The organism is Pseudomonas rosaeacicularis, assembly GCF_057128745.1.
In genome coordinates this window covers 217,776-273,381 of sequence record NZ_JBSKHT010000008.1, presented here as the reverse complement: position 1 = coordinate 273,381, position 55,606 = coordinate 217,776, and the positions used below count along the sequence as shown (strand labels likewise).

The following is a 55,606-nucleotide window of genomic DNA, read 5'->3' as shown; positions in this document are numbered from 1 at the left end:
GCTGGGAGTGCATCAGTTTCCGGGTCGGTGGGCGCATGTACCGGGCGGCCATCGGGGGTGGGCAATATGGCGGCCTGTGCGGCACGATGCTCTTGCAGTTCGGTGTCATTGAGGCCGAACAAATAGATTCTTAACCGGTTCAAAGGCATCGGTTTCGCTCCTGCGAGGTACGGAGCAAGGTCCGTGACTACCGACCACATCCATGTGGGCGCTCAAGACGTGTTCGAACAAAATGCTCTAGGCGACGCATCGTTGGCAGAAGAAGGTAAATGCGCTCTGGCAGGAATGCCATGTCCAAAACACGATCAGGAAGGGTCTTAGGAAGTTACGAGATAAGTCCTACAAGACGCGTTGCGACAGGGGCACTCAAAACTCAACCCGATTACGCCCTCTCTTCTTGGCCTCATACAACGCTTTGTCGGCCACCACGAACAGGTCCGCATGGGTGTCCGTCAAGGTTGGTGTTTGGGAAGCCAGTCCGATGCTCACGGTGATCGAATAGGCATCATTGGGAAAGCGGGGGAGCGCCTGGATTGCTGCACGGATTTTCTCTGCGATGGCTTTTGCGCCGTCCAGGGTTGTGCCGGGGAGGACCACGGAAAATTCCTCCCCACCGTAGCGAGCCGCCAAATCTCCTGGGCGGCGAATTGTGCCTGCGATGGTATGGGCAACCTGACGCAATGCCTCATCCCCACCGTGATGTCCATGACGATCGTTGAACGCCTTGAAGTGGTCGACATCGATCATCAGCAATGACAGCGGTTGGCCGGACCGTGAACCTCGTGACCATTCCTGCTTAAGCACTTGATCGAGGCGGCGTCGATTCGCAAGCCCCGTCAGGCTGTCGGTGGATGCCAGCTCTGCCAGTTCTCGTTCGGCGCGTTGACGTAAACGCAGTTGCTTACCCAGCAGATACGACAGCCAGAGGATGCCCAGACACAACATACTGGTCGCTGTTCCTACCAGCCACGCGTTGCGTTTCCACACCGCATAAACTTCTTCCCGTGCCTGCGCCACCACCACAATCAGTGGCAAATCCCCCACTCGGGAAAACGTGTAAATGCGGTCAACATTGTCCAGGGCCGACAATGCTGCAAAGCTGCCGGTGCCGTCCTTGAGAATGCGCTGGAAGTTGGGTGCCTTGTTCAAATCCTGGGCGACGTAATTTTTGCCCGCTGTTTCGGGCTGGCGTGCGAGCACAACGCCATTGGTATTGATCAGGGTTATGAAGCTGTTGTGGCCTACATCCAACGACCTGAACAGCTGGTTGAAGTAGGCCAGGCGCATTGCGGCTGTAGCGATCCCGACGAATTGTCCGTCATCGGTCGGGATACGCCGGCTGAAGCTGATGCACCAGTCCTTGAATCCCCAGCGCGACTGGAAAGGTCCACCGACGTTAAGCTCAAGTGAAGGATTGTCGCGGTGCTGCTTAAAATGCGGGCGGTCGAAGAAGTTATCGTGCCGTGGGGTGATGGACGTGGAATCGGCAAGAATGTCGCCGTTCTGGTCCAGCAGCAACAAGTCACCTTTGTAGGGGGCGGCGGTGGATCGATCAAACAGGACCAGGTGACGCAGCGTTGGGGAGATACTGGCCAGGTCCGGTCGTTTCGACGCCGCAATCATCCCCAGCAGGGACGTGTCATACAGCTCGGCATTGCGCTGGACATCAGCGTCGATCAACTGCACCACATTATTGGCCGAACGCACCGCCGTGTCCCGGGCGTTGCCGTACTCTCGAATCAGCAGGAAGGTGACGATGGTCAGGATCGCGATGACAGCGAGTGCGCTGCCGGACATCAGCAGTATTTCCGAGCGCGACCACAGGTTCTGATCACCCTTCGTGTCCTCAAGCGATGTCATCAGTAAACTAGGTTGGTGCACGCTAAACGCCCAATGAAATGGCTTACAAAGGTTTATCGGCTCCGTAAACAGTGCAAACGTCCGTCGTTGAGCTGTTTATAACCTTATATTTCGAAGGGGGGAATTAGAAATAATTTGGGCTGCTTGTTCAAGTCCACCGTTTCCCGGATGAATGTGGGAAAGAGCGCCGCAAGTGGACCGAACCCAGCCCTAGGCCGGGAGATTGATCCCGAACGTATTGATGCCGTCCTGGCTGAGCACGAACACCGTGCCGCCATGCATCAACGCGATGGCTTTTACAATTGCCAGGCCCAGCCCGTGGTTGGCGCCGCTGTTACTGCGAGAAGCATCGACCCGATAGAACCGCTCGAACAATTTAGGCAAGTGCTCGCGTGCGATGGCGCTGCCGGGGTTAGCGACGCCAATGCTGACGTGATCACCTTCGACGTGGATGTCGACGTGAATCACCCGGCCCGGTTCGGTGTGCTGGACAGCGTTATGCAGCAGGTTAATCAAGGCTCTGCGAAGGTGCGCCTTTTCGATCGGCACACTGGCATCGCCACGCACCTGGACCTGCACCTGCGCATCCTCAAGAATGAAATCCAGATATTCCAGAGTGGTTGCGACCTCCTCGGCGAGGGACACGCGGATCAATCCTGTGGCCTTGATCCCTTGGTCGGCACTGGCCAGAAACAGCATGTCGTTGATGATCGAGCGCAGCCTTTCCAGCTCCTCCAGATTCGATTGCAGCACTTCGAAGTAATGCTCGGCGGAGCGGCCACGGGTCAATGCCACCTGCGTTTGACCGATGAGATTGGTCAGCGGCGAACGCAGCTCGTGGGCAACGTCGGCGTTGAACGACTCAAGCCTGGAATAGGCCTGATCGACGCGTTCCAGAGTCGAGTTGAAGGAGGTGACAAATTCGTCCAGCTCTGGCGGCAGCGAGGTCATTTGCAGGCGGCCGGACAATCGCGGAGGCGCGAGTTTTCGCGCCTCCGCAGACAGATCGCGCAGCGGTTTGAGTCCGATGCGCGCCACCCAATAACCCAACGCCGACGCCAGCACGATGCCAATCGCCGCCAGACTGATCAACGCCGTCAGCAGCGAATGCTGGGTGTGCCAGAACGTCTCGGTGTCGATCGCCGTTAGAAAGCGCAGCGGTGGGCGTTGATCCTTGGCCGGGAACTGGCTGACCCGCACTTTGAAGGGGTAGTCATAACCCGCAAGATTGAGGTCGCGCATGCCCAGCGGCCCTTTGGCGAAATCGCGAATTTCCGGGCTTGGCTCACCAAACTCGTAAGTGGGATTGTCGCTTACGACCCAGAAACGCAGGCGTTTGTCTTCTTCGCTGAGCAGGCGCAGCTTGGCGTTGATCTTCGCCCAGTGCTCCGGATTGCCATACCGCGTGACAGCAGATTCCAGCACGCTGTAACGCGCATCGACCTCGGCTTCGGGCAGTAAACCCAGGCCTTTGTCGACCTGGATGTACAGCGCCGCGCCGATCAGCAAGAACACCAGCAATGCCACCAGGGCGAACAGGCCGCTCAGGCGCAATGCGATGGAATTAGTCGACACGGCGGCTCTCCAGCACATAACCCATGCCGCGAATGGTGTGCAGCAGTTTTTGTTCGAACGGCCCGTCCAGCTTGGCCCGCAGGCGCTTGATGGCGACCTCGACGACGTTGGCGTCGCTGTCGAAATTGATATCCCACACCATTTCCGCAATCGCTGTCTTGGAGAGGATTTCGCCATGCCGGCGCGCCAACACGCTGAGCAGCGAAAACTCTTTTGCGGTGAGGTCCAGACGCGTTCCTGCGCGGGTTGCTTTGCGGCTGATCAGGTCGATCCACAAGTCGGCGACGCTAATCTGCACCGGCTCATGACCACCGCTGCGGCGGGTCAATGCTTGCAGCCGGGCCACCAGTTCGAGAAACGAAAATGGCTTGCCAAGATAGTCGTCAGCGCCTTCGCGAAGACCACGAATACGATCGTCAACGTTCTCCCGTGCAGTGAGCATGATCACCGGCGTCTGCTTGCGCGCGCGCAGTCCCCGCAGGATGCCGTAGCCATCAAGGCCTGGCAGCATGACGTCGAGCACGATCACCGCGTAATCACTTTCCAGCGCCATGTGCAGGCCACCAATGCCTTCACGGGCGACGTCGACCGTGTAGCCCTGCTCGGTCAGCCCGCGGTGCAGGTAATCGGCCGTTTTCTCTTCGTCTTCGATAATCAGGACACGCATCGGTCCACTCTCACTTTTCGGTTATCAGCGTAGCCGCAGGCCTTTTTGCGGGTGCCGGCGGGGGTGTCGGGGCTGAGGTGGAACCGGGACGGGCGCGATGAAACAACCGCTCCAGTTGCAGATAAATCACAGGCGTGGTGAACAGCGTCAATGCCTGGCTCACCAACAGCCCGCCGACCACGGCGATCCCCAATGGTTGACGCAATTCGGCGCCGACACCATAACCGAGCATGAGCGGCAAGGCACCGAGCAATGCCGCGAGCGTGGTCATGATAATCGGTCGAAAACGCGTCAGGCACGCTTCGTAAATCGCATCCTGTGGGCTCAGGCCCCGGTTGCGTTGGGCGTCCAGCGCAAAATCGACCAGCAGAATGCCGTTCTTCTTGACGATCCCGATCAGCAGCACGATACCGATCAAGCCCATGATCGAGAAATCCTGCCCCATTAACCACAGCAACAGCAGCGCGCCGATGCCTGCGGAGGGGAGGGTGGAGATGATCGTCAGCGGATGAACGAAGCTTTCGTACAGCACGCCGAGAATGATGTACACCGCCACCAGCGCCGCCAGAATCAACCACGGCTGGTTGGCCAGTGAACTCTGAAACGCTTGAGCGGCGCCCTGGAAATTGCCATTGATCGAGGCTGGCATGCCGATTTCGTTTTTCGCCTGATCGAGCAAGATCACCGCATCACCCAGCGCGACACCTGGCGTGAGGTTGAACGACAGGTTGGCGGCCGGGAACATGCCGTCATGGGCAATCGACAGCGGGCCCATCACCGGCGCGCCCACTTTGGCAAGCGCCGAAAGTGGCACCATCTCGCTGGTGAGCGGCGAGCGCAGGTAGAAATAGTTCAGGCTTTCGGCCTTACCCCGTTGCTGCGGATCGAGCTCCAGGATGACTTTGTATTGGTTGATCTCGGTCTGAAATTCGTTGATCTGACGCTGGCCGAATGCGTCATACAGCGCCTGATCGACATCAGCGGTGGTTAGCCCGAAGCGCGCGGCGGCGCTGCGATCAATCTCCAGATGGGTCACGCTGCCGCCCAATTGCAGGTCGTTGGACAGGTCCCGGAACGCCGGAATCGTGCGCAGTTTTTCAGTCAGCTTTTGAGTCCACAGGTTAAGCAGCGGACCGTCGTTGCTCTTGAGCACGTATTGGTACTGCGCACGGCTCGGGCCGGAGCTTAGGTTGATGTCTTGGCCCGCGCGCAGGTACAGGACAATGCCGGGAATCTTCGCCAGTTTCGGCCGTACCCGGTCGATGAATTGGCTGGCCGAAACATCGCGATCACCTCGATCTTTCAGGGCAATCCAGAATCGGCCATTGGCGATGGTCTGGTTGCTGCCGCTGACCCCAACCGAATGCGAGAACGCTTTTACCGCAGGATCGGCGCCGATTATTTTTGCGACCGCTTTGTGCTTCTCGACCATGTCCGGGTAGGAAATATCGGCCGCTGCTTCACTGGTGCCCAGCACCATGCCGGTGTCTTGAACGGGGAAGAAACCCTTCGGAATGAGCACGTAACCGATCACCGCCAAGACCAGCGTCAAGCTGAACACCCCCAGCATCAGCCGCTGGTGGGCGAGGGCGAAGCGAACCCCTCGCGCATAACGGGCCAACAGGCGTTCGCCGAAACCGGGTTCGGCGTGGGGATCATGTTTGGGCGCACGCATGAACAGCGCGGCCAGCGTAGGTGCCAGTGTCAGCGACACCACGACCGAGATCAGAATGGTGGAGGTCGCGGTGAGGGCGAACTCCTTGAACAGTCGCCCAACCACGCCGCCCATAAACAGCAGCGGGATGAACGCGGCGATCAGCGAAAAGCTGATGGACACCACGGTAAAGCCGATTTCGCCGGCGCCTTTGATGGCAGCGTCGCGCATGTTTTCGCCAGCTTCGAGATGGCGGTGGATGTTTTCTACCACCACAATCGCGTCATCCACTACGAAGCCGACAGCCACCACGATTGCCACCAGCGTGAGGTTGTTCAAGCTGAAACCCATGACGTACATCGATGCGAAACTGGCGATCAGCGAGACCCCCAGAACGGCCGTCACGATGAGGGTCGCCGACAGCTGGCGCAGGAACAACGCCATCACGGCGATCACCAGTAGCACCGCGATGAGCAGAGTCATTTCTACTTCATGCAGGGACGCGCGAATGGTTTTGGTGCGGTCGCTGAGCACCGACACATCCACCGACGCCGGGAGCATTTCCTGCAAGCGCGGCAACTCCGACAACACGCGGTCTACGGTCTCGACAATGTTGGCGCCGGGCTGGCGGAAGACCACGATGTTGACGCCCTGGCGGTCGCCGGACCATGCCGTGACGTAGGCGTTTTCTGAACCGTTGATGACCCTCGCGACATCTTGCAGATGAACTGGCGCGCCATCCTTGTAGGAAACGATGAGTTTCTCGTAGTCCTTTGCTTCAAATAGCTGATCGTTGGACGCGAGGGTGGAAATGCTGTCTTTGCCGTACAGCGCGCCTTTTGCCAGGTTCAGGCTGGTTTGCTGCAACGACAGGCGCAGATCGGCCAGGGTCAGGCCTATCGAGGCTAGTTTGTCAGGTGAGGCCTGAACGCGAATGGCGGGGCGTTGCTGCCCAACGATGTTGACCTGACCGACGCCATCGATCTGGCTCAGTTGACGGGCGAGCAACGATTCGGTCACGTCGCTGAGTTCGGTGCCAGGCATCAGGTCGGAGCTGACGCTGAGGATCAGCACTGGACTGTCGGCCGGGTTCACTTTGCGCCAGGTCGGCAGGTTCGGCAGGTCGGCGGGCAGTCGGCCAGCGGCGGTATTGATCGCGGCCTGCACCTCTTGGGCTGCAGTATCAATGCTTTTGTCGAGGGTGAATTGCAGGGTCAGGTTGGTTGAGCCCAACGCGCTGCTGGAGGTCATTTGGGTCATGCCGGGAATGGCACTGAATTGCACCTCCAGCGGGGTTGCGACCGAGGAAGCCATGGTTTCCGGGCTGGCGCCGGGCAGTTGTGCCGACACTTGAATCGTCGGGAATTCCGCCTCGGGCAGTGGCGCTACAGGCAGTCGCGGGAAAGCGATAAGTCCCAGCAACACCAAGGCAAACGTCAGCAGGACAGTGGCAACCGGATGGTTGACGCACCAGGCTGAAATCGAACCGTGCCCTTTCATTTGGCGCGCTCCGCAGCGTCAGCCAGGCCGTCATCGTTGGGTGCCTTGACGACCTCGATGTGCGAACCGGCCTTGAGCCTGGACTGGCCATCGCTGACCAAAACGTCGTTGGCTTCCACGCCACTGATCAGCACCAGATCGCTGTCTTGATACAACACTTTGACCGGTACGATTTCAATGCTGTCGCCTTTGACCCGATACACATAGTGATGCTCTGCACCGCGCTGTACCACTTGCGGCGGGACTTTCAGCGCGTTGCGGTCAATGGCGGTCTGGATCTTCACCGTCACCAATTGCCCGGGCCAAAGCCTGGCTTGCGGATTGGCGAATTCTGCCTTCGCGCGAATGGTGCCGGTCGCTGCTACCACCTGATTGTCGATCAATGTCAGCTTGCCATCGCCGAGCAACGTGCCGGTCGCGCCTTCGCCCAGATACGCTTTTACCGACGCGGGGGGGCTGGCGCTGATCAGGCCTTGGAGTGTCGGCAACATTTGCTGTGGCAACGAAAACGTGACCGACACCGGGTCGATCTGGGTCACTGAAAACAAGCCTTGGGTATCGCTTACGCGCAGGAAGTTGCCTTCATCGACATTGCGAATGCCGACGCGGCCTGTCACGGGGGAGCGTATCTGTGTGTAGGAAAGCTGAACTTGCGATGCGTTGATCGTGGCCTGGTTGCCCGCTGCCGTGGCCTTGAGCTGGTTGACCAGCGCTTGTTGCTGGTCGTATTGCTGCTTGGAAATGCTGTTGTCGACGCTGAGCAATTTGTAGCGTTTCAGATCCAGCTGAGCCATGTCCAGTTGCGCTTGGCTTTGCGCCAGTTGGGCTTTGGTCTGATCAAGCGTTGCGCGAATCGAACGGTCATCGATGGTCGCCAGCAAGTCACCCACTTTGACCTGCTGTCCTTCTTTGACTAGCAGCCTGGTCAGGATGCCATCTACCTGGGGGCGAATCATCACGCTCTGCAACGACAACACCGAGCCGATACCGGTGGCAAAGCGCGGCACGTCCTCCACAACGACATTCACGACGCGTACCGGAATGGCGACCGGCGTGCTGACTTTTGCAGTAACGGGGCGGGTGTACGTCCAGACTCCGATGGCCAGCAGCGCCACGACACCTGCAGCTATAGCAAAAATTTGTGTCTTTTTGTGCATACAAGGTTAACGCCAGGGAATGAGTGGGAAGCGACAAAATGGAGCCTCCTTTATAGCCCTTTCACCCGGTCAGCAAAATGACTGCCACCTGTCAGTACTGTCAGCAAACGCCACGCAGATGATGAGCGGGTATCAAGAAAATCTTCGGCAGGGCGATAGCCCGATTGAGGGCATTGATATTGGTCAGGGCTTGCCCCTCATTCTGGAGTATGGCGATGAAAATCATGAAAACCGTTTCGATGTACGTCTCAATCGCGCTGATCGGGGCGTGTGTCACGTCGATGGTGGCAAGCGCCAGTGAACGAGGGCTGAATTTCAAAGGCGCGATGGTCAATGGCGGATGCGATGGCTTATCTGCTGCTGAACTTAATCAAGTCAGGCTCGATGGGGCGAGCGCCACCGGGCACGTCACTCGTGATGCCGGCCAGTCTCGTAACACTTGCGGCACGCAAAATGTCCCGCTGGAAGCGCGTTACGTCGAACTGTCATCTGTATCCTTTAAAGGTCACTCGGGTTTGGTTACGTTGACTTACCGATAACCCTCGGGCGTGGTTTGATCTGTCGCCTTCGTTCTAAGCCTCTCTAAAACTATTAACGCCAGCCGCGGGAAACACTAAGCGGCGGGCGTTTTTGCGCCTGCTTATCGGCAACTCGCACTTTCTGTTGACGGGCGGCTGACTCAAACAGTTGCCACCTTTGCGCACCCTATTTTAACTCGTGCACTCTACAGCCCGCGGTTTACGGGGTGGCTGGCGTTATCTGGCTTATTCCTACGGAAATGTCTGGCACTCGCCACTGTCGTTTCTGAGGTCTCTTAGTACCAATCCTGACAGCCGCTAAAAAGACATCCGCTTATAGTCTGCGGCGTCCACTGAGGGCACAGACGAATTAACACAAGGATTGTCGTTAGCATGAAAAAAGTATCTCTCTCTTTGGCCGTATTGGCTGCAATGGGCCTGGGTGTAGCAGGCAGCGCCAATGCCGCGAACAACGGAAAGCTGGTTCTTAACGGGACCCTCACCAACATCTCATGCGATGTCGGGGCTGGCAGTGGCGCCAGTGCTGGCAGTAATCCAGGCGAAATCAACGTTGATCTGGGCAACGTTTCCTTCTCCGACATCGGCCGTCCGGCCGCAAACAAGATCGAAACCGCTTCGCCGATTCAATTGCTGGTCAACTGCACGGCAGGTGCTGCGCAATACAACACCGTCAAAATGCGTTTCGTCGCCCGTCAGGGCAGCGGGCTCGACAACAGCGACCAGACATTGCTGCGTACCACTGGCGCGGCAGACGGCGTGGGCATCGCACTGCTCAACTCTTCGAGCCAGTTCATGGACTTGAGCGGCAACGAAACCATCGATGCTGCGCTGGTGCGTCAAGGCACCGATGGGGCGACCGCCGAACTCAATTTCTCTGCGGTGTATGCGCTCAACGGATCGAGCGCAGCGACCAATCCCGGTAACGCAGACGGCTTCCTGCCATTCGTGCTGGATTACGAGTAAGGCCACCGGACGGTGCGGGCATTGCTCGCCCCGTCTTCTTTTCGGAATCCAAGGCGAACGCCCTCATGTTCTCTATTTACCTTCGCAGTTTTGCCCTGTTGCTGGGTCTGACGCTGATGAACAACGTTCAGGCGGGCGTGGTGCTCAATACGACGCGAGTCATTTATCCGGCCAAGGACAAAGAAGTCAGTCTGGGTATTCACAACAGTGGTTCGGGGGAAATCCTCGCTCAGTCATGGCTTGAAACCGACGCTGAAAATACAGATCCAGGCGGCCTGCCGTTTGTGGTCACGCCCGCTCTGGCCAGAATGTCCGGCAACGCCAAACAGTTGGTACGGATCATTTATGCCGGCAGCGGACTACCGCAACACCGGGAATCGGTGTACTGGCTCAACGTTCAGGAAATTCCGCAAACCGCTGATGAGAATGTCCTGCAAATTGCGGTTCGACAGCGCATCAAGCTGTTCTTCCGTCCAGCCGGGCTGCCTGGGGACCCGCTGGAAGCGCCGGATAAACTGGAATGGCGCCTCATTGATGGCACGACGCTGGAAGTCAGTAATCCCGGGGCCTACCACGTGTCATTGATCCAGATTGGTTTGCAACGAGGAGCCACTCGTTTGCTTGATGAAGAAAGCCGAATGCTGGCGCCGTTGCAGCGGGTGAGATTCCCCCTTAAGCCCTCTGGAACAGGGGAGGCGGCAAACCTGAACTTCATCAGCATCAATGATTTTGGCGCTCAAGTGCCCTACCAGGCCGTCGTTTCCGCAGGACGCCTCAACCTGGCAACCCGGGCCTTCCCCCAACCTGAATAGCATTCTCGCTACTCGGGTTTTTTTGTTTTCCCCTTTTTGAGCCGGGTGCACCCGCTCTGACGTCGCGCGCTGGGCGAAAGGAATCGGCCGCGCACTGATACACCGAAATCGAGTGATACCTGCTAATGGAACGGCGAGAAAAATACAATAAAGGGCCGAGCCCTGATGTGGCGCCGGCTGGCCGACGACCTGACGAGCACTTTGATCAGCTCCCGGCGATTGCTGCCGCCATGCCGATGTTCATGGCAACGGCTGCCAGCCTGGCGCTGGTATTCCCGGGGGCTGCGATGGGCGATGAGACCGTTGTTCAAGCCGTTAAAGGCCAGCAGCCATCGGCTCACGTGCGATTCAACACCGCCTTCATTCAAGGCAGCGACCAACCGCCTGATCTCAAGGCATTTCTGGATGGCGCCAGTGTGGTGCCGGGCAGCTATCGCGTGGACGTCTTTATCAATCGGGCGTTGAGCGGTCGGCGGGATATTACGTTCAGCGCGAATCCGCTCACGGGGGTCATTGAGCCTTGTCTGACGCTGGACATGCTGATGCAGTTGGGTCTGGACACCCAGCGGCTGGACGGGGAAGTCGCAGGTCAGGCAACAGACGCTTGTTTCGATCTGCCGGCCAAGGTCGAGTTCGCGCACATAGACTATCAACCCAATAACCTGCGGCTCAATATCAGCGTGCCACAGGCGGTCATGTCCCGCAGCGCCAAGGGCTACGTCCCACCCGAGCTGTGGGATGAGGGCCAGACCACTGGCTTTATCAATTACAACTTCAACGGCTCGCGACGCAGTAATCGAGGGCAAACCGCCGATCAGTATTATCTGGGTCTGCGCAATGGTTTGAACCTCGGGGCGTGGCGCCTGCGCAATGAATCTTCCTTGGTGTATGGCGACGGACAACCTTATCGATTTCGCAGCAACCGGACCTTCGTCCAGCGCGACATGACTGCGCTCAGCAGCCAGTTGACGCTGGGCGAAATCTTCACCGATTCACAGGTGTTCGACAGCGTCAGGTTTCTCGGTGCCACCCTCGCATCGGACGAGGGCATGCTGCCCGACAGCCTGCGAACCTATGCGCCAACCATTCGAGGTATCGCGCAAACCAATGCCACCATCGAGGTTCGGCAAAACGGCTTCATGCTTTACAGCGGCAATGTTTCGCCTGGCCCGTTCGAGATATCGGATATCTACCCCAGTGGCTCCAACGGCGATCTGGAAGTGACTGTGATCGAAGCTGATGGGCGCAAGCGCGTGTTCATTCAAGCGTACGCCTCGTTGCCGATCATGGTCCCCGAAGGTGCAGTTCGTTACAGCCTTGCAGCCGGACAGTACGACAGCAACGAGGACAACGGCGCAGCGCCGCATTTCGCCAGCGGTACGCTGATTTATGGTCTGAGTGACCGGATCACCAGCTTTGGCGGGTTGCAGATGGCCGAGGCGTATCAGGCGGGCAATCTGGGTGCGGGCATCAACACCGGGTTTGGCGCGGTGTCGGCGGACGTCACTCATTCGATCAGCCAGCAGCGCGAGCAGACCCGCAGTGGACAAAGCGTGCGTCTGCGCTACGCCAACACGCTGGCATTGACCCAGACAACCCTGGCAGTGGCGGGTTATCGCTACTCGACGGACCAGTACCGAACGTTCGACGAGCACGTCGATGAACTGAGCGCCCGTGTGGACCGTTACGGTTATGGCCGCGCCAAGGATCGACTGGAACTCAACGTCACCCAGGCCTTGCCGGATGTTTCGGGTTCGCTGACGTTGACCGGCTCCGAGCAGCGTTATTGGGACATGCCGGGCAAAACCCGGCAGCTGTATGTGTCCTACAACGCCAGCTGGCATTCGCTCAGTTACAACCTGTCGGTGGAGCGCAATCATACCTTCGACCGAGGCGGGCAGAGCGAAACCGACAATCGCGTCGCGCTGACCCTCAGCTTTCCACTGGGTAGCAATCCGGGCGCATCGCGGGTGTCCTTCAACGCTGTGCGTGACAGCGCAGGCGATTACAACGCACAGGCAGGAGTCAACGGACAGTTCTTCGAAGATCGCGACACGTTTTATTCGGTTCAGGCCGGACAGGACAACCGCTCCGGCTCATCGGGTTTTGGCAAGCTCAACACTACAACCCAGTACGGGCGCTTTGACGCAGGCTACGGTCAAGGCGCGCAGTACAAAGCATTTTCTGTGGGCGCAGCGGGCTCGGTGGTGGCGCACGCCGGAGGCGTCAATCTGGGGCAGACGCTGGGGGAAACTTTCGCGTTGATTCAGGTGAAGGATGTGGGTGGCGCCAGGCTCACCAACTACAGCAATGTGCAGACAGCGAGCAATGGCTACGCGGTTTTGCCCTATGCCCAGCCCTATAGGACTAACTGGATCAGTCTGGATACACGCCAACTGGGCGCCGATGTCGAGCTGGAGAATGCCGTGACGCAGATAGTCCCACGTCGCGGCGCCATGCCATTAGTGACGTTCAAGGCCGCCGTTGGACGCCGCGTGCAATTTGAGCTGGTGCGCGCCGATGGCAGCAAATTGCCTCTGGGCGCAGTGGTTGAAGATGGTCAAGGCAAGGTGCTCGCGGCAGTCGATCCCACCAGTCGCGCGCTGGTGCTCAGTGATGAAGATCATGGCGTGCTCAAGGTCAGTTGGTCCGATCAGCAGTGCAGTGCTGCGTACAGTCTGCCGCCCAGAGATCCGTCGCGCGCCTATGAACGGCTCAAGCTGGTGTGCCAGTGACGTGGCTTAAAACGGTCGGCGCGCTGTGTTTGGGCATGATGTTCAGTGGGGACGGCTTGGCGGCGGTTTCGCTGGCGGGGACGCGCCTGATCTTTGACGGCCGGGATCGAGAAGTCAGCATTCAGGCAAGCAATGGCGGTGCTAAAGAGCTGCTGTTGCAAGCGTGGCTCAGTGCTGCCGATGAGCTGGCCAGGCCTGAAGAACTGCCCTTTGTTGTCACCCCGCATCTGGTGCATTTACCTGCGCAGGGCAAGCAGTCGTTACGTCTGCTGTACGAGGGCGTGGGCATGCCTGTGGAGCGTGAGTCCCTGTTGCACCTTTACGTGATGGAAATCCCCCGGCGCAGCGACGCACAACAGCAACTCACGATTGCGGTGCGTCAGCGGATCAACGTGTTTTATCGACCACCAGGGTTGAGGGGGAATCCGGCTGATGCTGCGCAGCAGTTGTTATGGCACCAGGTGCACGAGCCGGGTGGAGAAGTCCGTCTGCACGTGCGCAATCCCACGGCGTTTCACGTGTCGCTGCTGGCCTTGCAACTCGATGGCCTGCAAATCAGGGATGACTGGCTGATCAAGCCTGGCGAAGCGACGTCCGTGCCGCTTGCCGGTGACGGACACGCAACGCGGCTGTCGTTCAAGGCGCTGACTGATTACGGCGGCCAGCGTGCGTATTGCGCGCAGTTGACCGACAGCGGGCCTGAGGCTGCGCGATTGATGACAGGGACACCGAATTCAGTGATAGGGAAATGTTGAGTATGAGTACGTCTTTTTTGACCTTGCGAGCCTTCTTTTCCGGGCTTGTACTGTTGCTTGCTTCTGTTGGAGCCATGGCCATGACTTGCAAAACGCAAGGATCGGGGGAAGCGATTATCCGAGCCGACCTTGGCAGCTCGGTTGCAATCCCTGCTGCGCTTGCCGATGGCGCTGTGGTCTGGCGATCCGAACGCCTGAACGTCGCGGTCGTGTGTGCCAAGGATGGTCAGTTGGGGATCGCCGAGGAAGTATCTATTTATCTCAATCCCGAGAATCTTCAGGTGGGGCAGGGCATCCGCGCAGGGCTGACGCTCAATGGCGTGGACCATGTGCAAAGTCAGGGACGCATCGGCACCCAGCAAATTTTGCCGGCATGCCAGGAGGAAGAATCGAACATCGGCGCGTGTCCAACGGTCAGCTTCAATTTGCCGTTTTCGGTATTCATCCAGAAATTTGGCCCAACCCCGCCCTCTGGTGCCGCGAGCGACTTGCTGGATTATCGAATGTTTCAGCTCGACAGCGCGTTGGGCCTGAACCCCTTTCCCGGCAACAACCTCAATTACGTCATCAATAATCTGACGGGGCTGCGGTTCATTGCCTGTGACGCCGAGCTGCGCGTGATGCCCGAGGTCGTGGAGTTCGGGCAGGTCGCTATCAGAGATGTGCGGGTTGGCAAGGTTGCCGATTTTCGCCGCTTTGCCCTGGCCACCAGTCGGACATGCGATTCGCCGTTCAGCCTGGATGCGCGTTTTACCCCGGTGTCCGGCGTGTTGTCTGGCGAGGTGTTGGTACCGGTCAACAATAAGAGTGTCGGTATCCGTATCGTTCCGGCTCAGGGCGGCAAGCCGTTTCCCTACAACGAGCCCTTTCACCTGAACGACTTGCTGGGTGGCAACTATTCGGCAACGGCGGACTTTAACGCCGAGTTGCTCTGGCAAACGGAAACGCCGACGCCAGGGCCCTTCGAAGCGGAAGTGATGGTGGATTTGTTCTACAAGTGAGCCCGCAGGCAAGACCCGATGAGAGGGCGTGCGCCGACAGGCAGGCGCTGGGGGATTGAGGTATGCTGCGCGGCCTTTTGGGTGTTAGCCCGTTTCTTGTCGACCGTTCCCCGTCTTTTGGAGCTTTCATGACCACTTCTGAACATACGCCTGCTCCCGAGACCGTCGACAACGCGGCATCGGTAACCCCAGACAAAGCCGACATCCCCGCCTTCAGCTTTCCCTTCAAACCCGGCGAGCTGTTGCAAGCCAAGAAGGATCAGGGCTGGTATCAGAAAGGCGGCAAGTCCAATCACGAGAAACGCCCAGGCGCTGCGCCGGCAGGCACTCGCCGGTCGATGGGTAAGCGCTGAGATTCAGCGCGGTCTGTAGGAGCGAACTTGTTCGCGAGGCGGTTTACGTTTGTCTCGCCAACAAGTTGGCTCCTACAGTCCCCAACCAGTTCACCCTTCTTTGCGAAAACTCTCCCGATACTGCGTCGGCGTTACGCCCAGCCGCTGGCCGAAGATAAGGCGCATGCGCGCGGCGCTGCCGAATCCGCAGTGATACGCCACAGCTTTGATCACCATGTCGCTGCCTTCCAGCAGATGCCGAGCGGCATCGATTCGTGCGCGCTGCACGAATTCGGCCGGGGTGATTTTGGCGTCGCGGGCAAAGATCCGCGCAAAGCTGCGTGGGCTCATGGACACCACTTCGGCCAGACGTTCGACTGAAAACGGCTCGCCAATATGCTCCATGACATAGCGCTGAATCTCCGCCACGGGCGAGTCGTCTTCAGCCGACGCCGTGAGGTACGGGCTGAATTGCGATTGCCCGCCCTGACGCTGGGCAACCACTAACAGACGCTTGGCCACGGCCAGAGAAACTGCCGCGCCGTGATCTTGAGCGACCAGCGCCAGAGCCATGTCGATACCGGCGGTGACTCCCGCCGACGTCACCAGCGCACCGTCGCGTACATAAATTCGATCCGGCTCCACCTGCGCCAGCGGGAATTGATCGGCCAACTGTTGCGCGTGGCTCCAATGAGTTGCTGCCTGCTTGCCATCGAGCAACCCGGCATGGCCGAGAATAAAGGCGCCGGTACAAATCGAGCCGTAGCGCTCGGCATTCGGGACCGCTGCAGTGAGCCAGGCCGTTATCTTCGGCATCGCCTGGGATTCCGGGAGCAGCGGGCCGCCCGGCACCAGCACCACATCAAACTCAACTGGCGCATCGTCGATTTCATACTGCGCGCCCAACTGCATGCCATTGGAGGCAAGAATGGGATACGGCGCCGCACCGATGGTGACGATGCGATAACCGTCCTGCGCAGGCACGAATCGGTTGGCCTCGGCGAACACATCCAGCGGCCCGGCAACGTCCAGCGACTGCACATTGGGAAACAGCACGATCGCGACGCTCTTCATCGACCAGCCTCAGGCGCTTTGCAGAGGGATGAACATATAGCCCAACGGCTCGCCTGTCTCCAGTTGTGCGCCAGCATCGCGCAGGGTGTTTTCAACCTCGTCACCCACCACGCGAAAACGCCAGTCATGCGATGAAGCAACAGGGTTGTGGGCGGTTTGCCCGGTCGCGGCAATGAACGCATTCATGTCCGGCAGATAAGCCACAAAGCCGTTGCCCTTGAGTGCAGTGGTTCGAATGCCCAGCGTGGCGCAGATGGCTTCCTTGCGCGCGATGTCATCGCGGTCGGCTTGCCGTGACTGCTCAATGAGCGCCATCAACGTGTGATCGACCAGCGCGTTGCCCACGATCAGCTCCGGTCCTTGGGTCCACGCCTCGGGCGGGCAGTCCTTGGCTTCCGGGCGCAACGGAATGTGTGGATTGATTTCCATCGGATAAATCCGACACACCAGAGGGCGACGTTCGTAGATGCGGCAGAGATCCTGGGCGTCAAGATTTCGGCAACGTCCGGCATTGAAGGCCGCGAAAGTAATGGCGACGTGAGCATCAGCCAAACCGCTTTTCACCGGTTGCGAACGGCGAGTTGCGTGAGTGAGTTGTTCTGTCGAGACGCCGTAGCCATCAGCCATGAACGCTTCGGTCAGTACAATCAGCGAACCGCCGTCGGCCGCCCACTGTATGGCTTCACTGAGTGTGAGGGGGACGTGGTGATCGGTGCAGCACTTGCCGCACCCCACGCAGGAAAACTGAGTATCCATTGAGATAAATAACCCGACTGCACCTGAATCAAGAACTCGGATAAAACGCTGGCAATCTGTCACGGCCAAGGGTTTTCCGATATGGATCAGGATGTGCAGCAAGTTATGCGCCAGTCACAGCGAGGGGCGCTGTGACTGTGTAGTTAGAGAGCGCCAGTCGTTACTTTTTAGGCAATGTGGTCAGGTTGTCCCACTCGGTGCTGACGGCTTTCTTGGTCTTGCGATCGTAAAGACACAGCTCTGTGCCGGTCTTGTTCTTCATGAACGCCTGTTTGTACTGGCCTGTTATCAGCAGAGCGTTGTACCCAACGGTGTCGTCGAACAACGCAGAAGTGCCAGCAGGTTTGGCGTTTTTCAGTTGGCTGGCTTTGACACAGCTATCGATGACGGCCTTGTCCAGCGCGTTCCATGCTTGGGTGCTGGAGGCATTTGCCTGGCTTGCGAATCCGGCCAGGGCAAGTAATAGGGCAGTGGTGGTCTTCATGTGAATCTCCATGGGGGGCGTTGTCCTGTAAGGGTGACAACCGGATTAGAGTCCCTCAGACCGAATCCAGTTCGCTGCGCCGCACATATTCCATGCCGACCCGCTCATACAAACGTCTGGCGGTGAGATTGCTTTCCATGACCTTAAGATCCACATGAAGCTCTCGCCGTTGGTAAAACGCGCTGAAGGCGTGCTCGAGCAAGCGCTTACCAACACCGCAGCCCTGTGCGCGAGGGTGCACCACCAGATTGCGAATGAAGGCGCTGGTCCAGCATTGCGCGACAGCCACGATGCCTACGCCGTCCTCGACCGCGAACATCAGATGCCGATCAAACTCAGGGTCTGTTTCGAACCCGTTGAGCCAAGTGTGGAGGTCTGCTACCCGACCGCCGCCGTGCTGGCGACCGAGTACCAATAACTGGTGAATTCGGGCTGCGTTGTCCGCAGTCAGCGTCGCGACCCGCAGTGACGCGGGCCATTGGACCTTCTCGGGTGCTTGCGAAAGGTCCTTGCGCATCAGCCAGTAATGGCTTGCGGAGGCATCGTCTGCGGCGGGCGTCAGATGCCCTGTGCTTCTACCGTACGCGCGGCTTCGATCAAACATCGTGTCAGCTCTGGTGAGGAAAACTTGGTCAACACAGCGTTCGCGCCCGCCGCATTGGCTTTTTCGGCATTCATCGCGCTGTCCAGAGAAGTGTGCAGCAGAACGTACAGCTCTTGGAAGTCAGGCGTTTCGCGTAGCGTGCGTGTGAAAGCGTATCCATCCATTTCAGACATTTCGATATCCGACACCACCACGTTGATCTGCGCGTCGGTGCCTTGCAGTTCCAGCAGTTGATCAATCGCCTCCTTGGCACTGCGCGCGGTATGGCATTCGACGCCCAGGCTGCGCAGCGTAATCACCGATTGCTGCAGCGCAACCTGACTGTCATCGACCACCAGAATCCGTGCTTTTGCCAACACTTTGGCGTCTTTTGCGCTGAGTTCGGCAGGTTCTGAGGTAACCCGCGCAGGGGCTATGCCGTGGATGACTTTCTCAATATCCAGCACCTGCACCAGGGTGCCATCCACTTGGGTCACACCCGTGATAAATGAGCGATTGCCAGCGCCGAAGGGTGGCGGGCGAATATCCGTAGTCAGGCAATGGACGATTTTGCTCACCGCCTGCACGTGCAAACCCTGCTTGGAGCGACTGACATCGGTGACGATCAGACAGCCGCCATTGGGATCTTCCAAAGGACGCTCGCCAATGGCCCGGCTGAGGTCGATAACCGATAAGGCAGTGCCGCGCAGCGTGGCGACGCCTTTAACGTGCGGGTGTGATTCCGGCAATCGGGTCAGGGGAGGGCAGGGGATGATTTCGCTGACTTTGAGCAGGTTGATCGCCATCAACTTGCCGCTGCGCAATGTGAATAGCAGAAGCGAAAGTGAATCTGCGCGGACATTTGTGGACATAGGAGCCTTCTGACATGAGTTGTTGGCTGCACGCGGCGGCAAACAGCTTTCGATGACGGGTTATCGACTTGAGCAGGTCAGGCTTTAACGGTTTTAGTGTTGCACCTTTTCAAGTACTGCCTTTCAGGGGGCAGTGATGGTGTCGAAAAGACTAATTCATGTCTAAATGACTGCTTTTGTACTTTGGTCAAAATGACGATCAACTTCTAACTATCTGAAAGATAAGGAAATAAAGCGTGGCACGCTTTTTGATACAGGCCATTTAACTTTTTCAGCCCTTCACGTCAGGAGTTAGCCATGTTGAATGCCCAGGATCGTGCCATCGTCAAAGCCACCGTTCCACTGCTCGAAAGCGGCGGTGAGGCGTTGACCACCCATTTTTACAAAATGCTGCTCAAGGAACATCCCGAGGTCCGCCCGATGTTCAATCAGGCGCACCAGAGCAGCGGCGATCAGCCTCGTGCGTTGGCCAACGGCGTGCTGATGTACGCCCGTCATATCGACCAGCTTGAGCAGTTGGGCGATCTGGTCGCCAAAATCATCAACAAGCACATCGCCCTGCAAATTCTTCCAGAACACTATCCGCTGGTCGGCGGCTGTTTGTTGCGAGCAATCTCTGAGGTGTTGGGCAGTGAAATTGCCACCCCTGAAGTTATCGATGCCTGGGGTCGCGCCTATCAGCAGTTGGCGGACATCCTGATCGGCGCCGAAAAAACCATCTACGACGAAAAAGAGCTTGCCGTGGGTGGCTGGCGCGGGCCGCGTGAATTCAAGATCGCCAACAAAGTCCGGGAGAGCGCGGAAATCACGTCCTTCTACTTCGCACCGGCCGATGGCAAAGCGATTCTGGATTTCACCGCTGGTCAGTACATCGGCATGCAGCTGTTTGTCGATGGCGAGGAGATACGTCGCAATTACTCGCTGTCAGCGCTGGCTGGCAACAATCAGTACCGCATCAGCGTCAAGCGCGAACCTGGTGGCCGTGCGTCGAACTTTCTCCACGACAAAATGGACATCGGCGACAGCATCAACCTGTTCACACCGTCCGGCGAGTTCACCCTGGCCCATAACAATAAGCCGCTGGTGCTGATCAGTGGCGGCGTGGGTATCACTCCGACGCTGGCTATGCTGGAAGCTGCGTTGTTGACCGAGCGTCCGATTCACTTCATCCACTGCGCTCGTAACGGTGGGGTGCATGCGTTTCGCGACTGGGTTGAAGACCTGGCCAGCAAGCACCCGCAGCTCAAGCGCTTTTACTGCTACGGCGAAGACGACGGTGTGAGCCCGGCAGCCCATGCCGTTGGTCTGCTGGATCAGGCGCGTCTTGAGCAATGGCTGCCCGAGGATCGTGATCTTGACGCGTATTTTCTTGGGCCAAAGGGCTTCATGGCCGTGGTGAAGCGCCAGCTAAAGGCTGCGGGTGTTCCGGAGAGTCAGAGCCGCTTCGAATTCTTCGGTCCGGCGTCTGCGCTGGAGTGATCCATAGCGCGCCGTCCTGCGGCAATACGCCGCACGCTTCTATATATATAGAAGCGTATTATTTTGGTGTGGCGTCTGATCGCTGGAAACACGTAGCAACTCTTTCAGACGCTCCAGAAATTTATAGCCTTTGGGCCTCCTGACAATCAGAGATTGCGGAGCCCGGTAGTCCGTGTCTGTTGCCATTTGGCGTCCAAATCATTCCGTATGGCGCAGATCGATTGAGTTGCTATGCACCGACCCCGATGATCGCGCCCCGGCGCGGGATTGCGTGGCGGTGTTAAGCTCTCGTCCCGTTTGGGCATCGAGCCCCGGTACGCATGGACTTCCTTTCAAAGGGTATGTGAATGATCGACAACACGTTTTATCTGCGACGCGAAAAACAGTTTCTGGTTTTGCTCGGTATTGTTTGCCTCGCCTTGATCGGCGGCGCTTTGTACATGCAGGTAGTGCTCGGTGAGGCGCCGTGCCCACTGTGTATCCTGCAGCGGTATGCATTGCTGTTCATCGCAATCTTCGCGTTTATCGGCGCCGCGATGCCTGGAAGGGTTGGCGTCACGATCTGCGAAGTGTTGGTGACGTTGAGCGCAGTGGGCGGGATTGTTGCAGCGGGGCGTCATGTTTACATCCAGACCCACCCGTCCGAGAGCTGCGGTATTGACGTACTGCAGCCGATCGTTGATGGGTTGCCTCTGGCTTCGATGTTTCCGCTGGGATTTCAGGTAGGCGGTTTCTGCGAGACGCCATATCCGCCAGTTCTCGGATTGTCTCTGGCGCAATGGGCGCTGATTGCATTCGTTTTGACAGTAATCCTTGTTCCGGCTGGAATTATCCGGAACCGCCGAAAAGCTCGATGATTACAAAGTGTTGCGTGCGTATTCGCCCCGAATCCATTAAGAAAACCGGGGCAGGCAGGTGTTTTTCAGGCGTGATTTACAGCCGCATTTTTACAGATTAAGAAATTAACTGTTGCGCGATAAGTCATAGTCAATAAAACTTTACGTATCTACAATCGCCCCCACTTAACGCCAGCGAGCTTAACTGCTAGCGGAAAATGAGGTCAGAAAGCGCGTTTGCGCTGCTGTAGACGCCATTTTGGACGGCCTCATGAATCAAATTCAGAATGTCTGCGCCAAAAGGAATTGGTCTGCGAAGGCCTTTGCCACCATTCGAATAAGAAACCACAGCTAAACCCGGATTTGTTACGAGGCTCCCAGCTTCATGACAGGCCCCTGTTCAATCCAAAAAATTTGCCAGCACCTGGCAGGGTGAAGTGTTGGCGGTCGAAACCCAACTGCGATGCGAAAGCTGCTTTTAGAGGTCGTGAGATGAGTAAAAAAAGGTACCCCAGGTTTTTTGGTTTCTTGGCGCTTTTCAGCATGCTCCTGCTCAGCGGGTGCGATTACACCTTGCTGGACCCCAAGGGCCATGTCGGCATCCAAGAGCGTGACCTGATTGTCACTGCTACGTTGCTGATGTTGCTGGTGGTCGTTCCGGTCATTTTCATGACCATCATCTTCGCCTGGAAATACCGCGCGACGAACAAGGCCGCGACCTACACGCCTGACTGGGCGCATTCAACCAAGATCGAACTTGTGATCTGGCTGGTGCCTCTGGCGATCATCATCGTGCTGGGTTACATCACCTACACCTCGACTCACGCGCTGGACCCTTACCGTCCGCTCGAGTCCGACGTGAAGCCGATCACTATTGAAGTCGTCGCGCTGGACTGGAAGTGGTTGTTCATCTATCCAGAACAGGGCATCGCTACCGTCAACAAAATCGTGTTCCCGGCCAATACGCCGGTCAATTTCCGCATCACCTCTGATTCGGTCATGAACTCGTTCTTTATCCCTGCACTGGGTGGCCAGATCTACGCGATGGCCGGCATGCAGACGAAGCTGCACTTGATCGCTAACGAAAACGGCGAGTTCGATGGCATCTCCGCGAACTATAGCGGCGCAGGCTTCACCGGTATGAAGTTCAAGGCAAATGCAACATCTCAGGCTGATTTCGACGCCTGGGTTGCCGATGTCAAGAATTCACCTAAACAGCTGGCAACGGCTGAATACGCTGCATTGGCCAAACCTAGCGAACGGAACCCCGTTGAACTCTACTCCACGGTCACTCCTAACCTGTTCCAGATCATCATCGACAAGTATGAAGGTATGAAACCGGGCAAGGTTGTCCACGAGAAGAAAGAAGTGGCCGGTATGGAAGGGATGGACATGGGCAAGCAATCAGCTGCTGGGGCAGAGGAGTAAACGATGTTTGGTAAATTAACTCTAGATGCGATTCCGTTCCACGAACCGATAGTCATGATCACGATCGCCATGATCGCTATCGGTGGTTTGGCGGTATTCGGTCTGATCACGTATTTCAAGAAGTGGACTTACCTGTACACCGAATGGTTGACCTCAGTCGACCACAAGAAAATCGGTGTCATGTACATCATTATCGCAATGGTCATGCTGCTGCGCGGTTTTGCCGACGCCATCATGATGCGTTCGCAGCTGGCACTTTCCACCGAAGGCTCACCGGGCTATCTGCCGCCTGAGCACTATGACCAGATCTTCACCGCTCACGGTGTGATCATGATCATCTTCATGGCAATGCCATTCTTCACCGGCCTCATGAACATTGTTCTGCCTCTGCAGATCGGTGCGCGTGACGTTGCGTTCCCGTTCCTGAACTCCTTGAGCCTGTATCTGCTGATCTCCGGCGTGATCCTTGTCAACGTGTCTCTGGGTGTCGGCGAATTCGCACGTACCGGTTGGGTAGCCTATCCGCCTCTGTCCGAGCTGGGCTACAGCCCGGGCGTGGGTGTTGATTACTACATCTGGGCTCTACAGCTATCAGGACTCGGAACAACGCTCACCGGGGTTAACTTCCTCGTGACTGTTCTGAAGATGCGTGCACCTGGCATGAAGCTGATGGACATGCCGATCTTCACCTGGACCTGCACCTGGGCAAACGTTCTGATCGTGGCTTCGTTCCCGATCCTGACTGCAACCCTGGCATTGCTGACCCTTGACCGTTACATGGACTTCCACATTTTCACGAACGAATTGGGTGGTAACCCGATGATGTACGTGAACCTGTTCTGGGCTTGGGGTCACCCTGAGGTTTACATCCTCGTGTTGCCGGCTTTCGGGGTTTTCTCCGAGGTTATCTCTACGTTCACCGGCAAGCGCCTGTTCGGCCACCATTCGATGATCTACGCCAGTGGCGCGATCACCGTTCTGGGCTTCATGGTCTGGCTGCACCACTTCTTCACCATGGGTTCGGGGGCGAGCGTCAACGCCTTCTTTGGCTTGGCGACGATGCTGATTGCCATCCCGACGGGTGTAAAACTGTTTAACTGGCTATTCACGATCTACCAGGGCCGTCTGCGCTTTACCGCGCCAGTGCTTTGGACCCTGGGCTTCATGGTGACCTTCTCGATCGGCGGCATGACCGGCGTTCTGTTGGCTATCCCGGGCGCTGACTTCGTGCTGCACAACAGCCTGTTCGTGATCGCTCACTTCCACAACGTGATCATTGGCGGTGCGGTCTTCGGTTACATCGCAGGCTTCGCGTTCTGGTTCCCTAAAGCGTTCGGCTTCACGCTGAACGAGAAGTGGGGCAAGGCAGCGTTCTGGTTCTGGATCTCCGGTTTCTACGTGGCCTTCATGCCACTGTACGCACTGGGCTTCATGGGCATGACCCGTCGTCTGAACACCACCGACAACCCGGACTGGACTCCGTATCTGCACATCGCCTTCTACGGCGCCGTGCTGATCGCAATCGGCATCGCCTGCCAATTGATCCAGATCTACGTGAGTATTCGTGACCGCGAGCAAAACCGCGATCTGACCGGTGACCCGTGGAATGCCCACACACTGGAATGGTCCACCTCGTCGCCACCGCCGTTCTACAACTTCGCAGAAATGCCGAAGGCTGAAGAAATCGACGCATTCTATGCGGCCAAGCGTGACGGTGAAGCGTACAAGGTTCCGGCTCACTATTCGGACATCCACATGCCGAATAACACCGCGAGCGGCATGATCATTGGCATGCTGTTGACCGTGTTTGGTTTCGCGATGATCTGGCACATCTGGTGGCTGGCAATCGTAGGTCTGGGTGGCGCTATCGTGTACTTCATCATCCATGCATCACGTGACGACCAGGGCTATATGGTTCCTGCTTCGGAAGTGGCACGCATCGAAGGCGAACAACACAAGATCCTCGCCTCGGTCCGCAATGCCCAGGCAAACACTCCTGTCAACAAGCTGGAGCAGGCATAAACAATGTCCAACTTAGTATTTGAAGGTGCTAAAGGTCATGACCAAAGTCATGACCATGCCCACGATCATCACGACGCCGGCGAGATGAAAATCTTCGGCTTCTGGATCTACCTGATGACGGACTGCATTCTGTTTGCGTCGATCTTCGCCGCTTACGCAGTGCTGGTTAACAACGTTGCAGGCGGTCCATCGGGCCACGATATTTTCGAACTGCCGTACGTGCTTGCTGAAACGGCGTGCCTGTTGCTTAGCTCCATCACCTACGGCTTCGCCATGCTGGCGATGCACAAGGGTAACAAGGCGGGCGTTCTGGGTTGGTTGTTCGTAACCTTCCTGTTCGGTCTGGGCTTCATCGGCATGGAAATCAACGAGTTCCACATGTTGATCTCCGAAGGCTACGGTCCTAACCGCAGCGGCTTCCTGTCGGCGTTCTTTACGCTGGTCGGCACCCACGGTGTGCACGTCACCAGTGGTCTGATCTGGATGGCAGTCATGATGTATCAAGTCCAGAAGCATGGCCTGACGCCTGGCAACGCCACGCGCCTGAGCATGCTCAGCCTGTTCTGGCACTTCCTGGACGTGGTCTGGATCTGTGTGTTCACCGTTGTCTACCTGATGGGGACCATTTAAATGGCAAATTCACATCAACACGCTGACGACGCCCATGCAGGCCACGGCAGCATGAAGAGCTACATGATCGGCTTTGTACTGTCGATCATCCTGACCGCGATTCCGTTTGGTCTGGTAATGGTTCCGACTCTGTCTAAAGTCGCGACCCTCTGGATCGTGCTGGTTTTCGCGGTGGTTCAGGTCCTGGTTCACCTGGTGTACTTCCTGCACCTGGACCGCTCGGCGGCGCAGCGTAACAACGTGGTCGCCTTTGCCTTTGCGGGCCTGGTCATCTTCCTGCTGGTTGGCTTGTCGGTCTGGATCATGTTCAGCATCCACACCGCCATGATGGCGCACTGAGGGAACCCCTGATGTCACTGAAGCACTTTATCCAAATCACCAAACCGGGGATCATTTTCGGTAACGTGCTTTCGGTGGCAGGTGGCTTTTTTCTGGCTTCCAAAGGGCATGTCGACTTCGGGCTGTTTCTGGCAGCGATGATTGGCACTTCATTGGTGGTCGCGTCCGGGTGCGTTTTCAACAATTGCATCGATCGCGATATCGACGTGAAGATGGAGCGCACCAAGAACCGCGTGCTGGTTCAGGGGTTGGTTTCCCTGAACATGGCGCTGCTGTTCGCGACTGTGTTGGGTGTTGTCGGTGTTGGCCTGCTGTACACCAAGGCCAACCCGTTGGCAGCATTGTTCGCAGTGATCGGGTTTGTGATTTACGTCGGCTTCTACAGCCTGTACCTCAAGCGCAAATCGGTTCACGGCACGTTGGTCGGCAGTTTGTCGGGGGCAATGCCTCCAGTGATCGGCTACGTGGCAGTGAGCAATTCTTTCGACCTGGCTGCCCTGACCTTGCTGGTTATGTTCAGCCTGTGGCAGATGCCTCACTCCTACGCGATCGCGATCTTCCGCTTCAATGATTACCTGGCTGCTTCGATTCCGGTTCTGCCGGTCAAGCGTGGCATCCGGGTCGCCAAGCTGCACATCCTGATCTACATCCTCGCATTCCTGCTGGCGACGCTGATGTTGACGTTCGGTGGTTACGCCGGCCTCAACTACCTGGCCGTTGCTGCCGCCATGGGCATGTACTGGTTGTACATGGCCTGGACAGGCTACAAGGCCAAAGATGATGTTGTCTGGGCACGTAAGCTGTTCGTGTTCTCGATCTTCACCATCACGGCGCTGAGTGTGGCAATGTCGCTGGATTTTCAGGTAACTAAGGAGCTGCTGGTCACTTACGCAGCGCCTTGATTGCTCTGATCTGAAACACCAAAACCCCGTCATTCGAAAGAACGACGGGGTTTTTTATTGTCTGTTTTACGCGACGGAGGGGCCATGTATGTAGGCTTGCTCCTACTTGCCGGCGAATCTGCCCATGACAAAGCCCCTTGGTTTGCAGCATCATGTATTCGTTATGTATCAGGATTGTCGCCAACGTGCGTCATCCAGTCGCCTCGCTATACAAAAACGAATTATGACTGACCAAAAAACTTCAGGATTTGCGCAAGCAACAGATTCGATGCCTCTCGTGTCGATCATTGCGCCCTGCTATAACGCGGAAAAGTACCTGGAAGCCGCGCTCGACAGCATTTTCTCGCAGGACTACGGCAACTTTGAAGTGATCATCGTTGACGATGGATCGACTGATAAAAGCGTTGCCATGCTTCAAGCGCTTCAAGACAAGTACGATTTTCAGCTTTACACCCATCCCAATCAGGGCGTTAGCGCAACGCTCAACCTGGGGCTGAAATATGCCAAGGGCGTATACGTCTCAACCCCGGATCTTGATGACATCATGCTCCCGTCCTCTGTGCGTATTCGCGCGCAATATCTGGACGAACACCCAGAGGTTGGGTGCGTCGGGGCGTTGATCGTCTATATGGACAGCGATGGCAATGACACAAAAACCCAGAAGCTCGACGGGATCAAAGCGCTGAGCTTTGACGATATCCTGGCTGACGCGCTGGTGGTGGGCGCTCCGGTTTCGCTGTACCGCATGGCCGCGCTCAAGGCCGCCGACTTCTATGATCCCGAGATCAGGGTTCAGGATTTCCAGATAACTCTTCGAATCGCGTATCAGGGCTTTGGGGTGCATGTTCTGCCCGTAAGCGTTACTCGCTACCGGCGGCATCCCAACAACTTGTCGCGCCGTTACAAAGTCCTGCTCGATGCGGACCTGCGCACCATCGCTCCGTATCAGGCGCATCCGGCGTATAGCAGGGCGCTCACGGCTATTATCAACAAGGCGTTGAAATATGCGGTCGTGACTGACAAGAAGCACGCCTGGAGCCTCCTGCGCTCGATTCCGATTCGCCAGTTCAACAAAACCACCTTGCGTCGGTTCAAGCGCCTGCTTTTGCACCGTCAGCGCAGTTGATAGTTCGTCACCTGCGCCCTGAATTCCCTTCGGACTCGTCAATGAATTTCCTCGAACTGCTCAAAGCGCGTAAAACCCGAAAGCGATTGCGTCAAATGGACAAGCTTGAAAGAGCTGCGGAAAAAATCCGGCTGCGTTACCCCGACTATGAGGTGGGCGTCGGTACGTATGGGATTCCGGAGGTTTTCGAGTTTGGCGACAAAACAATTCTGCGTGTGGGGTCCTACACCTCTATCGCTGCCGGGGTGCGCATCTTGTTGGGAGGTGAGCACCGCACCGACTGGCTTACCACCTATCCCTTTCCCGCAATGATGGATGGCCTTGAGGACATCAGGGATTACGCGCCGAGCAAAGGCGATGTAGTGATTGGCAGCGATTGCTGGATTTGTGCTGATGCGATGATTCTTTCAGGCGTCACCGTTGGGCATGGTGCGATCGTCGCCGCAGGCGCCGTCGTGACTCGTGACGTTGCCCCGTTCGCGGTGGTTGGGGGCAATCCTGGAAAATTCATCCGCTGGCGTTTCGACGAAGAACTGCGTCAGCGGCTGCTGAGCGCCGCTTGGTGGGACTGGCCCATGGAGGAGGTCAAATCCGTGGCTCGGATGCTTTCAGGGTCTGATATGGATGCATTTCTGGCGTATATCGATGCGCGACCAGTCCCGATCGCAGCCGAACAGACTGCCACTCAGTCTGTCATTCAGTAGGGGCTGTCTTCTGCGTCTCTAGCGTGGCCTCCTTCGCAGGGCCGAGCACAATAGCCAGGTGGCGCAGGTCTTCAATCACGACGCTAAAGCTTTTCCCGGATGGGCTTGCCACCAGCGTACCCAGGGCGAATACGGTGAAGAAACGCACCTCATCGGCGTGGCTGAGTAATTCGCTGATATAGCGTGCAGAGCGATAGGCCTGCATCTGCGCAGGTGACACGTACAGCGTCGCCAGTTTGCCCTGCAGCCGATCGAAGAATTTGAATTTGAAACCCGCCCCGTAGCGTTCCACCAGTCCGCCGCCGTACAGCACGCGGCGCTCATCACCCGGCTGCGCGAATTTGATATGACGGAAATACGCGCGCAGGGTGGTTTCGCCTTGGCCAGGTATGCGCAGCGTTAAAAGGCTGAATTCTTCTTTCGACAGTTGGGCTTGTGCCTGGCGAAAACTGTCGACCAGTCGTTCGAAATTATTAGTGCGGGTTTCACTATGTTTTGCCTGTTTGAGCGCGTCAGGCGTTGGTGGAACGGTTTGTGGTTCGACTGTCCGAACCTTGTCTGGAATCGCAGGTGAGGGCCCCGGCTTAGCCTTCTCTTTGATCGATGGATCGAAGACATCGATATAGTCGTCCAGCTTGCGCTTGGCTTTACGCAGCGCGCTTTGATTCTCGGTTTCGCCCGCGACCTCGGCGTCCTCAATAGCGTCCTCATCCACCCACTCGCACTCGGCGGTATGTTCGTAATTGGGATTGGCGCGGAAATGCGCAGCGACGAAGGTCGGGTTTTCCTGCGGCTTCACGTCATATCGCACGCCCGTGATCTTAACCCCGTGTTCACGGCACGCCTCAGTCGAACACAAAAAGCTGAACCGCGTGCGTGGCGGCTCCTGCGAAAAATACTCCCGCCGCGCCGCCACGATCGACAACTCGGCCTGCAACTCGACACAAAACGCGCGGGTGATGCTTTTGCTGGTCTTCATGGGATGCGTCGAGTCCGTGTCGAAGGTTTGAGAAATGAATGGCGAAGCGCGGCTGCAATGGGATTCAAACGCGCAAAACATTGGCCTCAATCACAACTTCATACTCCGGGCGACTCACTCTCCCGGCACCGCCAACCACTCACCAACCACCTTCTGATAAGCCCCGGTTGCCTTGCTCAACTTGAGCCACTGATCGACGTAGCTTTTCCAGGCCATGTCATCGCGGGGCAACAGGTAAGCTTTTTCGCCGTATTGCATGTATTTCGCTGGATTGACCGTGCACAGGCCGGGCATGCGCTTTTGCTGGTAGAGCGCTTCGGATGCGTCGGTGATCATCACGTCGGCCTGCTTGTCGAGAAGCGTTTGAAAGATGGTTTTGTTGTCGTGAAAGGCGAGGTTCGCGTTGGGCAGATAGGCATGCACAAACGCCTCGTTAGTACCGCCTTGAGGTTCGATCACGCGCACTGAAGGCTGATTGATTTGCTCGATGGTTTGGTAACGGGCTTGATCCTCGCACCGCACCAGGGGCACTTTGCCGTCGATGTCCAGTGTGCTGCTGAAGAATGCCTTTTTCTGGCGCTCCAGCGTTACCGATATCCCGCCGACGCCGATGTCGCATTTGCCGCCAATCATGTCCGGCATTAGGGTTTTCCAGGTGGTTGGCACCCATTGCACCTTCACACCCAGGCTTTGCGCCAATGACTGCGCCAGTTCGATATCAATACCTTCGTATTGGCCGTCTGGGCGTAAAAACGTGTAGGGCTTGTAATCGCCCGTGGTGCAGACTGCAAGTTGGCCCTGTTCGATGATTTTATCCAGGTGCGAGGAAGATTCCTGGGCTTGAGCGATGCTCGACAATCCCAGCAGCAAGCCGGCGGTAAGGCGTTTATTCATGTGTCGATCCCTGTTCGATTTGACCTTGGCTGTGTTTTAAGAGGAAAGCCGGCAGAAGGGAAGTCAGTCTTGAGGTGATTTAAGCGCTTTGGACTTGGCACGGTAATGCCGGAACAGCGCTACAGCACAAGCCAGCACCACAACCGCGATCGCTATCGGCAGGCGGTAGGGCTTGAGATTGCCGAGCATTTGCTCAAGGAATTCACCCGCCCAGTACCCGGCGCAGGCGAAGATTGTTGCCCACACCACCGCACCGACCAGATTGACTAGCGAGAAACGAATCGGTGACAGGCGACTGGCGCCGATCACCATCGGGCCCACTAAACGCATGCCATAGAGGAAGCGCACAGAGAAAATTGATGCTGTCGGGTAGCGCTCGATCAAACCTGACACGCGTTTGATCGCTGCGTCATGGCGATGCAGGCGTGGCAACAGTCGCGCGCCGAAATATCGCCCTGTCCAGAACAGGATCTGGTCACCCAGCATGCCGGCAATACTGGCGTAGGCGATGACCGGCCAGAGGCTCAAGATGTGTTGGTGTGCTGCCATGCCGCCCAGCAGCAGAATGGTTTCGCCTTCCAGGAGGCAGCCAACGAACACTGCCCAGTAGCCATACGTTGCAAGCAGATAGTTGACGTCGATGTGTTCAAACATACGGGATGAGCGGCCTTGTATGATGGGGGAGCTGCGGGATGTCCCGGCGGAATAGGTCGTCCGTTTTTCGGGCTGCGCAAGCTTTTCGACCCGGCGCGTGTCAGAACAGTTCTGTCCCATTAGTGGGATGCGCACACGATAAAGGATACAAGCCCTACGCTGTCTAATCGGCGAATTCGGCCTCCAGTGCCGCCAGATCCTTTTCAATCACTTTCATCAACATTTCCCACTCGCCCTGGGTGCGCTTCAGCGCTTCGCCTTCGCGCGAGTAAAGAAAGTCGATGACATTGGCAGTTTCCTTGGTTCGGCTGGCTGGGCGAAACGCATCCATGCTCAAGACGCGCGCAAGCATGTCCAGTTCGGTCGCGTGATTGACCCATTGCCAGTTGTCCTTGATCACCACCTTGTCGAGCAAGACGCACTGCTTCTTGAAGGCGCGCAGACTGACGCCGAACGGGCTGGCACTTAGCAGTGATGTTATTCGGGCGCCTTCGCTGTTGGCCTTGTCCACTGCGTTGGGGCCGAAGAACCACTCGTTGAAACTCATCTCGATTTCGCGAAATGCCACATTGGCCTCCCAGATAATCCCGAGCGCCTTGTTGTGGATCATCTCGTTTTTCCAGGCGCGATAGGCTTTGAACGCAAGCCCGACCAGCCCGATAGCGGCCAGCGACTGCACCAGCGCAGAGACTGAATTGATCACGTCATATGCACGCGCAGAGCCCGAAATGCCCGCGCCGGTGTAGGACTCGTAGAAGACCGCGCCCGTTATCGCCGCCAAGGCAAACAGCGCGCAGTAAAAGCCAAACGCATAGGGATCTTTCATTATTGTTTTTATCCCATCAGCCAGGTTCAGAGGAAGGTCCAACGGCTATGGATCAGTCATGTTTAAGGCTAGTAGAGATCATGGGAAATTGCAGGCGCGCGGGGCGGCGAAACGACGGAGCGGGGGAGGGCTGAGGCGAGCGCCCGGTTAAATGACGCCCACAAAAAAACCGGCTCAAACGTGGCCGGTTTCTTCGTTTTTCAAGTCTGGTAAGGACTTGAATTTGCTGCTGTTTGGTGCCCCGAGGGAGACTCGAACTCCCACTCCTTTCGAAAACGGATTTTGAATCCGCCGCGTCTACCAATTCCGCCATCAGGGCTCAATGGCGGCGAAGTATAGAGAGGGTCCGACCGTTGGTCAATCATGTTTCATGGTCAATTTTAACTATTTCCGCTAAACTTTCCGGCCCTGCTAGACGAACCCCATCATGCGCGTTGCTGACTTTACCTTCGAGCTCCCTGATTCCTTGATCGCTCGCCATCCTTTGGCCGAGCGACGCAGCAGCCGCTTGCTGACCCTTGATGGGGAAAGCGGCGCGCTCGCCCACCGTCAATTCGCCGATTTGCTGGAGCATTTGCGCCCTGGCGATTTGATGGTGTTCAACAATACTCGCGTTATTCCAGCGCGGCTGTTCGGCCAGAAGGCGTCGGGCGGCAAGCTGGAAATTCTCGTCGAGCGCGTGCTCGACAACCATCGCGTACTGGCGCATGTGCGCTCCAGCAAATCGCCCAAGCCGGGCTCATCGATTCTTATAGATGGCGGTGGTGAGGCCCAAATGGTTGCGCGTCACGATGCGCTGTTCGAACTGCATTTCGCAGAAGAGGTCCTGCCGCTGCTGGAGCGGGTGGGGCACATGCCGCTTCCTCCCTATATTGATCGCCCTGACGACGACGCAGATCGCGAGCGTTACCAGACGGTCTACGCGCAGCGTGCCGGTGCGGTGGCTGCGCCGACCGCAGGGCTGCATTTCGATCAGGCGATGATGGACGCCATCGCGCAAAAAGGCGTGGAGACCGCGTTCGTGACCTTGCACGTCGGCGCCGGTACGTTTCAGCCCGTGCGCGTCGAGCGTCTTGAAGACCACCACATGCACAACGAATGGCTTGAAGTGAGCCAGCAAGTGGTCGATGCCGTGGCCGCGTGCCGTGAGCGCGGCGGTCGAGTGGTCGCCGTGGGCACCACCAGCGTGCGTTCTCTTGAAAGCGCTGCGCGCGACGGTGTGCTCAAGCCGTTCAGCGGCGATACCGACATCTTCATCTTTCCAGGCCGACCCTTTCATGTGGTCGATGCACTGGTCACCAATTTCCATTTGCCTGAATCCACGCTCCTGATGCTGGTTTCGGCGTTCGCCGGCTACCCGGAAACCATGGCGGCCTACGCGGCGGCGGTGGAAAACGGATACCGCTTTTTCAGTTACGGTGATGCGATGTTCATCACCCGCAATCCTGCGCCGACTACCCCCCAAGGCTCGGCCCCTGAGGATCAAGCATGAGTCGCACCTGTCGTATGTCTTTCGAGCTGCTGGCAACCGATGGCAAGGCTCGCCGTGGTCGCATCACCTTTCCTCGTGGCGTGGTCGAAACCCCGGCGTTCATGCCGGTGGGCACCTACGGCACGGTCAAGGGCATGCTGCCTCGGGATATCGAAGCGACTGGCGCCCAGATGATTCTCGGCAACACCTTCCACCTGTGGCTGCGCCCGGGTACTGAGGTGATCAAGCGCCACGGCGACCTGCACGATTTCATGCAGTGGAAAGGCCCGATTCTTACCGACTCCGGCGGCTTCCAGGTCTTCAGTCTTGGCGCGATGCGCAAGATCAAGGAGGAAGGTGTGACCTTTGCCTCTCCGGTCGATGGCGCAAAAGTCTTCATGGGCCCAGAAGAGTCGATGCAGGTTCAGCGCGACTTGGGTTCGGACATCGTGATGATCTTCGACGAGTGCACGCCTTACCCGGCTGATGAGGACGTGGCGCGTATCTCCATGGAGTTGTCCTTGCGTTGGGCCAAGCGTTCGAAAGTCGCCCATGGCGAAAACACCGCGGCGCTGTTTGGCATCGTTCAGGGGGGCATGCACGAAGACTTGCGCATGCGCTCGCTCGAAGGCCTGGACGAGATCGGCTTCGACGGTCTGGCCATTGGGGGCCTTTCCGTGGGCGAGCCCAAGCATGAAATGATCAAAGTGCTGGACTACCTCCCAGGCCGGATGCCGGCTGACAAACCTCGTTACCTAATGGGGGTAGGCAAGCCCGAAGACCTCGTTGAAGGTGTGCGCCGCGGAGTCGACATGTTCGACTGCGTGATGCCGACCCGCAATGCTCGCAACGGTCATTTGTTCATCGATACCGGTGTTCTGAAAATCCGTAATGCGTTTCACCGTCACGATGATTCGCCGCTGGATCCTACTTGCGATTGCTACACCTGCCAGAACTTCTCGCGCGCTTATCTGCATCATCTGGACAAGTGCGGCGAAATGCTGGGAAGCATGCTTAATACGATCCACAATTTGCGTCATTACCAGCTGCTTATGGCTGGTTTGCGTGAGGCTATTCAACAGGGTACATTGGCCGCCTTTGTCGATGCCTTCTATGCCAAACGCGGGCTTGCAACGCCGCCGCTGGACTGAATGACAGCCGGTCTTTCTGCTTCTTATTAAAATTATGCAACTGGAGTGCTAAATGAGCTTTTTCATCTCTTCCGCTTTCGCGGACGCTGCTGCACCTGCTGCAGGCCCTATGGGCGGTGGCTTTGAATGGATCTTCCTGGTCGGCTTTCTGGTCATCTTTTATCTGATGATCTGGCGTCCACAAGCCAAGCGCGCCAAAGAGCAGAAAAACCTGCTGGGCAACTTGCAGAAGGGCGATGAAGTTGTAACTTCCGGCGGCATCGCCGGCAAGATCAACAAAGTGACTGACGACTTCGTTGTTATTGAAGTTTCTGACACTGTCGAATTGAAGATCCAGAAGGGCGCTATCGCTGCAACCCTGCCTAAGGGCACTCTGAAAGCCATCTGATTCCAGTCTTTTACCAATCGACGGGGCGCGCAAGGCGCCCCGCGTTATAAGCAGGCGGCGTGATGCTGAACAAATACCCTCTGTGGAAATACATCCTGATCCTGGCAGTGCTGGTGGTCGGCTTTATATATTCCGCACCCAATCTCTACCCTGATGACGCGGCCATTCAGGTCACCGGCGCAAGCACTGCGCTGCAGGTCAATCAGGCTGATCTGGATCGTGTGAGCAAGGCGCTTACCGATGCTGGTATCGCGGTCAAGGGCGCGACTCTGGCCGAGAATGGCAAGGGCGGTTTGTTGCGTCTGACCAAGCAGGAAGACCAACTGCCAGCCAAGGATGTCGCTCGCAAAGCGCTGGGTGACGATTATGTCGTCGCGCTCAACCTCGCTCAGACGACGCCAAAATGGCTGCGCAATATCGGCGCCACCCCAATGAAACTGGGTCTGGACCTTTCCGGCGGCGTACACTTTTTGCTCGAAGTGGACATGGACAAAGCGCTCAGCGCCCGTCTGAATGTCTACGAGGGTGAAGTGAAAAGCCTTCTGCGCAAAGAGAAGTTGCGTTATCGCAGTCTGCCTCAGGTCGATGGCGGCATTCAGCTTGGTTTCAGCGATGCTGATTCCCGTGAGCAAGCCCGTGCATTGATTCGCAAAAGCTTCACAGATTTCGAGATTACTCCAAGTGACCGCGGCGAAATGCCGACCCTGCGCCTGGCGATGACGCCAGCCAAGATCGCTGAAATTCGCGAATACTCGATCAAGCAGAACTTGACCACGGTGCGTAACCGCGTCAATGAGCTTGGCGTTGCCGAGCCACTGGTTCAGCGTCAGGGTGCCAATCGCATCGTGGTCGAACTGCCAGGTGTGCAGGACACCGCTGAAGCCAAGCGTATTCTGGGCAAGACGGCCAACCTTGAGTTCCGTCTGGGCGCGGGTCCCGATGACAGCAAAGCCACGACCGAGATGTTCGAGTTTCGTGAAGGTGGACGTCCTGCCGCTCCGGTCGAGCGCAACCTGATCATCACTGGTGACCAGGTTACCGACGCCAAGGCGAGCTTCGACGAACACGGTCGTCCGCAGGTGAACATCAATCTTGATGGTCATGGTGGCGATCTGATGAGCCGCGCGACTCGCGCCAACGTCGGTCGCAGCATGGCGGTGATCTTCATCGAGCAAAAACCGCTCACGACTTACACCAAGCAGACCGTCAACGGCTTCGAGAAAGACGTCCCGGTCCAGACGTTCAAGGAAGAGAAAAAGATCATCAGTCTGGCGACCATTCAGTCGCCGCTGGGTGCTCAGTTCCGCATTACTGGCTTGAACGGTCAGGGTGAGGCTTCCGAGCTGGCTCTGCTATTGCGTGCCGGTGGTCTGGCGGCGCCGATGTACTTCGCTGAAGAGCGCACCATCGGTCCGAGCCTGGGTGCTGACAACATCACCAAAGGTATCGATGCATCGCTGTGGGGCATGCTGTTCGTGTCGCTGTTCATCATCGCTATCTACCGTTTCTTCGGTGTGATCGCGACCGTGGCACTGGCGCTGAACATGGTCATGCTGCTGGCCTTGATGTCTCTGCTGGGTGCGACGCTGACCCTGCCGGGTATCGCCGGTATCGTCTTGACGATGGGCATGGCGGTAGACGCCAACGTCCTGATCTTCTCTCGGATACGTGAGGAGTTGGCCAACGGCATGACCGTACAGCGAGCAATCAACGAAGGTTTCGACCGCGCTTACACGGCGATCCTCGACGCCAACCTGACGACGTTGCTGGTCGGCGGCATTCTCTTTGCGATGGGCACCGGCCCGGTTAAAGGTTTCGCCGTGACCATGTCGCTCGGGATCTTTACCTCGATGTTCACAGCCATCATGGTGACCCGCGCAATGGTCAACCTGATCTATGGTGGTCGTGACTTCAAGAAGTTGTGGATTTAAGGGGCTGACATGAAACGTACCATCAACTTCATGGGTGTCCGCAACATTGCGTTCGGCATCACCATGCTGCTTACCGTACTGGCGTTGTTCAGCTGGTTTCATAAAGGCCTCAACTTCGGTCTTGATTTTACCGGCGGCACGCTCATCGAGCTGACGTACGAGCGTCCTGCCGACCTGGGCAAGGTTCGTGAGGAACTGGCGTCTGCCGGTTACCACGAAGCGGTCGTGCAGAGCTTCGGTGCGACAACCGATCTGCTGGTGCGTATGCCAGGGGAAGATCCGCAACTAGGGACTCAGGTGGCCGAGGCGCTGCGCAAGAACGGCGCCGATAACCCGGCAACCGTCAAACGCGTGGAGTTCGTCGGCCCTCAAGTGGGTGAAGAGCTTCGCGACCAGGGTGGCATCGGCATGTTGCTCGCGCTGGGGGGCGTACTGATCTACCTGGCCTTCCGCTTCCAGTGGAAGTTTGCGGTCGGCGCAATCATTTCGCTGATTCACGACGTGGTCGTGACGATGGGTATCCTGTCGTTCTTCCAGGTGACCTTCGACCTGACTGTGTTGGCGGCGGTGCTGGCGATCATTGGTTACTCGCTCAACGACACCATTGTGGTGTTCGACCGGGTTCGTGAGAACTTCCGCTTGCTACGCAAGGCGTCGCTGATCGAGAACATCAATATCTCAACCACGCAGACGTTGTTGCGAACCATGGCAACGTCGATTTCCACCTTGCTGGCGATCGTGGCGCTATGGGTGTTCGGTGGCGACAGCTTGCACGGCTTCTCCGTGGCGCTGTTCATCGGTGTTCTGGCGGGTACGTACTCGTCCATCTACATCGCCAACGTGGTATTGATCTGGCTGAACTTGCGCAGTGAGGATTTGCTGCCGCCTGTAACCGCCGAGAAAGTGGATGATCGCCCGTAGGGCGTTTCTCTACCGGGTGTCATCCAAAAGGCGCGAGTGTTGAACTCGCGCCTTTTTTTATGCTCCAAGGCTAGGAGTGGTGCGAGCAATCGCGCTGAAGATCCTCAGGAGGTTCAAGTGAACAAATCGTTGCTAGTTGGTGCTGTATTGGGTGCTGTCGGCGTAACCGCCGGGGGTGCTGTGGCAACCTATAGCCTCGTTAAAAGCGGTCCTGAATACGCGGACGTGCTCGCTGTTGAGCCCGTCAATGAAAAAATCAAAAACCCGCGTGAGGTCTGCAAGGATGTGGCGGTAACCCATAGAGCGGCCGTCAAGGATCAACATCAGATTGTGGGTAGCGTGCTGGGTGCGGTTGCTGGCGGATTGCTGGGTAATCAGGTCGGTGGCGGTAACGGCAAGAAGATCGCGACAGTCGCAGGCGCGGTCGGTGGTGGTTATGCCGGTAACAAGGTTCAGGAAGGCATGCAGAACCGCGATACCTACACAACCACGGAAACCCGCTGCAATACGGTCAACGACATCAGTGACAAAGTTGTTGGCTATAACGTGAAGTACAAGCTCAATGACAAGGTCGGTCAGGTCCGCATGGACCGTGATCCGGGCGACAAGATTCCTGTGAACAAAGACGGGCAATTGGAGTTGAGTCAGGCAGGTCAGTAATCCCCGTGATCGTCTGAAGTAGCAAAAGCACCCTCGGGTGCTTTTGTCGTTTTTCGGGGTGAACATTTCAGCGGGCAATAAAAAACCGGCCAGTAGCCGGTTCTTTAGGGGCTTGGAAAACTCAGCGTTTTAGCGATGCCGGAACGTGCGGAGCAATCGAGGTCAGAACAGCTTTGAAGCACTTGGTGTTGCCGGCGACGATGTGGCCTTTCTCGAGGAAATCGTGACCGCCATTGAAGTCGCTAACCAAGCCGCCTGCTTCTTGAATCAGCAATGCGCCAGCGGCCATGTCCCACTCAGACAAGCCCGACTCCCAGAAGGCATCGAAACGGCCGGCTGCGACGTAAGCCAGGTCCAGGCTCGCTGCGCCAGCACGGCGAATGCCGGCCGTCTGACCGACCAGGCTGCGGAACATGCCCAGGTAGCTTTCGAGGTTATCCAGCTGGTTTTCGCGGAACGGGAAACCGGTGCCGAGGAGGGCGCCTTCCAGGCTCTTGCGATTGCTGACCCGCAGGCGACGACCGTTGAGGGCTGCGCCACGGCCACGGCTAGCGGTGAATTCTTCCTGGCGAACCGGGTCCAGAACCACTGCGTGCTCAAGGCGACCACGGTATTTGCAGGCGATGCTGACAGCGAAATGCGGTACGCCGCGTACGAAGTTGGTGGTACCGTCCAGTGGATCGATGATCCACAGATAATCGGTGCCTTCGCCGCTGCCTTCATGCAGGCCGCTTTCTTCGCCGAGGATGCCGTGAGTGGGGTAAGCCTTACGCAGAGCGGTGATGATGCTTTGCTCAGCGGCGCGATCGATCTCGGTTACGTAGTCTTTCGCGTCTTTTTCGTCGACCTTGATGGTATCCAGGCGCTCGATGGAGCGGAAAATCAATTCGCTGGCGCTGCGGGCGGCGCGCAGCGCGATATTCAGCATGGGCTGCATGGATGTATCACCTAGGTCGTTAAAGAGAGCCGAACATTCTATGGGTTATCCCAAGCGATTTCCAGCGCGAGTTCGTCTTCGGCCACTGCGGCGGCTGCCGGCCCTGCGGTAAAATGCGGTCCATACATGTGTGTCGCTGCCCTAATGCGCTGTAAGTAACGCACGGGTTCGTGGCGAAAGTCTGGGCGTTTCTGTAACATTCTCACCCCTAATTTCACCTGCTAGTGAGACCTCACCTTTGCTGCAAAATATTCGTGTTGTTCTAGTCGGCACCAGCCATCCGGGAAATATCGGTGGCGCTGCTCGTGCCATGAAAAACATGGGGCTTTCGCGTCTGGTGTTGGTTGATCCGGCAGTTTTTCCTCACCACGAGGCTGATGCCCGTGCGTCAGGTGCCAGCGATATCCTTGAGAATGCTCAGGTAGTCGCGACGCTCGAAGACGCTTTGGTTGGCTGCAATCTGGTTCTGGGAACCAGTGCGCGGGATCGCCGGATCCCCTGGCCGCTGCTGGATCCGCGTGAAGCCGGGATTAAATCGGTAGAGCACTCTGCGCTGGGTGAAGAAATTGCGTTGGTGTTCGGTCGTGAATATGCCGGCCTGACTAATGAAGAGCTGCAGCGCTGTCATTATCACGTTCATATTCCTTCAGATCCTGAGTTCAGTTCGTTGAACCTGGCTGCAGCCGTTCAGGTGCTGAGCTACGAGGTGCGGATGTCCTGGCTGGCAGCGGACGGTCAGGCGAGCAAAACAGAAAAATTCGAAGTGAATTCGGTGCGCAGTACCGAGTTGGCGACGATGGATGAGATGGAGAAATTCTATGAGCATCTGGAATCGACTCTCGTCACTATCGGCTTCCTCGATCCGGAGAAGCCTCGCCATCTGATGGCAAGACTTCGTCGCCTATATGGGCGTTCGGCCGTCAATCGATCTGAAATGAGTATTTTGCGAGGCATCCTCACCGAAACACAGAAATCGGCTAACGGTGAGCCCTATAAGCGTAAGGATCAGTGATGTTCGAGCGTTTGCGAGAGGATATTCAAAGCGTGTTTCACCGTGATCCGGCGGCCCGTAACGCGTTTGAGGTGCTGACCTGCTATCCCGGCATGCACGCGATCTGGCTCCATCGACTGTCCCGATTGCTATGGCTTAATGGCTTTAAGTGGCCAGCCCGCATGGTGTCGAACTTCGGTCGCTGGTTCACCGGCATCGAAATCCACCCGGGCGCCAAAGTTGGTCGCCGGTTTTTCATCGATCACGGAATGGGGATCGTTATTGGCGAGACCGCTGAAATCGGTGACGACGTGACCCTGTATCAGGGCGTTACGTTGGGCGGCACCAGCTGGAACAAGGGCAAGCGTCACCCAACCCTTGAGTCTGGCGTGGTAGTGGGTGCGGGCGCCAAGGTCTTGGGGCCATTCACTGTCGGCGCCGGCGCGAAGGTGGGTTCCAATGCGGTGGTGACCAAAGCGGTCCCGGCGGGCGCGACGGTAGTGGGTATTCCCGGCCGCATCATCATCAAGTCCGATGACGAAGTTGAAGCCAAGCGAAAGGCCATGGCTGAAAAGCTCGGTTTCGATGCCTACGGCGTCAGTGAAGACATGCCTGATCCGGTGGCCAGGGCCATCGGGCAACTGCTTGATCACCTGCAGGCTGTGGACGTTCGGCTGGAGGACATGGGCGACGCCCTGAAGAAGATAGGTTGCGAATATCGGGAAAAAGAACTTCCGGTGTTGCAGAAGGATGTATTTGACTGCGTCAAGGATCGCAACGAATCCAAAATCGGCTGAGTATGAAAAGGAGGGGGCGCACCCAATCATGGCGGTGCGTGCCATTTCAGCCCGGGATTTGCTATGATGCGGCCGCTGTTTTGCGGGTAATCCCGACTACTGCGCTAGGTCTTATAGTTGACTTAAATACTCGGGAATAGCATACTCGCCCCATTCCGAACCTCCGCGGTATATGCCATGCGACTGACTACAAAAGGCCGATACGCTGTAACTGCCATGCTTGATCTGGCGTTGCATGCGCAGCATGGGCCAGTGTCTCTTGCCGATATTTCCGAGCGGCAGGGCATTTCCCTTTCCTACCTTGAGCAGCTGTTCGCCAAGCTGCGCCGCAGCAATCTGGTTTCCAGCGTGCGCGGGCCGGGTGGTGGATATCAGCTTTCCCGCAACATGCAGGGCATCCAGGTAGCTCAGGTGATCGATGCGGTCAACGAGTCCGTCGATGCCACGCGTTGTCAGGGCTTGGGTGATTGCCATGCTGGCGATACCTGTCTGACCCACCACCTGTGGTGCGACCTCAGCCAACAGATTCACGAATTTCTAAGCGGTATCAGTCTGGCCGACCTTGTCACTCGCCGTGAGGTACAAGAAGTCGCTCAGCGTCAGGATCAGCGTCGTTGCAACAGCAAGACGTCTCAGCTGGACAAGATTGAAACATCCGCCGTTGAGTGAACGCAGATGAACGCGCGGCGCGCCTGCCCGATAGGAGATATTCAATGAGATTGCCGATTTACCTCGATTACTCCGCGACGACCCCGGTCGATCCGCGTGTTGCTCAGAAAATGAGCGATTGCCTGTTGGTTGACGGAAACTTCGGCAACCCTGCATCGCGTTCCCACGTGTTTGGCTGGAAGGCTGAAGAGTCGGTTGAAAACGCTCGGCGTCAGGTCGCTGACCTGGTCAACGCCGACCCTCGTGAGATTGTCTGGACATCCGGTGCTACCGAATCCGACAACCTGGCGATCAAAGGCGCTGCCCATTTCTATTCCACCAAGGGCAAGCACCTGATAACTTCCAAGATTGAGCACAAGGCTGTCCTTGACACCATGCGCCAGTTGGAACGTGAAGGTTTCGAGGTCACTTATCTCGATCCACAGGAAGACGGCCTGATCACCCCATCGATGATCCAGGCGGTTCTGCGCGACGACACCATTCTGGTTTCGATCATGCACGTGAACAACGAAATCGGCACCGTCAACGACATCGCTGCCATCGGTGAGCTTACCCGCTCGCGTGGCGTGTTGTTCCACGTCGATGCGGCCCAGTCCACTGGCAAGGTCGAAATCGATCTGGCAGCGCTCAAAGTCGATTTGATGTCTTTCTCCGCCCACAAAACCTACGGCCCTAAAGGCATCGGCGCGCTGTATGTGAGCCGCAAGCCGCGTGTTCGCATCGAAGCGGCCATGCATGGCGGCGGTCACGAGCGCGGCATGCGTTCCGGCACGCTGGCGACCCACCAGATCGTTGGTATGGGCGAAGCATTCCGTGTCGCCAAAGAAGACATGGTCGCAGAAAACGTCCGTCTCAAGGCTTTGAGTGATCGCTTCTATAAGCAGGTCGAGCATTTGGAAGAGCTCTACATCAACGGCAGCATGACCGCCCGCGTACCGCACAACCTGAATTTGAGCTTCAACTACGTCGAAGGCGAGTCGCTGATCATGGCGCTCAAGGATCTGGCGGTGTCGTCCGGTTCGGCCTGCACATCTGCGTCCCTTGAACCTTCATACGTGCTGCGTGCGCTGGGTCGTAACGACGAGCTGGCACACAGTTCGATTCGCTTCACCTTCGGCCGCTTCACTACCGAAGAAGAGATCGACTACGCCGCACAGAAGGTCTGTGAGGCCGTGACCAAGCTGCGCTCTCTGTCGCCGCTGTGGGACATGTACAAAGACGGCGTCGATATCTCGAAGATCGAGTGGGCGGCGCACTAATTTAAAGTCGCCTTCCATGCGGGCCGCGCACAACCAATGGTTGACGCGGCCCGAAGAGCGGCTCACCTGTTGAGAGGATAAGTATCATGGCTTACAGCGAAAAGGTCATCGACCACTACGAGAACCCGCGCAACGTCGGCAAGATGAACGCGGAAGATCCTGATGTTGGCACCGGCATGGTCGGCGCGCCAGCTTGCGGCGACGTCATGCGTTTGCAGATCAAAGTCAACGAGCAGGGCATCATCGAAGATGCCAAGTTCAAGACCTACGGCTGCGGTTCTGCAATCGCTTCCAGCTCACTGGCAACCGAGTGGATGAAAGGCAAGACTCTGGATGAAGCAGAGACCATCAAAAACACTCAGCTCGCCGAAGAACTGGCCCTGCCGCCGGTAAAAATTCACTGCTCGGTACTCGCAGAAGACGCCATCAAGGCCGCCGTTCGCGATTACAAGCAGAAGAAGGGCCTGCTTTAAGCAGCCCATTGCGAAGCCTGCGTTCAGTAACAGCTGTGAAGTAAGGAGTTCAGATGGCTATCAGCATGACAGAAGCTGCCGCTAAGCATGTGCAGCGGTCCCTCTCGGGTCGTGGCAAAGGTGACGGCGTTCGCCTGGGTGTTCGCACCACCGGCTGCTCCGGGCTGGCCTATGTGCTTGAGTTCGTCGATGCGCCGGAAAGTGAAGACACCGTCTTCGAGCTGCACGGCGTCAAGGTGATCATCGATCCCAAGAGCCTGGTGTACCTCGACGGTACAGAGCTTGATTTCGTCAAGGAAGGGTTGAACGAAGGTTTCAAGTTCAACAACCCCAACTCCCGCGGCGAATGTGGCTGTGGCGAAAGCTTCAACATCTGAGGCTTATTGTGGGTACTCCTTGTCACTTCGCTTTATTCGACTTGCAGCCTGCGTTTCTTGTCGACCTTGATCTGCTGGCGACCCGTTACCGTGAGTTGGCCCGTGGCGTTCATCCAGACCGCTTTGCTGATGCTTCCGAGCGTGAGCAGCGTATTGCGCTGGAGCGTTCAGCGAGCCTTAACGACGCCTATCAGACCCTCAAAAATGCACCCAAGCGGGCGCGGTATTTGTTGGCGCTGAACGGTGGCGAGGTGCCGTTGGAAGTCACTGTTCACGATCCCGATTTCCTTCTTCAGCAGATGCAATGGCGCGAAGAACTCGAGGATCTGCAGGACGAGGCTGATCTGGACGGTGTTGCAGCGTTCAAGCGTCGATTAAAGACCGCACAGCAAGAACTGAACGAAAGCTTCGCGGCCTGTTGGGACGATGCTGCACAACGTGAGCAGGCTGAAAGGCTGATGCGCCGTATGCAGTTCCTCGACAAGCTCTCCTACGAAGTGCGCCAGCTGGAAGAGCGCCTCGACGATTAACCCCGCGCTGCTTATGGCAGCGCGCCTGTGAAATCAGAAAAGCAATGGCTCTACTGCAGATCGCCGAACCAGGCCAAAGTCCACAACCTCACCAGCGCCGTTTGGCCGTCGGGATTGATCTCGGCACCACCAACTCGCTGGTCGCTGCATTGCGCAGTGGTGTCTCCGAACCGCTGGCCGATGCCGACGGCGAAGTCATCTTGCCATCCGCAGTGCGCTATCACGCCGATCGCGTGGAAGTGGGGCAGTCGGCAAAGCTTGCCGCTGCCACCGACCCACTTAATACGATCATTTCGGTCAAGCGCCTCATGGGGCGAGGCATCAGTGACGTGAAGCATTTGGGTGAGCAATTGCCTTACCGCTTCATCGGTGGCGAATCCCACATGCCATTCATTGACACGGTTCAGGGCCCGAAGAGCCCGGTTGAAGTGTCTGCCGATATTTTGAAAGTCCTGCGTCAACGCGCTGAAGCCACATTGGGCGGCGAGTTGGTGGGTGCGGTGATTACCGTTCCAGCCTACTTCGACGACTCTCAGCGTCAGGCGACCAAGGATGCCGCCAAGCTGGCGGGTCTGAACGTACTGCGTTTGCTCAACGAACCGACGGCAGCTGCCGTTGCATACGGTCTTGACCAGAACGCCGAAGGTGTCGTTGCCATCTACGACCTAGGTGGCGGCACTTTCGATATCTCGATTTTGCGTCTGACTGGCGGCGTATTTGAAGTCATGGCCACGGGTGGTGACAGCGCGCTGGGTGGTGATGATTTTGACCACGCCATCGCCAGTTGGATCATCACCGAAGCGGGGCTTTCAGACGATCTCGATCCTTCATCCCAGCGCAGTCTGCTTCAAACCGCATGCGCGGCGAAAGAAGCGCTGACCGACAGCCAGTCGGTTGATGTTGCCTACGGGCAGTGGAGTGCCGTGCTCACACGTGAGGGCTTTAACGGCTTGATCGAGTCGATGGTCGCGCGCAGCCTCAAGGCCTGCCGCCGCGCTGTTCGTGATTCCGGCATCGAGCTCGAAGAAGTTGAGGCCGTGGTCATGGTAGGTGGTTCGACCCGGGTGCCCCGCGTGCGTGATGCCGTGGCAGAGATGTTCGGCCGTCAACCGCTGACCGAAATCGACCCTGATCAAGTGGTTGCCATTGGCGCGGCCATTCAGGCTGACACACTGGCGGGCAACAAGCGTGATGGCGGTGAATTGCTGCTGCTGGACGTGATACCGCTGTCGTTGGGGCTGGAAACCATGGGCGGCCTGATGGAGAAGGTGATTCCGCGCAACACCACTATCCCCGTTGCCCGCGCTCAGGATTTCACCACGTATAAAGACGGCCAGTCGGCCATGATGATTCACGTCTTGCAGGGCGAGCGTGAGCTGATCAGCGATTGCCGCTCGTTGGCGCGTTTTGAATTGCGTGGTATTCCGGCCATGGTCGCCGGTGCTGCGAAAATCCGCGTGACCTTCCAGGTCGATGCGGACGGTTTGCTCAGTGTTGCCGCTCGCGAACTGGCATCCGGTGTGGAATCGAGCATTCAAGTCAAGCCATCCTACGGACTGACCGACGGCGAAGTCGCTCGTATGCTCAAGGATTCGTTCCAGTATGCCGGTGACGACAAAGTTGCCCGTGTTCTGCGCGAGCAGCAGGTTGATGCCGAGCGCTTACTCGAGGCTGTTCAGGGCGCGCTAGATGCCGACGGCGAGCGTTTGCTGGACGCTGAAGAGCGCATGGTCATCGATCTGCAGATGGATGAACTCCGTGAATTGATGAAGGGCACGGACGGCTCGGCCATTGAGCAGCAGACCAAGCGTCTGTCGCAAGTGACCGATGCCTTCGCTGCCCGTCGCCTGGACTCGACGGTGAAAGCCGCCCTGTCAGGACGCAACCTGAATGAGATTGAGGAATAACTGATGCCGCAGGTCATATTTCTGCCACACGCCGAGCATTGCCCGGAAGGCATGGTTGTAGAAGCAGAGGTCGGTCAATCGATTCTCGAACTTGCCCACGAACATCACATCGAGATCGAAAGTGCATGTGGCGGCGTCTGCGCCTGCACCACCTGTCATTGCATCATTCGTGAGGGCTTCAACTCACTTGAAGAAGCTGACGAGTTGGAAGAGGATTTCCTGGACCGTGCATGGGGTCTGGAGGCGCAATCGCGGCTGTCCTGCCAGGCTAAGGTCGGGACGCAGGACCTGACGGTCGAAATCCCGAAATACTCCCTCAACCATGCCGCCGAAGCGCCGCACTGATTCAGGAAGTCTGTCATGAGCTACGGTTGGAATGACGTACAACGCATCGCAGAAGAACTGGCTGAGGCCCATCCGGGCGTCGACCCTTACTCCGTAAGTTTCGTGAAGCTGCCGCAGATGATCAAGCAGCTGCCGGATTTCGACGACACGTCCGGCCGCGTAGGCGAGAAGGTGTTGGAGGCCGTCCAGACGCTCTGGGCTGACGAAATAGCCTGATCATCTTTGCACGTTAGGCAATACACCAGAACCCGCGTATAATTCGCGGGTTTAATTTTTCGCATTAATCACTGTTTCTGGAGTTACACCATGGCTGTTCAACGTACTTTCTCGATCATCAAGCCTGACGCTGTTGCTAAAAACGTTATCGGCGAGATCACCACCCGTTTCGAAAAAGCCGGTCTGCGCGTTGTCGCTTCCAAGCTCAAGCAACTGTCCAAGGCTGAAGCAGAAGGTTTCTACGCTGAGCACAGCGCTCGCGGTTTCTTCGGCGACCTGGTTGCTTTCATGATCTCCGGTCCAGTTGTCGTTCAGGTTCTGGAAGGCGAAAACGCCATCGCTCTTAACCGCGAACTGATGGGCGCTACCAACCCTAAAGAAGCTGCTGCCGGCACCATCCGTGCTGACTTCGCTGATTCCATCGACGCCAACGCTGTTCACGGTTCCGACTCCGAAGCAGCCGCTGCTCGTGAAATCTCGTACTTCTTCGCAGCTACCGAAGTAACCGCTCGATAAGCTTCAGGGCCAATGAGCGAGGGTGAATTCATGACAGCATTGACTGGCAAAACAAACCTGTTGGGTCTGACCCAGCCGGAAATGGAAAAATTCTTCGAGTCAATCGGGGAAAAACGCTTCCGCGCCGGTCAGGTAATGAAGTGGATTCACCATTTTGGCGTCGATGATTTCGATGCCATGACCAACGTCAGCAAGCCCTTGCGCGAAAAGCTCAAGAATAAGGCTGAGATCCGTGGTCCTGAAGTCGTCAGCGAGGACATCTCCACCGACGGCACCCGTAAATGGGTCGTCCGTGTCGAGTCCGGCAGCTGCGTAGAAACCGTTTACATCCCCCAAGGCAAACGCGGCACGCTGTGCGTTTCGTCCCAAGCGGGTTGCGCGCTGGATTGCAGTTTCTGCTCCACCGGCAAGCAAGGCTTCAACAGCAACCTTACTGCCGCCGAAGTTATCGGCCAGGTATGGATTGCCAACAAATCTTTCGGCAGTGTCCCGGCTACCGTCGACCGTGCCATCACCAACGTGGTGATGATGGGCATGGGCGAGCCATTGCTGAACTTCGACAATGTCGTGGCTGCCATGCATCTGATGATGGATGACTTGGGTTACGGCATTTCAAAACGTCGGGTGACGCTGTCTACCTCCGGCGTAGTACCGATGATCGATGAGCTGTCCAAGCACATCGACGTATCGCTGGCGCTGTCGCTGCACGCACCTAACGACGCGCTGCGCAACCAGTTGGTACCGATCAACAAAAAATACCCCTTGAAAATGCTCCTCGAATCCTGCCGTCGCTATATGTCGTCGCTCGGCGAGAAGCGCGTGCTGACCATTGAGTACACCATGCTCAAGGACATTAACGACAAGGTCGAACACGCGGTCGAGATGATCGAGCTGCTCAAGGACACCCCGTGCAAGATCAACCTGATCCCGTTCAACCCGTTCCCCCATTCGGGTTACGAGCGTCCGAGCAATAACGCAATTCGTCGTTTTCAGGATCTGTTGCATCAAGCCGGTTATAACGTCACCGTGCGCACCACGCGCGGTGAGGACATCGATGCCGCCTGTGGCCAGTTGGTCGGACAGGTCATGGATCGCACGCGACGCAGCGAACGGTACATCGCTGTCCGCGAACTCAGTGCCGAGGCCGAAGTGGCTCAGGTCGCCGCGTCCCGCACCTGACCGCGACTATTGACTGAGAGGATCTCTATGTCCCTGCGCGCTGCGCTATTGCTGTGTCTTGCCACGTTGCTGGTGGGCTGTGTTTCATCCGGCAACGTTGATCCTCTGAGTACCAGCAAGGGTCGTGATGAGGCACGTCAGGCCTATGTGCAGTTGGGACTGGGTTATTTGCAGCAAGGGCAGGTTGAGCGAGCCAAAGGGCCACTTAAAAGCGCGCTTGAACTGGATAGCTCCGACGCCGATGCCAATGCGGCGCTAGCGCTGGTGTTTCAGGCTGAGCAAGAACCGGAACTCACCGACAAGTATTACGCCAAAGCCTTGTCCTCACGCCCTAAAGACGCTCGCATTCTCAACAACTACGGCAGCTTTTTGTACGGTCAGAAACGCTACAAAGAGGCGTACGAGCGTTTCCAGCAGGCGGCAAACGACAACCTTTACGCCGAGCGCGCGAGGGTGTTTGAGAACCTCGGCATGACGGCGGTTATGCTCGGCGACCGGGAAGGCGCGCGGGAACATTTCTCCAAGGCGTTGCGTCTGGATCAGCAGCAGCCACGTTCATTGCTGGAAATGGCTGAGTTGTCTTACGAAGACAGGCATTATGTGCCGGCACGCGACTTTTACGACCGGTTTAGCCAACTCGCCGAGCAAAATGCACGTAGTCTCTTGCTGGGTACGCGGTTGGCGAAAATCTATGACGATCGCAACAAGGCAGCCAGTTATGGCCTGCAACTGAAAAGACTCTATCCCGGTACGCCGGAATATCAGCAATACCTGTCGGAGCAATGATGAAAGCGGCGCATCCCGAAGTTGTAGCAGCCACTCGCACCAATCCTGGGGAGACCTTGCGTCAGGCCCGCGAGAACAAAAACTGGTCGCTGCCAGATGTGGCTTTGAGGTTGAATCTGACCGTGACTTCCTTGAGCAATCTGGAAACCGGTAATTTCGACAAGCTGCCCGGCCACACCTTTGCAAGGGGCTACATCCGCGCGTATGCGAAATTAATGGAGCTGGATCAGGCTTCATTAGTCAATCAGTTCGACCAATACACCGGCACCGACGGCAAAGGCAGCAATGTCCATGCGCTGGGCCGTATCGAAGAGCCTGTGCGCCTGTCCCACAACATATTGCGTATCGTCAGTCTGCTCTTGCTGATTGCGTTGGTTGGCGGCGGTTTCCTCTGGTGGCAGGACCAGGCTGCGATGCGCGGCAAAGAGCCTGCCAGCGTCGGCATGGAACATGTTGAGGTAGAGAGCGCCGACGGCACCACGCAGATTCATCCGCTCGATGAGCCAGAAGATCAGGCTGTGGCGGATTCGCAGAACGCCAATTCCTCGCCACTGCCGCTCAGCAGCAGCGAGCCTGTCGCCGGATCGTCAACGCCTGCTGCGCCAACCACTTCATCGCCTTCAACGGCGCCTGTGACCACGGCGCCTGTTCCTGCTCATGGCACAACGACGCCAAACGCTCCGGTCGCACCCGTACATGCAGCGCCAGCCCCAACAAGCGCAGCGCCTGCGGTCGCCCCAACGACAACCGCTGAAGCGGCTCCCGTCGTTGCCGGTGCAGGCCAGGTTCAGGTGCAATTCACTGCCGATTGCTGGACTCAGGTGACTGACGGCAACGGCAAGGTCCTGACCAGCGGCTTGAAACGCAAGGGCGACAGTATCGACGTTAATGGCAAGCCACCTTTGACCCTGCGTTTGGGCTATGCCCGTGCAGCTCAAGTGAGTTACAACGGCCAGCCAGTAGATGTCGCACCTTTCACCAGTGGCGAAACTGCTCGCCTGAAGCTAGGGCAATAAGTCATGCACGGCGAATCACCGATCAAGCGTCGCGAATCTCGTAAAATCTGGGTCGGCTCCGTGCCGGTCGGCGGAGATGCGCCGATTGCAGTGCAGAGCATGACCAACAGTGACACCAATGACGTTGCGGCCACCGTTGCACAGATCAACCGTCTGGAAGCCGCAGGCGTAGACATTGTGCGTGTTTCAGTGCCGGACATGGACGCCGCCGAAGCCTTCGGTCGTATCAAGCAACTGGTCAAAGTCCCGCTGGTTGCCGATATCCATTTCGATTACAAGATCGCGCTGCGTGTTGCCGAACTCGGCGTTGATTGCCTGCGTATCAATCCAGGCAACATCGGTCGTGAAGATCGGGTGCGTGCTGTGGTCAGTGCGGCCCGTGACCGTGGCATTCCGATCCGCATCGGTGTGAACGCCGGTTCGCTTGAAAAGGACCTGCAGAAAAAGTACGGCGAGCCGACACCCGCTGCGCTGGTAGAATCCGCCTTGCGTCATGTCGAGCACCTTGATCGCCTGGATTTTCAGGATTTCAAAGTCAGCGTGAAGGCTTCGGATGTGTTCATGGCCGTCGAGGCCTACCGTCTGCTGGCCAAGCAAATCGTGCAACCGCTGCACCTGGGCATCACCGAAGCGGGTGGTTTGCGTTCAGGTACAGTGAAATCGGCCGTAGGCCTAGGTATGCTGCTCGCCGATGGCATTGGCGATACCATCCGTATTTCGCTGGCTGCCGATCCGGTCGAAGAAGTGAAAGTCGGTTACGACATCCTCAAGTCCCTGCGCCTTCGTTCCCGTGGCATTAACTTCATCGCCTGCCCGAGCTGCTCGCGGCAGAATTTCGATGTGGTGAAGACCATGAACGAGCTGGAAGGGCGGCTTGAAGATTTGCTAGTGCCACTAGACGTTGCGGTGATCGGCTGTGTAGTCAACGGTCCCGGTGAAGCGAAAGAAGCGCACATCGGTTTGACCGGTGGAACGCCGAACCTGATCTACATCGACGGCAAGCCTGCGCAAAAGTTGACCAATGACAATCTGGTGGATGAGCTGGAACGCTTGATCCGTCAGAGAGCGGCCGAGAAGGTCGAGGCTGATGCCGCCTTGATCTTGCGCAGCTGAAAGTGCCGCCAACCCAGTTTCTAAGGATTTTTTGTGAGTAAGCCTCTGCAAGCCATTCGTGGCATGAACGACCTCCTGCCGGAGCAGACGCCACTGTGGCGCTATTTCGAGGGCACGGTCGCGCGTCTATTGGATAACTACGGTTATCGCCAGATACGCATGCCGATCGTTGAGTTCACCGATCTGTTTAAGCGTTCCATCGGTGAAGTGACCGACATTGTCGAAAAAGAGATGTACACCTTCGAAGATCGCAACGGCGACTCCCTGACCCTGCGTCCGGAAGGCACTGCCGCCTGTGTTCGCGCGGTGCTGGAGCACGGCATCATCGGCGGTGGTCAGGTTCAGAAACTTTGGTACATCGGCCCAATGTTTCGCCACGAGCGTCCGCAGAAAGGCCGTTATCGCCAGTTCCACCAGATCGGCCTGGAGGTGTTCAACCTTGACGGTCCGGACATTGACGCCGAACTGATCGTGCTGACCTGGCGCCTGTGGAAGCTGTTGGGCATTCGCGATGCCGTCAAACTGGAACTCAACAGCCTGGGGACCAGCGAGGCGCGTGGCCGTTATCGCGAAGCACTCGTTGAGTTTCTGTCCGCACGTCTGGACCAGCTCGATGAAGACAGTCAGCGCCGCCTGAAAACCAACCCGCTGCGCGTGCTCGACACCAAACACCCTGAAACCCAGGCTGTTCTGGTGGATGCGCCGAAGCTGGCGGACTATCTGGATGATGAATCCCGCGTTCACTTCGAAGGCTTGAAAGCGCGTCTGGATGCCGCCGGCATTCCCTACGTGATCAACCCGAAGCTGGTTCGCGGGCTGGATTACTACAGCAAAACCGTATTCGAGTGGGTCACCGATCAGTTGGGCTCCCAAGGCACGGTGTGCGCAGGTGGCCGCTACGACGGTTTGGTCGAGCAGATGGGCGGCAAGCCTACCCCTGGCGTTGGTTTCGCAATGGGCATCGAGCGCTTGATCCTGCTGCTTGAAACCCTGGGACAAGTGCCCGAAGAGATCTCGCGTACGGTCGACGTCTATGTCTGTGCGTTCGGCGAAGCGGCCGAACTGGCCGCACTGGCGTTGTCCGAGCGTCTGCGTGATCAGGCCCCGGCTCTGCGTCTGCAGGTCAACGCCGGCGCTGGCAGCTTCAAAAGTCAGTTCAAGAAGGCCGACAAGAGCGGCGCGTTGTATGCGCTGATCCTGGGTGACGAAGAACTGGCGCGCAAGGAAGTGGGCGTCAAGCCTTTGCGCGGTCAGGGCGAACAACAAAATATTGCCTGGGATGCTCTTTCCGAGCACCTGGCCACCTGCATCGTGCAGGGTTGAAGCTGACAAACAGCGGATTTAGCGAATAGGAGTATTGGGGTGTCGAGTACCGATGATGAACAGCTGGTGGCGGTCAAGGATTGGTGGCAGCGTAATGGCAAGCCACTGGTAACTGGCGGTCTCCTCGCGCTGATCGTGGTGTTGGGGTGGCAAGCCTGGCAGAAGTATCAATCCAATCAGTCGCAGGGTGCTTCGGCCCTCTATCAGCAATTGCTGGAAACCGCGCTCACGCCAAGCGGGCAGGCAGATGCCGGTCGTGTAGCGGAGATCGCCGGCAAGCTGAAAAGCGATTTCGGTGGCACTCCCTACGCCCAGTACGGCAGCCTGTTCGTGGCCAAGGTTGCGGTTGATACCGGCAAGCTTGACGATGCTGCTGCTGAATTGAAAGGCGTGGCCGACAAGCCTGCGACCCCGACGCTTGGTGAAATCGCTCGTCAGCGTCTGGCCCGTGTGCTGGCTGCTCAGAACAAGCCGGAAGACGCGTTGAAATTGCTGGACGGCCAGGCTGACAAAGCGTTTCTTGCCGCCCGCGAAGAACTGCGTGGCGATCTGCTGGTTCAGATGGGTCGCACGGACGATGCGCACGCTGCTTACCAAAAAGCCAAAGCCGCGCTGTCTGAAGAAGCTGCGGTCGGTGGCCTACAAATGAAGCTCGACGATCTGGCGAAAGGGGATGCGTGACGTGATTCGTTGGAAACATGCAGCATTGCTGGCTCTGGCCGTTCTGGCCGCGGGTTGCAGCAGCAACAGCAAAAAGGAATTGCCTCCGGCCGAGCTGACCGACTTCAAAGAAGAAGTGGTCCTGCAAAAGCAATGGAGCCGCTCGGTCGGTGACGGTCAGGGCGAGACCTATAACATGCTGATCCCGGCCATCGAGGGCGAAAACATTTTCGCCGCCGACACCACCGGTATCGTCATGTCGATCAAGCGCTCAAGCGGCGACGTGGTCTGGAAGAAAGAACTCGACAAGCCTGTCTCCGGCGCCGTTGGCGTTGGCTACGGCATGGTCATGGTCGGCACGCTCAAGGGCGAAGTTATTGTCCTTGACGAGTCAACCGGCGAAGAAAAATGGCACGCTCGCGTGACCAGTGAGGTGCTGGCCGCTCCGTCAACCAACGGCGACGTGGTGGTGGTCCAGACTCAGGATGACCGCGTAGTTGGCTTTGATGCGGCCACCGGTACTCAGCGCTGGATCTACGAAAGCACACCTGCGGTCCTGACCCTGCGGGGTACTGGCGCGCCAATCGTTACCAATCACCTGGCGATTGCCGGCCTGTCGACGGGCAAAGTTGTTGCGCTTGAAACCAGCAACGGTGTTCCGGCGTGGGAGCAGCGCGTCGCAATTCCACAGGGTCGCTCGGAGCTGGATCGCGTGGTCGATATCGACGGCGGTCTGCTGCTGTCTGGCGGTACGCTGTATGTCGCAACCTACCAGGGTCGCGTTGCCGGTCTGGAACTGGAAAGCGGTCGCGTGCTCTGGCAGCGTGATGCATCGAGCTATGCCGGTGTAGCCCAAGGTTTCGGCAGCGTTTACGTGAGCCTGGCCAACGGCACCGTTGAAGGCATTGATGAGCGTTCTTCGACTGCACTGTGGAGCAACGACTCGTTGGCCCGTCGTCAGTTGGGCGCGCCGGAAGTGTTCTCCAGCTACGTCGCGGTCGGTGACATGGAAGGCTATCTGCATCTGCTGAGCCAGGTCGACGGTCGTTTCGTCGGTCGCGAGAAGATTGACGGCGATGGCCTGCGTGCCCGCCCGTTGGTATCGGGCAACACCATTTACGTCTTTGGCAACAGCGGCAAGCTGGAAGCCCTGACGATCAAGTAGTGGCTGTCTATGCTAGTGGGACTTCCAGTGAGGTGTCCCGCTAGCAGCCTTGCTCTGGCAGGGCTTGCGACACGTTGAGTGTCGCTCCGAACTCCGGCCGCTGCCTTGCAGCGGCTTTTGTATTTTCTGAAATAACGAAGTGGAGAGCCGCATGGTTCCCGTAATCGCCCTGGTGGGTCGACCGAACGTCGGCAAGTCCACCTTGTTCAACCGCCTGACCAGGACTCGCGACGCCATCGTCGGCGACTTGTCCGGTCTGACCCGTGATCGCCAATACGGTGAGGCCAAGTGGCAAGGGCGCAGCTACATCCTGATCGACACCGGCGGTATTTCCGGTGATGAACACGGCATGGACGAAAAGATGGCAGAGCAGTCGCTGCTGGCCATCGAAGAAGCCGATGTCGTGCTGTTCCTGGTCGATGCCAAAGCCGGTTTCACTGCTGCTGATCAGATGATCGGCGAGCACCTGCGCAAGCGCAACAAGACCTCGTACGTGGTTGCCAACAAAGTCGATAACATCGACCCCGAAATGGCGCGCGCTGAGTTCAGCCCATTGGGCATGGGCGATGCAATCCCGGTTGCTGGCGCCCATGGTCGCGGCATTACGCAGATGCTGGAAATCGCCCTCAGCTCGTTCCCCAAGGACGATGACGAAGAAGAAGGCGAACCGGAAGTCGTCGCTGAAGG

The 55,606-nt window shown here is 57.4% G+C and carries 56 protein-coding genes and 1 tRNA gene (1 of these 57 running past the window's edge); 41 read left to right on the top strand and 16 right to left on the bottom strand.

Features of this window, described 5'->3' with window-relative positions; all coding sequences use genetic code 11:
• Positions 1 to 366 precede the first annotated feature (366 nt).
• The 5 genes from ACWKWM_RS12815 to ACWKWM_RS12795 form a co-directional block, all read right to left on the bottom strand.
• Positions 367 to 1,860, bottom strand: a complete 1,494-nt coding sequence (locus tag ACWKWM_RS12815) for a sensor domain-containing diguanylate cyclase (RefSeq protein ID WP_483846488.1) — start codon at positions 1,858 to 1,860, stop codon at positions 367 to 369.
• Positions 1,861 to 2,070: 210 nt separating this feature from the next.
• Positions 2,071 to 3,435 carry a heavy metal sensor histidine kinase gene (locus ACWKWM_RS12810; protein WP_483846487.1) on the bottom strand — a complete coding sequence of 455 codons (1,365 nt, stop codon included), beginning with the start codon at positions 3,433 to 3,435 and terminating at the stop codon, positions 2,071 to 2,073.
• On the bottom strand, positions 3,425 to 4,102 hold the full coding sequence (locus ACWKWM_RS12805; protein ID WP_483846486.1) for a heavy metal response regulator transcription factor: 678 nt from the start codon (positions 4,100 to 4,102) through the stop codon (positions 3,425 to 3,427). Before ACWKWM_RS12805 ends, ACWKWM_RS12810 begins: the two co-directional genes overlap by 11 nt.
• A 10-nt stretch (positions 4,103 to 4,112) precedes the next feature.
• Positions 4,113 to 7,256, bottom strand: coding sequence for a multidrug efflux RND transporter permease subunit (locus ACWKWM_RS12800; RefSeq protein WP_483846485.1), 3,144 nt, complete (start codon positions 7,254 to 7,256; stop codon positions 4,113 to 4,115).
• Positions 7,253 to 8,413 (bottom strand): efflux RND transporter periplasmic adaptor subunit, encoded by a 1,161-nt coding sequence (locus ACWKWM_RS12795; protein ID WP_483846484.1) that lies wholly within the window; start codon positions 8,411 to 8,413, stop codon positions 7,253 to 7,255. The genes ACWKWM_RS12800 and ACWKWM_RS12795 overlap by 4 nt, the downstream gene beginning before the upstream one ends.
• Before the next feature lie 215 nt (positions 8,414 to 8,628).
• Here ACWKWM_RS12795 and ACWKWM_RS12790 point away from each other — a divergent pair, with 215 nt between their 5' ends.
• The 7 genes from ACWKWM_RS12790 (at position 8,629) to ACWKWM_RS12760 (ending at position 15,571) form a co-directional block, all read left to right on the top strand.
• Positions 8,629 to 8,952, top strand: a complete 324-nt coding sequence (locus ACWKWM_RS12790) for a hypothetical protein (protein WP_483846483.1) — start codon at positions 8,629 to 8,631, stop codon at positions 8,950 to 8,952.
• Between the two features lie 372 nt (positions 8,953 to 9,324).
• A complete protein-coding gene (locus ACWKWM_RS12785) occupies positions 9,325 to 9,915 on the top strand; it encodes a fimbrial protein (RefSeq protein WP_483846482.1) in 591 nt (196 codons plus the stop codon).
• A gap of 65 nt (positions 9,916 to 9,980) precedes the next feature.
• Positions 9,981 to 10,727: a fimbrial biogenesis chaperone gene (locus ACWKWM_RS12780; protein ID WP_483846481.1), complete on the top strand. Its 747-nt coding sequence runs from the start codon at positions 9,981 to 9,983 to the stop codon at positions 10,725 to 10,727.
• Positions 10,728 to 11,014: 287 nt separating this feature from the next.
• Positions 11,015 to 13,462: a fimbria/pilus outer membrane usher protein gene (locus ACWKWM_RS12775; RefSeq protein ID WP_483846503.1), complete on the top strand. Its 2,448-nt coding sequence runs from the start codon at positions 11,015 to 11,017 to the stop codon at positions 13,460 to 13,462.
• Positions 13,459 to 14,217 (top strand): fimbrial biogenesis chaperone, encoded by a 759-nt coding sequence (locus tag ACWKWM_RS12770; RefSeq protein ID WP_483846480.1) that lies wholly within the window; start codon positions 13,459 to 13,461, stop codon positions 14,215 to 14,217. The genes ACWKWM_RS12775 and ACWKWM_RS12770 overlap by 4 nt, the downstream gene beginning before the upstream one ends.
• 2 nt (positions 14,218 to 14,219) lie before the next feature.
• A complete protein-coding gene (locus ACWKWM_RS12765) occupies positions 14,220 to 15,218 on the top strand; it encodes a fimbrial protein (RefSeq protein WP_483846479.1) in 999 nt (332 codons plus the stop codon).
• Positions 15,219 to 15,346: 128 nt separating this feature from the next.
• The gene (locus tag ACWKWM_RS12760; RefSeq protein WP_483846478.1) at positions 15,347 to 15,571 is read left to right on the top strand and encodes a hypothetical protein; all 225 of its coding nucleotides are present in this window, start codon (positions 15,347 to 15,349) and stop codon (positions 15,569 to 15,571) included.
• 90 nt (positions 15,572 to 15,661) lie between these two features.
• On the opposite strand, the gene ACWKWM_RS12755 is transcribed toward ACWKWM_RS12760, so the two are convergent.
• The 5 genes from ACWKWM_RS12755 to ACWKWM_RS12735 form a co-directional block, all read right to left on the bottom strand.
• Positions 15,662 to 16,624: a GlxA family transcriptional regulator gene (locus tag ACWKWM_RS12755; RefSeq protein ID WP_483846477.1), complete on the bottom strand. Its 963-nt coding sequence runs from the start codon at positions 16,622 to 16,624 to the stop codon at positions 15,662 to 15,664.
• Positions 16,625 to 16,633: 9 nt separating this feature from the next.
• Positions 16,634 to 17,380 carry a YkgJ family cysteine cluster protein gene (locus ACWKWM_RS12750; protein ID WP_483846476.1) on the bottom strand — a complete coding sequence of 249 codons (747 nt, stop codon included), beginning with the start codon at positions 17,378 to 17,380 and terminating at the stop codon, positions 16,634 to 16,636.
• A gap of 160 nt (positions 17,381 to 17,540) precedes the next feature.
• The gene (locus ACWKWM_RS12745) at positions 17,541 to 17,864 is read right to left on the bottom strand and encodes a hypothetical protein (protein WP_483846475.1); all 324 of its coding nucleotides are present in this window, start codon (positions 17,862 to 17,864) and stop codon (positions 17,541 to 17,543) included.
• Between the two features lie 55 nt (positions 17,865 to 17,919).
• Complete coding sequence (locus ACWKWM_RS12740) at positions 17,920 to 18,381, bottom strand: GNAT family N-acetyltransferase (protein ID WP_483846502.1); 462 nt, start codon at positions 18,379 to 18,381, stop codon at positions 17,920 to 17,922.
• A gap of 41 nt (positions 18,382 to 18,422) precedes the next feature.
• On the bottom strand, positions 18,423 to 19,319 hold the full coding sequence (locus ACWKWM_RS12735) for a chemotaxis protein CheW (protein ID WP_483846474.1): 897 nt from the start codon (positions 19,317 to 19,319) through the stop codon (positions 18,423 to 18,425).
• Between the two features lie 297 nt (positions 19,320 to 19,616).
• Between ACWKWM_RS12735 and hmpA the strand changes: the two genes are divergently transcribed.
• The 9 genes from hmpA to ACWKWM_RS12690 all read left to right on the top strand — a co-directional run bounded on the left by hmpA (position 19,617) and on the right by ACWKWM_RS12690 (position 28,785).
• Complete coding sequence (gene hmpA, locus ACWKWM_RS12730) at positions 19,617 to 20,798, top strand: NO-inducible flavohemoprotein (protein WP_483846473.1); 1,182 nt, start codon at positions 19,617 to 19,619, stop codon at positions 20,796 to 20,798.
• A 347-nt stretch (positions 20,799 to 21,145) separates the two neighbouring features.
• Positions 21,146 to 21,655, top strand: a complete 510-nt coding sequence (locus ACWKWM_RS12725; protein WP_483846472.1) for a disulfide bond formation protein B — start codon at positions 21,146 to 21,148, stop codon at positions 21,653 to 21,655.
• 471 nt (positions 21,656 to 22,126) lie between these two features.
• On the top strand, positions 22,127 to 23,062 hold the full coding sequence (gene cyoA / locus ACWKWM_RS12720) for a ubiquinol oxidase subunit II (RefSeq protein ID WP_483846471.1): 936 nt from the start codon (positions 22,127 to 22,129) through the stop codon (positions 23,060 to 23,062).
• 3 nt (positions 23,063 to 23,065) lie between these two features.
• Positions 23,066 to 25,084 carry a cytochrome o ubiquinol oxidase subunit I gene (gene cyoB / locus ACWKWM_RS12715; protein ID WP_483846470.1) on the top strand — a complete coding sequence of 673 codons (2,019 nt, stop codon included), beginning with the start codon at positions 23,066 to 23,068 and terminating at the stop codon, positions 25,082 to 25,084.
• Between the two features lie 3 nt (positions 25,085 to 25,087).
• A complete protein-coding gene (locus tag ACWKWM_RS12710) occupies positions 25,088 to 25,714 on the top strand; it encodes a cytochrome o ubiquinol oxidase subunit III (protein WP_483838884.1) in 627 nt (208 codons plus the stop codon).
• Positions 25,715 to 26,053: a cytochrome o ubiquinol oxidase subunit IV gene (cyoD, locus tag ACWKWM_RS12705; RefSeq protein WP_483838883.1), complete on the top strand. Its 339-nt coding sequence runs from the start codon at positions 25,715 to 25,717 to the stop codon at positions 26,051 to 26,053.
• Between the two features lie 11 nt (positions 26,054 to 26,064).
• The gene (gene cyoE / locus ACWKWM_RS12700; protein ID WP_483838882.1) at positions 26,065 to 26,955 is read left to right on the top strand and encodes a heme o synthase; all 891 of its coding nucleotides are present in this window, start codon (positions 26,065 to 26,067) and stop codon (positions 26,953 to 26,955) included.
• Between the two features lie 223 nt (positions 26,956 to 27,178).
• Positions 27,179 to 28,081, top strand: coding sequence for a glycosyltransferase family 2 protein (locus ACWKWM_RS12695; protein WP_483846501.1), 903 nt, complete (start codon positions 27,179 to 27,181; stop codon positions 28,079 to 28,081).
• 41 nt (positions 28,082 to 28,122) lie between these two features.
• Positions 28,123 to 28,785, top strand: a complete 663-nt coding sequence (locus ACWKWM_RS12690; RefSeq protein ID WP_483846469.1) for a CatB-related O-acetyltransferase — start codon at positions 28,123 to 28,125, stop codon at positions 28,783 to 28,785.
• On the opposite strand, the gene ACWKWM_RS12685 is transcribed toward ACWKWM_RS12690, so the two are convergent.
• The 5 genes from ACWKWM_RS12685 to ACWKWM_RS12665 form a co-directional block, all read right to left on the bottom strand.
• Positions 28,775 to 29,764, bottom strand: coding sequence for an ATPase (locus ACWKWM_RS12685; RefSeq protein WP_483846468.1), 990 nt, complete (start codon positions 29,762 to 29,764; stop codon positions 28,775 to 28,777). The two genes, ACWKWM_RS12690 and ACWKWM_RS12685, sit on opposite strands and share 11 nt — an antisense overlap.
• A gap of 114 nt (positions 29,765 to 29,878) precedes the next feature.
• Positions 29,879 to 30,658 (bottom strand): transporter substrate-binding domain-containing protein, encoded by a 780-nt coding sequence (locus tag ACWKWM_RS12680; protein ID WP_483846467.1) that lies wholly within the window; start codon positions 30,656 to 30,658, stop codon positions 29,879 to 29,881.
• Positions 30,659 to 30,721: 63 nt separating this feature from the next.
• On the bottom strand, positions 30,722 to 31,312 hold the full coding sequence (locus ACWKWM_RS12675) for a DedA family protein (protein ID WP_483846466.1): 591 nt from the start codon (positions 31,310 to 31,312) through the stop codon (positions 30,722 to 30,724).
• A 163-nt stretch (positions 31,313 to 31,475) separates the two neighbouring features.
• Positions 31,476 to 32,138, bottom strand: coding sequence for a hypothetical protein (locus tag ACWKWM_RS12670; protein WP_483846465.1), 663 nt, complete (start codon positions 32,136 to 32,138; stop codon positions 31,476 to 31,478).
• A 234-nt stretch (positions 32,139 to 32,372) separates the two neighbouring features.
• A tRNA-Leu gene (locus ACWKWM_RS12665) sits at positions 32,373 to 32,457 on the bottom strand.
• Between the two features lie 108 nt (positions 32,458 to 32,565).
• On the opposite strand from ACWKWM_RS12665, the gene queA reads away from it, so the two are divergent.
• The 6 genes from queA to ACWKWM_RS12635 all read left to right on the top strand — a co-directional run bounded on the left by queA (position 32,566) and on the right by ACWKWM_RS12635 (position 38,660).
• Complete coding sequence (queA, locus tag ACWKWM_RS12660) at positions 32,566 to 33,630, top strand: tRNA preQ1(34) S-adenosylmethionine ribosyltransferase-isomerase QueA (RefSeq protein WP_483846464.1); 1,065 nt, start codon at positions 32,566 to 32,568, stop codon at positions 33,628 to 33,630.
• A gap of 14 nt (positions 33,631 to 33,644) precedes the next feature.
• Entirely contained in the window at positions 33,645 to 34,760 is a 1,116-nt protein-coding gene (gene tgt, locus ACWKWM_RS12655) for a tRNA guanosine(34) transglycosylase Tgt (RefSeq protein WP_483846500.1), read from the top strand.
• A 52-nt stretch (positions 34,761 to 34,812) separates the two neighbouring features.
• Positions 34,813 to 35,148 (top strand): preprotein translocase subunit YajC, encoded by a 336-nt coding sequence (gene yajC, locus ACWKWM_RS12650; protein ID WP_020292183.1) that lies wholly within the window; start codon positions 34,813 to 34,815, stop codon positions 35,146 to 35,148.
• Between the two features lie 62 nt (positions 35,149 to 35,210).
• On the top strand, positions 35,211 to 37,079 hold the full coding sequence (secD, locus tag ACWKWM_RS12645) for a protein translocase subunit SecD (RefSeq protein ID WP_483846463.1): 1,869 nt from the start codon (positions 35,211 to 35,213) through the stop codon (positions 37,077 to 37,079).
• A gap of 9 nt (positions 37,080 to 37,088) precedes the next feature.
• A complete protein-coding gene (gene secF / locus ACWKWM_RS12640; protein WP_483846462.1) occupies positions 37,089 to 38,000 on the top strand; it encodes a protein translocase subunit SecF in 912 nt (303 codons plus the stop codon).
• A 117-nt stretch (positions 38,001 to 38,117) separates the two neighbouring features.
• Entirely contained in the window at positions 38,118 to 38,660 is a 543-nt protein-coding gene (locus tag ACWKWM_RS12635; RefSeq protein WP_483846461.1) for a glycine zipper 2TM domain-containing protein, read from the top strand.
• 121 nt (positions 38,661 to 38,781) lie between these two features.
• Here ACWKWM_RS12635 and suhB read toward each other — a convergent pair whose 3' ends face one another.
• Positions 38,782 to 39,597 carry a type III secretion system regulator SuhB gene (gene suhB, locus ACWKWM_RS12630; protein WP_483846460.1) on the bottom strand — a complete coding sequence of 272 codons (816 nt, stop codon included), beginning with the start codon at positions 39,595 to 39,597 and terminating at the stop codon, positions 38,782 to 38,784.
• Positions 39,598 to 39,835: 238 nt separating this feature from the next.
• Here suhB and trmJ point away from each other — a divergent pair, with 238 nt between their 5' ends.
• The 19 genes from trmJ to der form a co-directional block, all read left to right on the top strand.
• Positions 39,836 to 40,609, top strand: coding sequence for a tRNA (cytosine(32)/uridine(32)-2'-O)-methyltransferase TrmJ (gene trmJ / locus ACWKWM_RS12625; protein ID WP_483846459.1), 774 nt, complete (start codon positions 39,836 to 39,838; stop codon positions 40,607 to 40,609).
• Positions 40,609 to 41,385, top strand: coding sequence for a serine O-acetyltransferase (cysE, locus tag ACWKWM_RS12620; RefSeq protein WP_483846458.1), 777 nt, complete (start codon positions 40,609 to 40,611; stop codon positions 41,383 to 41,385). Before trmJ ends, cysE begins: the two co-directional genes overlap by 1 nt.
• 177 nt (positions 41,386 to 41,562) lie before the next feature.
• Entirely contained in the window at positions 41,563 to 42,054 is a 492-nt protein-coding gene (gene iscR / locus ACWKWM_RS12615) for a Fe-S cluster assembly transcriptional regulator IscR (protein WP_483838869.1), read from the top strand.
• A gap of 44 nt (positions 42,055 to 42,098) precedes the next feature.
• On the top strand, positions 42,099 to 43,313 hold the full coding sequence (locus ACWKWM_RS12610; RefSeq protein ID WP_483846457.1) for an IscS subfamily cysteine desulfurase: 1,215 nt from the start codon (positions 42,099 to 42,101) through the stop codon (positions 43,311 to 43,313).
• 86 nt (positions 43,314 to 43,399) lie between these two features.
• The gene (gene iscU, locus ACWKWM_RS12605; protein ID WP_062383507.1) at positions 43,400 to 43,786 is read left to right on the top strand and encodes a Fe-S cluster assembly scaffold IscU; all 387 of its coding nucleotides are present in this window, start codon (positions 43,400 to 43,402) and stop codon (positions 43,784 to 43,786) included.
• A 53-nt stretch (positions 43,787 to 43,839) separates the two neighbouring features.
• Positions 43,840 to 44,163, top strand: a complete 324-nt coding sequence (gene iscA / locus ACWKWM_RS12600; RefSeq protein WP_483846456.1) for an iron-sulfur cluster assembly protein IscA — start codon at positions 43,840 to 43,842, stop codon at positions 44,161 to 44,163.
• 8 nt (positions 44,164 to 44,171) lie between these two features.
• On the top strand, positions 44,172 to 44,693 hold the full coding sequence (gene hscB, locus ACWKWM_RS12595) for a co-chaperone HscB (protein WP_483846455.1): 522 nt from the start codon (positions 44,172 to 44,174) through the stop codon (positions 44,691 to 44,693).
• A 44-nt stretch (positions 44,694 to 44,737) separates the two neighbouring features.
• Entirely contained in the window at positions 44,738 to 46,600 is a 1,863-nt protein-coding gene (hscA, locus tag ACWKWM_RS12590; protein WP_483846454.1) for a Fe-S protein assembly chaperone HscA, read from the top strand.
• Between the two features lie 3 nt (positions 46,601 to 46,603).
• Positions 46,604 to 46,945: an ISC system 2Fe-2S type ferredoxin gene (fdx, locus tag ACWKWM_RS12585; RefSeq protein WP_483846453.1), complete on the top strand. Its 342-nt coding sequence runs from the start codon at positions 46,604 to 46,606 to the stop codon at positions 46,943 to 46,945.
• A 15-nt stretch (positions 46,946 to 46,960) separates the two neighbouring features.
• Positions 46,961 to 47,161, top strand: a complete 201-nt coding sequence (iscX, locus tag ACWKWM_RS12580) for a Fe-S cluster assembly protein IscX (protein WP_483846452.1) — start codon at positions 46,961 to 46,963, stop codon at positions 47,159 to 47,161.
• A gap of 90 nt (positions 47,162 to 47,251) precedes the next feature.
• Positions 47,252 to 47,677 (top strand): nucleoside-diphosphate kinase, encoded by a 426-nt coding sequence (gene ndk, locus ACWKWM_RS12575; protein WP_002552482.1) that lies wholly within the window; start codon positions 47,252 to 47,254, stop codon positions 47,675 to 47,677.
• A gap of 30 nt (positions 47,678 to 47,707) precedes the next feature.
• The gene (gene rlmN / locus ACWKWM_RS12570; RefSeq protein WP_483846451.1) at positions 47,708 to 48,856 is read left to right on the top strand and encodes a dual-specificity RNA methyltransferase RlmN; all 1,149 of its coding nucleotides are present in this window, start codon (positions 47,708 to 47,710) and stop codon (positions 48,854 to 48,856) included.
• A gap of 27 nt (positions 48,857 to 48,883) precedes the next feature.
• On the top strand, positions 48,884 to 49,642 hold the full coding sequence (gene pilW, locus ACWKWM_RS12565; RefSeq protein ID WP_483846450.1) for a type IV pilus biogenesis/stability protein PilW: 759 nt from the start codon (positions 48,884 to 48,886) through the stop codon (positions 49,640 to 49,642).
• On the top strand, positions 49,642 to 50,658 hold the full coding sequence (locus tag ACWKWM_RS12560; protein WP_483846449.1) for a RodZ domain-containing protein: 1,017 nt from the start codon (positions 49,642 to 49,644) through the stop codon (positions 50,656 to 50,658). The genes pilW and ACWKWM_RS12560 overlap by 1 nt, the downstream gene beginning before the upstream one ends.
• Positions 50,659 to 50,661: 3 nt before the next feature.
• Positions 50,662 to 51,771: a flavodoxin-dependent (E)-4-hydroxy-3-methylbut-2-enyl-diphosphate synthase gene (ispG, locus tag ACWKWM_RS12555; RefSeq protein WP_483846448.1), complete on the top strand. Its 1,110-nt coding sequence runs from the start codon at positions 50,662 to 50,664 to the stop codon at positions 51,769 to 51,771.
• A gap of 33 nt (positions 51,772 to 51,804) precedes the next feature.
• On the top strand, positions 51,805 to 53,094 hold the full coding sequence (gene hisS, locus ACWKWM_RS12550; protein WP_483846447.1) for a histidine--tRNA ligase: 1,290 nt from the start codon (positions 51,805 to 51,807) through the stop codon (positions 53,092 to 53,094).
• Between the two features lie 39 nt (positions 53,095 to 53,133).
• The gene (locus ACWKWM_RS12545; RefSeq protein WP_483846446.1) at positions 53,134 to 53,775 is read left to right on the top strand and encodes a YfgM family protein; all 642 of its coding nucleotides are present in this window, start codon (positions 53,134 to 53,136) and stop codon (positions 53,773 to 53,775) included.
• Complete coding sequence (bamB, locus tag ACWKWM_RS12540; protein ID WP_483846445.1) at positions 53,768 to 54,919, top strand: outer membrane protein assembly factor BamB; 1,152 nt, start codon at positions 53,768 to 53,770, stop codon at positions 54,917 to 54,919. Before ACWKWM_RS12545 ends, bamB begins: the two co-directional genes overlap by 8 nt.
• A 151-nt stretch (positions 54,920 to 55,070) precedes the next feature.
• Positions 55,071 to 55,606, top strand: the 5' end (the start) of a protein-coding gene (gene der, locus ACWKWM_RS12535; protein WP_483846444.1) for a ribosome biogenesis GTPase Der. 931 nt of this gene lie beyond the right edge of the window; only the first 536 of its 1,467 coding nucleotides appear in the window; the start codon lies at positions 55,071 to 55,073; its stop codon lies off the right edge, out of view.

Bases quoted from the DNA above. Each gene is read 5' to 3' on its own strand.
- ACWKWM_RS12800 (WP_483846485.1), bottom strand. From the start codon at position 7,256: ATGAAAGGGCACGGTTCGATTTCAGCCTGGTGCGTCAACCATCCGGTT.
- iscA (WP_483846456.1), top strand. From the start codon at position 43,840: ATGGCTATCAGCATGACAGAAGCTGCCGCTAAGCATGTGCAGCGGTCC.
- ACWKWM_RS12725 (WP_483846472.1), top strand. From the start codon at position 21,146: ATGATCGACAACACGTTTTATCTGCGACGCGAAAAACAGTTTCTGGTT.
- ACWKWM_RS12755 (WP_483846477.1), bottom strand. From the start codon at position 16,624: ATGAAGAGCGTCGCGATCGTGCTGTTTCCCAATGTGCAGTCGCTGGAC.
- secD (WP_483846463.1), top strand. From the start codon at position 35,211: ATGCTGAACAAATACCCTCTGTGGAAATACATCCTGATCCTGGCAGTG.
- ACWKWM_RS12790 (WP_483846483.1), top strand. From the start codon at position 8,629: ATGAAAATCATGAAAACCGTTTCGATGTACGTCTCAATCGCGCTGATC.
- ACWKWM_RS12815 (WP_483846488.1), bottom strand. From the start codon at position 1,860: ATGACATCGCTTGAGGACACGAAGGGTGATCAGAACCTGTGGTCGCGC.
- ACWKWM_RS12740 (WP_483846502.1), bottom strand. From the start codon at position 18,381: ATGCGCAAGGACCTTTCGCAAGCACCCGAGAAGGTCCAATGGCCCGCG.
- ndk (WP_002552482.1), top strand. From the start codon at position 47,252: ATGGCTGTTCAACGTACTTTCTCGATCATCAAGCCTGACGCTGTTGCT.
- iscU (WP_062383507.1), top strand. From the start codon at position 43,400: ATGGCTTACAGCGAAAAGGTCATCGACCACTACGAGAACCCGCGCAAC.
- suhB (WP_483846460.1), bottom strand. From the start codon at position 39,597: ATGCAGCCCATGCTGAATATCGCGCTGCGCGCCGCCCGCAGCGCCAGC.
- tgt (WP_483846500.1), top strand. From the start codon at position 33,645: ATGTCTTTCGAGCTGCTGGCAACCGATGGCAAGGCTCGCCGTGGTCGC.
- ACWKWM_RS12670 (WP_483846465.1), bottom strand. From the start codon at position 32,138: ATGAAAGATCCCTATGCGTTTGGCTTTTACTGCGCGCTGTTTGCCTTG.
- pilW (WP_483846450.1), top strand. From the start codon at position 48,884: ATGTCCCTGCGCGCTGCGCTATTGCTGTGTCTTGCCACGTTGCTGGTG.
- ACWKWM_RS12690 (WP_483846469.1), top strand. From the start codon at position 28,123: ATGAATTTCCTCGAACTGCTCAAAGCGCGTAAAACCCGAAAGCGATTG.
- ACWKWM_RS12785 (WP_483846482.1), top strand. From the start codon at position 9,325: ATGAAAAAAGTATCTCTCTCTTTGGCCGTATTGGCTGCAATGGGCCTG.
- hmpA (WP_483846473.1), top strand. From the start codon at position 19,617: ATGTTGAATGCCCAGGATCGTGCCATCGTCAAAGCCACCGTTCCACTG.
- iscX (WP_483846452.1), top strand. From the start codon at position 46,961: ATGAGCTACGGTTGGAATGACGTACAACGCATCGCAGAAGAACTGGCT.
- fdx (WP_483846453.1), top strand. From the start codon at position 46,604: ATGCCGCAGGTCATATTTCTGCCACACGCCGAGCATTGCCCGGAAGGC.
- ACWKWM_RS12685 (WP_483846468.1), bottom strand. From the start codon at position 29,764: ATGAAGACCAGCAAAAGCATCACCCGCGCGTTTTGTGTCGAGTTGCAG.
- bamB (WP_483846445.1), top strand. From the start codon at position 53,768: ATGCGTGACGTGATTCGTTGGAAACATGCAGCATTGCTGGCTCTGGCC.
- cysE (WP_483846458.1), top strand. From the start codon at position 40,609: ATGTTCGAGCGTTTGCGAGAGGATATTCAAAGCGTGTTTCACCGTGAT.
- cyoA (WP_483846471.1), top strand. From the start codon at position 22,127: ATGAGTAAAAAAAGGTACCCCAGGTTTTTTGGTTTCTTGGCGCTTTTC.
- cyoE (WP_483838882.1), top strand. From the start codon at position 26,065: ATGTCACTGAAGCACTTTATCCAAATCACCAAACCGGGGATCATTTTC.
- queA (WP_483846464.1), top strand. From the start codon at position 32,566: ATGCGCGTTGCTGACTTTACCTTCGAGCTCCCTGATTCCTTGATCGCT.
- ACWKWM_RS12805 (WP_483846486.1), bottom strand. From the start codon at position 4,102: ATGCGTGTCCTGATTATCGAAGACGAAGAGAAAACGGCCGATTACCTG.
- ACWKWM_RS12750 (WP_483846476.1), bottom strand. From the start codon at position 17,380: ATGGATACTCAGTTTTCCTGCGTGGGGTGCGGCAAGTGCTGCACCGAT.
- cyoB (WP_483846470.1), top strand. From the start codon at position 23,066: ATGTTTGGTAAATTAACTCTAGATGCGATTCCGTTCCACGAACCGATA.
- ACWKWM_RS12560 (WP_483846449.1), top strand. From the start codon at position 49,642: ATGAAAGCGGCGCATCCCGAAGTTGTAGCAGCCACTCGCACCAATCCT.
- ispG (WP_483846448.1), top strand. From the start codon at position 50,662: ATGCACGGCGAATCACCGATCAAGCGTCGCGAATCTCGTAAAATCTGG.
- ACWKWM_RS12735 (WP_483846474.1), bottom strand. From the start codon at position 19,319: ATGTCCACAAATGTCCGCGCAGATTCACTTTCGCTTCTGCTATTCACA.
- ACWKWM_RS12780 (WP_483846481.1), top strand. From the start codon at position 9,981: ATGTTCTCTATTTACCTTCGCAGTTTTGCCCTGTTGCTGGGTCTGACG.
- ACWKWM_RS12710 (WP_483838884.1), top strand. From the start codon at position 25,088: ATGTCCAACTTAGTATTTGAAGGTGCTAAAGGTCATGACCAAAGTCAT.
- yajC (WP_020292183.1), top strand. From the start codon at position 34,813: ATGAGCTTTTTCATCTCTTCCGCTTTCGCGGACGCTGCTGCACCTGCT.
- iscR (WP_483838869.1), top strand. From the start codon at position 41,563: ATGCGACTGACTACAAAAGGCCGATACGCTGTAACTGCCATGCTTGAT.
- ACWKWM_RS12795 (WP_483846484.1), bottom strand. From the start codon at position 8,413: ATGCACAAAAAGACACAAATTTTTGCTATAGCTGCAGGTGTCGTGGCG.
- ACWKWM_RS12675 (WP_483846466.1), bottom strand. From the start codon at position 31,312: ATGTTTGAACACATCGACGTCAACTATCTGCTTGCAACGTATGGCTAC.
- cyoD (WP_483838883.1), top strand. From the start codon at position 25,715: ATGGCAAATTCACATCAACACGCTGACGACGCCCATGCAGGCCACGGC.
- ACWKWM_RS12695 (WP_483846501.1), top strand. From the start codon at position 27,179: ATGACTGACCAAAAAACTTCAGGATTTGCGCAAGCAACAGATTCGATG.
- ACWKWM_RS12760 (WP_483846478.1), top strand. From the start codon at position 15,347: ATGACCACTTCTGAACATACGCCTGCTCCCGAGACCGTCGACAACGCG.
- hscA (WP_483846454.1), top strand. From the start codon at position 44,738: ATGGCTCTACTGCAGATCGCCGAACCAGGCCAAAGTCCACAACCTCAC.
- ACWKWM_RS12775 (WP_483846503.1), top strand. From the start codon at position 11,015: ATGGGCGATGAGACCGTTGTTCAAGCCGTTAAAGGCCAGCAGCCATCG.
- ACWKWM_RS12765 (WP_483846479.1), top strand. From the start codon at position 14,220: ATGAGTACGTCTTTTTTGACCTTGCGAGCCTTCTTTTCCGGGCTTGTA.
- ACWKWM_RS12680 (WP_483846467.1), bottom strand. From the start codon at position 30,658: ATGAATAAACGCCTTACCGCCGGCTTGCTGCTGGGATTGTCGAGCATC.
- ACWKWM_RS12610 (WP_483846457.1), top strand. From the start codon at position 42,099: ATGAGATTGCCGATTTACCTCGATTACTCCGCGACGACCCCGGTCGAT.
- secF (WP_483846462.1), top strand. From the start codon at position 37,089: ATGAAACGTACCATCAACTTCATGGGTGTCCGCAACATTGCGTTCGGC.
- ACWKWM_RS12745 (WP_483846475.1), bottom strand. From the start codon at position 17,864: ATGAAGACCACCACTGCCCTATTACTTGCCCTGGCCGGATTCGCAAGC.
- rlmN (WP_483846451.1), top strand. From the start codon at position 47,708: ATGACAGCATTGACTGGCAAAACAAACCTGTTGGGTCTGACCCAGCCG.